The sequence below is a fragment of the Paenibacillus ferrarius genome (assembly GCF_002027705.1).
Taxonomy (GTDB): domain Bacteria; phylum Bacillota; class Bacilli; order Paenibacillales; family NBRC-103111; genus Paenibacillus_E; species Paenibacillus_E ferrarius.
In genome coordinates this window covers 1-57,671 of the sequence record NZ_MBTG01000072.1, presented here as the reverse complement: position 1 = coordinate 57,671, position 57,671 = coordinate 1, and the positions used below count along the sequence as shown (strand labels likewise).

Below are 57,671 nucleotides of genomic sequence, written 5' to 3'. Positions count from 1 at the left end.
AACCGGAATTCCTCTGATCGCCACGAATGATGTGCACTATGTTACGGAACCGGATCATGTCATGCAGGATATTCTCATCTGTATTGGCACAGGCAAAACCGTCGATGACACAGATCGGCTGCGCATGGGAACAAGTCAGATGTATCTCAAAAGCGAGGAGGAAATGAAACGCTTATTCGTTCATGTTCCTGAGGCGCTTGCGAATACCGCTGTCGTTGCTGACCGTTGTCACCTGGAGCTGGAGTTCGGCAAGTCGATTTTGCCTCGCTTCCGGCCCATTCCTGAGCCGCTGACGGCTGGGGCGTATTTGCAGGAGCTATGCGGCCAAGGGTTGGAGCAGCGTTATGGCTCTAATCCGGAATGGCATTTCCCTGATTCGCCGCTGCGCAGACAAGCGGAAGAGCGTCTGGCTTATGAACTTGGTGTCATCGAGAATATGGGTTTCTCGGATTACTTCCTGATCGTTTGGGATTTTATCCGGTTCGCTCATGAGAAGCATATTATGACCGGACCGGGCAGGGGATCATCGGCTGGCAGTCTGGTCGCTTATGTGCTGAAGATTACGAACGTCGATCCGCTTCGCTATAAACTTCTCTTTGAACGGTTTCTGAATCCCGAACGGATTACGATGCCGGATATTGATATCGATTTCAGTGATGAACGACGCGATGAAGTGATTGATTATGTCGTGCGCAAATATGGTCATGAGCATGTCGCGCAAATTATTACATTTGGTACAATGGCAGCGAAAGCTGCCGTCAGAGACGTCGGCCGAGTGCTTAATGTGCCTTACGGCGATGTCGACCGCGCAGCCAAAGCAATCCCGAATCAGTTAGGGATGACGTTGGCGGAAGCTTTACAAGTAAGTACGGACTTGAAAGCTCTGGTGGCCAGACAGCCCAAAACGGCAGAACTGCTCGAAATGGCGATGCGTGTAGAGGGAATGCCGCGTCATGCTTCGACCCATGCGGCCGGAGTTGTTATTTCCAGAGAGCCGCTTACCCAATATGTTCCGCTTCAGGAAGGGACGACACAGACAGCTCTGACGCAATATACGATGGAGCATTTGGAATCTATCGGACTTTTGAAAATGGATTTTCTGGGCTTGCGCACCTTGTCCATTATTGAACGTAGCGTGGATTGGATCCAGCAAATGGAAGGCGTGCAGCTGGACTTTGATGCGCTGGACATGGATGAGGATGCGCTCACGTATGGCATGCTCAGCAAGGGGGAGACAACAGGCGTCTTCCAGCTGGAGTCAACCGGTGTGCGCAAAGTTCTGAAAGATTTGAAACCATCTGTATTTGAAGATATTATTTCCGTTCTGGCGTTGTATCGTCCAGGCCCAATGGAGTTTATTCCGAAGTACATTTTCGGTAAGCACGGACAAGAAGAGGTTGTCTATCCGCATCCGACCCTTGAACCCATCCTGCGCGATACGTACGGCATTATTGTTTATCAAGAGCAAATTATGCAAATTGCTTCCTCGATGGCCGGGTTCAGCCTTGGCGAAGCGGATTTATTGCGCCGAGCGGTTTCCAAGAAGAAGCGGGAAGTGCTGGATGAAGAACGAACCCATTTCGTTGCGGGCAGCTTGAAGATGGGCTTTCAAGCGGAGGATGCGAATCATGTGTATGATATGATTGTCCGTTTTGCGGACTACGGATTTCCGCGGGCTCATGCAACGGCTTATGGGGTGCTTGCTTTCCAAACGGCCTACTTAAAAGCGCATTATCCGATTTATTTCATGGCGTCCATGCTTACGGCTGTGATGGGCAATCACAGAAAGGTAGCCGAATATGTGGATGAATGCCGCCGGATGAAGCTCGCTGTGCTGCCTCCGGACGTCAACGGCAGCAGAACGGTATTTACACCTGATCCAGCGGCAGGAGCCATCCGTTTCGGCCTTGCTGCGATTAAAAATGTAGGCACTCAAGCGATTGACGCGATATTGACAGAAAGGAAAAAAGACCCTTTTGAGAGCCTTTTGGATTTCTGCCGAAGAGTTGATTTGCGCGTTTGCAACAAAAGGGTGGTCGAATCGCTTATTCAAGGCGGAGCTTTCGATACGCTCGGCGGGCATCGGGCACAGCTTCTGGCGGTCCTTGATGAAACGATAGCCTCGGCTACCAAATGGCGCAAGGAGCGGGACGATTTGCAGCTTCACCTCTTCGGCTTCGTGGAAGAACCGAACTGGGAAGTGGAAGTTCCGAACATTCCCTTAATGCCTCAGAGCAAGCAGCTGGAGCTGGAGAAGGAGCTGCTTGGGATGTATATCTCAGGACATCCTCTGGACGCTTATACGCAGCAGCTTGGGGAAATTGAAGCAGTCATGCTCCATCAGCTGGAGGAACTGCCGGATAACAGCGAAGTGATTGTTGCGGGGATGATTCTTTCGAACAAGACGATCGTCACCAAAAAGGGCCAGCCTATGGCTTTCATGGAGCTGGAGGATCGGATTGACAAGGTCGAGGTGGTGTTGTTCCCCGAGACCTGGAAGAACGCGGCTCCGCTCGTGCAAAAGGGCAGGCTTGTCCTTGTCCGCGCGAAGCTGCAGCTGCAGGACGAGGACCCGCCCAAGCTGCTCGCGGAGCAGCTTGTGGCGCTGGACGACCCTGCGGGCGTCCAGCGGCTGCGCCGGCAGCCTGGCGCGCCTAGGCGGGCAGCTGACGCCGCCAGCGGCCATCAGCCGCGCACGGCGGCCCCTGCGGCGCGTGAGCGCGCTGCCCAACCTGCGGCTGCGGCCATCAGCCCCGCTGCGGCGCCGAAGGCGCAGCGGGTGTTCGTCAAGATCACGGCTGACTGTGAGCAGCCGGATAAGCTCTTGCAGCTGAAGGCGCTGCTGAAGCTGTACAAAGGGCCGCTCGCGGTTGCGCTTTTCTACGAAAGCAGCAACAAGCTCTTGGCCCTGAGCGACCAATACATGGTGGATCCGTCCAAGGATTTGATCCGCATGATTGAAACCATTATGGGCAAAGATTCCGCCAAAGTGAAATGACATTGAAGTGGTAAATAAAGGTTCCTCCGCATATGAATAGGAAACCGGTGTTTCCGGGGCAATACATGTGTAGGAGGAGGACTTATGACCGATCAACATATGATCCAATTGCTGCAAAAGCGTGGTGTTACCGTCGAGCAAATCTCCGAAATCGTCTACAAGCTGCAGAAGCCGTATAACGATCAGCTTTCCGAAGAGGATTGCACGGAAAGTGTGCTGGCAGTTCTTGCCAAGCGGGAAGTGCAGTACACACTGTATACAGGCATTGCGCTGGATGAATTAGCAGAGAAGAAGCTGCTGCCTGAGCCCCTGCAATCCATACTGGAGGCGGATGAGCCGCTGTTCGGCGTGGATGAAACTCTGGCCTTGGGGATTGTTCATGTATACGGGATGATTGGATTAACGAGCTTCGGCTATTTAGATAAAGAAAAGATGGGAATTATTCGTGCGCTCAATGATGATCGAAGTGCTGTCCATGTTTTTCTGGATGACTTGGTCTGCGGTTTAGCCGCCGCGGCATCGGCCAGAATCGCCCATCAGAATGAGCATGCGCCTGATTATAGTAGTAAATTGCGTCTGGACTAGCACCAATAGTTCAGACTTCGCTTTTTTCATGAAAGTGCTCTGTTGCGGGAAAAAGAGTAATTATGATATCATTATTCCATTGTGTGCGCCTGTGCTTGTCTAAGGATGTTTACTATCATCGCTGCAAATTGCCCTAATCCATGTAGTTGCACTTCATAGGAGGTTTTTTTTCATGTGGACGGTGATATATATAGCTCCTACCGCAAAAATCGCAGAGCGGATTAAACAGAGGCTAACGGAAGAAGGATTTCTCGTACAAGTACGCGGGATTTCATTATCCAAAAATCAGTTCGAAATCGTCGTTCCCGAAGGGGAATTGGAAGAAGTACAAGAAGTGCTCAATTCTATTTTACATAGATAATGAAAAGTAGAAGTAAGTAACGTGGCTTGTCAGCGGTACACGATAAAAGCCAAGTAGAGGTGGAAATGTGCTAAAGGATTTATTTCAAAAGCGGAAATATGCAACGATTCCTTCTGAAAAAACAAAAAGGGAAATTCCCGAGGGTTTAATGAATAAATGCCCCAAATGCGGTACGATTCAAACGAGCAAAGAGCTTGAGAAGAATCTGAAAGTCTGTACATCCTGCGGTTATCATTACCGATTAAGCGCATTGGAACGGATTCAGCTAACACTCGATGAAGGACATATTGTGGAGTATGATACGGATATGATTTCCGAGGACCCTTTGCAATTCCCGGATTACGTAGAGAAGCTGGATAAAGCCAAAAGCACAACGAAGCTGCAAGATGCCATTATGACTGGCGAAGGTACGATTGGCGGCTATCCTGTGATCATTGCTGCGATGAGCTTTGACTTCATGGGTGGATCGCTAGGCTCCGTTGTTGGTGAAAGAATTACAAGAGCGATTGAAATGGCGATTGAGAAGAAATATCCGATTATTATTTATTCCACATCTGGTGGAGCACGGATGCAAGAAAGCATTCTGAGCTTGATGCAAATGGCCAAGACAAGCGCAGCCTTATCCAAGCTGAGCGAAGCAGGCGGATTGTTTATTTCTGTTATTACGGATCCGACTTTCGGTGGCGTATCAGCTAGCTTTGCCATGCTGGGCGATATTATTATTGCGGAGCCAGCAGCGCCGTTCGGCTTCACAGGCCGCCGGGTTATTGAGCAAACGATCAAACAAAAGCTGCCTGATAATTTCCAGACATCTGAATTCAATCTCGAGCATGGTCAGCTCGACAAGGTCGTCAGCCGCAAGGATATGAGACCTACGTTAATCAAGCTGCTGGACATGCACGGCATGAAGGAGGAGGCGACTTATGGCGAGTGATATGCCCTTTGAACAGCCACTGTTTGAGTTGAAGAAAAAGATTGCCGAGCTCCGTACGTTTGGCGCCGAGAAGCAAATTGACTTCTCCGAGGAAATTCGTCGCTTGGAAGAAAGATATGCGCAATTAGAAGATGAGTTGTATGCAACGATGTCGTCAGCTGAGAAAATGCAGCTTGCCCGTCATCCGCAAAGGCCTACAACAATTGATTATATTAGTACCATTTTCACAGACTTCATTGAGTTTCACGGGGATCGCCTATATGGAGATGACCTGGCAATCGTTGGCGGCCTTGCCAAGTTGAACGGCATACCGGTGACGGTTGTCGGTCATCAAAAAGGGAAAGATACGAAGGACAATATCGCCCGCAACTTCGGATGTCCGCATCCGGAAGGCTTCCGCAAAGCGCTGAGAATGATGCGTCAAGCGAATAAGTTCAAGCGTCCGATCGTAACATTTATTGATACCAAAGGGGCATTCCCTGGGAATGCTGCAGAAGAGCGCGGTCAAGGAGAAGCGATTGCCAGAAATTTGCTGGAAATGGCCTCTTTTCGTGTGCCGATCATCTGCGTTGTTATTGGCGAAGGCGGCAGTGGCGGCGCCCTGGCGTTAGGTGTAGGCAATAAGGTGTTAATGCTGGAGAATGCGATCTATTCGGTTATTAGTCCCGAAGGCGCGGCCTCCATCTTATATAAAGATGCTTCCAAAGCGCTGCTCGCGGCAGAAGCGATGAAAATTACTGCGGATCATATTTTGGAGCTGGGCGTAATCGATGGCATTATTCCCGAGCCCAAAGGTGGCGCACATCGAGATCCAGCAGCACAAGCCGAATTTATCAAAACAGCGATCTGGGAACAGCTTCAGCATTTGCTAAGTATGAACGAACAGGAGCTGTTAGAGGACCGTTACCAGAAATTTAGAGATATTGGGCGGTTCACATTCAACCAGGAGGGAAACCATGCGTAAAACGAAAATTGTCTGTACCATTGGACCTGCAAGCGAATCACAAGAGAACTTGAAAAAACTTCTAGAAGCGGGAATGAACGTTGCCCGTCTTAACTTCTCCCACGGAGATTTTGAGGAGCACGGCGCACGTATCCGCAACCTTCGCGCAGCATCCGCTGAGACAGGCAAAATAGCTGCTATTTTGCTTGATACCAAAGGACCGGAAATTCGCACAGGCAAATTAAAAGAAGAACCGATTGAGCTTGTTCAGGACAAGCACATCATTCTGACAACGGAAGAAATTCTAGGCGATGCAGACCGTATCTCCGTGACGTATTCCGATCTGCCGCGTGATGTAGCTGTTGGATCAACCATCCTGATCGACGATGGTTTGATTGGTCTTACGGTCGTTGCTATTCGTGGAACAGAAATCGAATGCCGCATCGTGAATGGCGGAACGATTAAGAGCAAAAAAGGCGTAAACGTACCAGGCGTGAAAATCAGCCTTCCGGGCATTACCGAAAAAGATGCCAACGATATCGTATTCGGTATTGAACAAGGCGTTGATTTCATTGCCGCTTCTTTCGTTCGCAAAGCAAGCGATGTTATGGAAATTCGTGAATTGCTCGAGAAACACAACGCTTCCCACATTCAAATCATTAGTAAAATCGAAAACCAAGAAGGCGTTGATAACTTAGACGAAATTCTTGAAGTTTCCGATGGTCTGATGGTTGCCCGTGGAGATCTGGGTGTTGAAATTCCAGCGGAAGATGTTCCGGTTGTTCAAAAACAAATGATCAAAAAATGTAATATCGTTGGTAAACCGGTTATCACGGCAACGATGATGCTGGATTCCATGCAGCGCAACCCGCGTCCAACTCGCGCAGAAGCGAGTGACGTTGCGAATGCCGTATTCGATGGCACAGATGCTGTTATGTTGTCCGGTGAGACAGCCGCGGGGAAATACCCGGTTGAATCCGTTCAAACGATGGCTCGTATTGCTGAGCGTGCGGAAGCCGCTTTGGAATACAAAGAGATTTTCCTTCGCCAAGCGCAAGCACAGCAAGTTACCGTCACTGAAGCGATCTCTCAAGCGGTTGCGAACTCAGCTCTGGAGCTTGGTGCCAAAGCGATTCTGACAGCAACGGAAAGTGGATATACAGCTCGCATGGTGTCCAAATACCGTCCCAAATCACCAATCATCGCTGTTACGCCTAGCGATCAAGTGATTCGCCGGTTATCCCTTGTATGGGGTGTTATTCCGGTGAAGGGAATTCCAGCGAAAACAACGGACGAGCTGTTCAACCTTGCGGTAGACAGCAGCATCAAAACAGGACTTGTATCACTTGGTGACATCGTCGTTATTACAGCTGGCGTACCGGTAGGCCGCTCTGGAACTACGAACTTGATCAAGGTTCATCATGTTGGCGAGATGATTGCCAAAGGAACGGGAATTGGGATGCAAACAGCTACGGGTATCGTAGTTACGGCCCGTACACCAGAAGAAGCCAATGAGAAAATGGTCGACGGTGCGGTTCTTGTAACAGTCTCAACAGATAAGGAATATATGCCTGCGGTACAAAGAGCTTCCGCTCTAATTACGGAAGTTGGCGGCATCACTTCCCATGCGGCAGTAGTCGCGCTAAGCCTTGGCATCCCTGTTATTGTAGGCGTTGAGAACGCTGTGGAAATTATCAAAGACGGTACAGAAGTTTCGATCTATCCGGAAGTTGGCGTTATCTACTCCGGTCAAGCGAGCGTACTGTAGGACATAGCAAAGAGTGAAGCGAGAGTAATCTGCGCTTCACTCTTTTTTTTGACGTTAAGGGAACTGCGTTCCCTTATTTGTCATCTAAAAAGCCTTTTCTCTACTCAAACGGAACTACGTTACGCTAATTTCTTTAAATTAAGGGAATTTTCTCCTAGATAGGAGAAATAAGGGATCGTATTTCCCTTTCAGCTGCAAATAGCTGATTCTGAGTCGATTAGCGGATCATAGTTCCTTTTGGAAAGGGGAATGACCAGAACTTAGGAAAGTTCAGCCTTTTTTTTGCGAACCCGCAACCAGAGAAAGAGCAGCAAGCAAAAAGGGAACGTATATTCAATGCCAAATGCGCACTTGGTGAGCCATCTGCCCATGAAGGTGTTCTGATTGAAGGTCGGCATGAATAGAAAGGTGCCGATGGCCAGCAGCAGCCAAAGTACTCGCAAGGGATTGCGATGATCCTGTTTGCCCAGCAGCCAGCTAATACAGAATGTGCAGGCATAGAAGGTTGGGATCCAGGACAACGAGAACATGAATAAATAAAAAGAAATAAATACGACTTCGATTCTTTCGATAAATTTGAACTCAATGTTTTTGAGCACATTGACGACGGGCTCATTGTATCCCTTGATTTCATTGGGGCTGAAATAGACGAAACAGATAAGGGTGATCAGCAGAAAAGCAAGCATCGACACTGTATTGGAGATGATTACACCCATTGCCGCCTGTCGTTTATGCAGAAGAAACGGATACAAGATTAAAGTAACGCCGATTCCGGAAAAGGAGAGCAAAGCTGCTTCAGCAGCGCTGAAAACAGGCAGCCAGCCTTCTTTGAGAACAGGCAGTAAATAAAGCCATTGAGCGTCCTTAAGCGGCAGTAAATAAGCAAAAGGAATCCATAAGGAAAGGAAAAAAACAAGCTCCGCGTAACGTCCGATAATGCGAAGCCCATTGCGAGCGATGGTATAGGTGGGAATCAGCAGCAAAAGCATAATGAGAGGTGAGCTGGTTTGCGGCAGGAGCCACTGTTTGGCATAAAGAATTGTTCTCGTGATGCCGACGTACCCATAGAAAAAGAAATAAAGACCTATCAGTACAGCGGCCACTGTCCCCACCCAGCGGCCACAATAATGCGCTAACAAATCTAATAGGGTGCCGTCCGGATATTTTTTCATCACTTGAACGATGATTAAACTCGCTGTCAAATTAAGTATCCATACGAGCAGAATCCCTATCCAGCCGTCCGTTCCCGCGCTCTGTGCCAGATTCATCGGAAGGGCCAGCAGGCCAACGCTCAATTGAACGCCGGATTGGATACAAATAAATTGCATAAGCGTTATCTCGTTAAATGCATATTTTTTCACGTTGCTTCCCTTTCATGTTCTTTTGGCAGCTGCCTTATTTGATAGGTCCCATCGCGTCGATCGTCGTTTTAATCGTAACCCGAATGTCAGCGTTAGCTAGGGCTTTGCCCCAATCCTTCTTAACTGCCTTATATTCGTCATATTCAAATGCTCTTGCATGCAGGCCAAGCCCGATTGGATCAATGGCTTGCTGCTGAATTTTCTTGATGAGGCTATCGAATTGCTTCTTCAGTTGTTCGCTAATCTTCTGTTCGAGCTCCGTAGAATTGTTTTCGACATCATGGGGAAAAAGCATTTCGTAAAGACTTATTTTCATGATGATATCAATATCGAAGCGGAATTGGCCTGCGTTGGCGGAGGTTACTGTTTTTGTTTTTGTTCTCGTTTGGTCGGTGGAGAAGGTCACTTTATCGGTTTCGAACGGACTGTGCTTGGCTTTTCCGGGAATGGAAAGTGTAATACTGGCAGATTTTTTAACTTTGTTTTGCAAAATGCGCAGGAGCACCGTTTCTTCCGCATTCAGGGAAGCGACATATTTCCCTTTATGATTGAGGAGAGCTGTCCCATTAAGCCTAATTTTCTTCTTGGAGTCCAAACCAACTTCGGAGATGGCGGGTGTCAAGCCCAACTCATAAATTTGCCGATGCAGTTCCTGCAGATTCGTATTGACTGTTTCTGATTTGCTGCTTTTGGTATCTACCATGCCGCGCAGCAGAATAGGCAGCAGCGGCTGATCTTTGGGATTCAGATAGATGATCTCATCAAGCGGTCCGTCGAACATAATGACGCGGTCTGATACGGTATTCTTGGAGTCACGGAAAATGACATCCAGCATCTGAAACCAATCCTCTTGCTCAACCATCCGTTTGCTGACGAGGAATACTTGATAGTTCCTGCCGGAGAAAACGCCTGCCGAATGAGCATCCTGCTCAGCTCTGGACTGGCGCATTGTTTGTGCGCGCGCGTACGTTTCCTGTGTTTTCTTCTTGGCGCTTTTGTTGAAAACAGGAAATGTCGAGTACATGATCGGTTCATTGTCTGCTCCAAGATCCAGACCAAGTGTCAGCGGGATCGAAGCGTCCTCCATATCCAGCCGATCGGCACAACCAGGTAAAAGAGCAGATAAACAAGCGAAAATCAGGATGGTAAGCAGCCGTTTCATTAAAGGGGTTCCTCCGTTTCACTTTCTCGAACTCACTTGATGGTTCCCATTTCTTCCATATTCACTTTGACAGAGACATTAATGTTAGCTTGTGACAATGTTTGCCCCCAGTGTTCCTCGACTTTTTTATATCGCTTATAAGTGAACGCTTGCGCATGAATTCCTAAACCTATCGGATCAACACGTTTGGATTGGATTTTATGGATAAGCTGCTCGAATTGCTTTTTTAACTGTTCTGCTATCGCCTTCTCCAGTTCGGTGGTTTTATTGTCCATATCGTATGGAAATAGCCGTTCCGTCAATGCGATAGACAGGTGTACCGCCAAATCGAACTGAAAAGTATCCTGCTGAAAGGAAGTTTGGATTTTAGTTTTTGTTTTATTCGTGCTAAAGCTTAATTTATCTGTATTGAGCGGGCCTCTTTTGCGTTGTCCTGGAATGGCGAGCGTAAGGCTGACTGCATTTTTGGCTTTATTTTGCAAGATTTGCAGGAGAATTGTCTCTTGGGAATTGAGCGAATCGACATAACGACCCTGATGATCCAGTAAGGCTGTTCCGCTTAATTTAATTTCACGATCTAGGCGAATTTCAGCTATATAGGGAGTCATTCCATTCTCCAAACGCAGCCGATGCATATCTTGAAAGGTTGTTTTTACCGTTTCTGATCTTCCGCTTTTCGTATCGACCATTCCCCTCAGGAGCAAGGGGAGGAAGGGCTGATCTTTCTGATTCAAAAAAACGACATCCGAGAGCGGCCCGTCATACATGATCATTCGGCAAGTGATGGGGTTCTTCGCATCTCGGGAGAAAACGTCTAGGATTCGTTGCCAGTCAGGATGCTTCAGCAGCCGTTTGCTGACAAGCAGTACAAGCAGCTTTCTGGCTTGAAAGAGGGTAGGCCAGTAGGCATCGGTTTGTTGTCTTGATTCTCGGATCGTCTGCGCGCTAATACCCAGCTCATGTGTTTTCTTCTTCGCATCTTTGCTGAATTCGGGAACGGATACATAAGTAAGCAGCTTGTTGTGATCATCGAGATCATACCCAGCCAATAGCGGAAATGAGGCATCTTCGAGATCAAGGCGATCACTGCAGCCCGAAAAGAGAACGGCTATAGAGACGACAATTAGCAGAATGAGCCAACGTTTCATACTTTTTTCCTCTGGAGCAGCCGATTCTGCAGTAAAATCCACATCAGAAGACATATCGGAATGATGTATTCGATGAGGATGCCTGCCCGAAGGAAGATGCGTTCCATCCTATCATTTTGGTGTAAAGAGGGGATGAAGAAGAACGATCCTACGGCAAGTAAAAGACAAAGGACACGTACGTGGTTGCGTTCAGATTTCGTTCCTCTCAGCCAATTGGTGCAATAAGCGCACAGATACAGGGTGGGAATCCATCCAAGAGAGAATATCAACAGGTAGAAAGCGATAAAGATGACTTCAATCCTTTCTATGAATTTGAATTCTATAATTTTCAAAACATTGATGGCCGGCTCGTTGTAGAATTGAATTTCTTCGGGACTGAAATATACATAGCAGACGATAGTTACGAATAGGTGAGCGAGCAGCGTAAGCGTATTGGACACCGTCATAGCCATCGAGGCTTGCCGCTTATTTTGTAAAAAAGGGTACAAAATAAATGTGGTTACGAAGCCCAGAAAACAATAGAGCGAGTATGGAACACCGGCGCTAATAGGCTTCCAGCCTTCCCCCGCCAAGGGAAGTAAATGAAGCCAGTGCGATTCCTTCAGCGGGATCAAATAAATTAGTGGAATCCACAAGGAGAAAAGGGTTACAAGCTCGGCGTATCTCCCTATGATTCGAATTCCCGAAGTAGAGACAACATAGGTAGGAATCAGCAGAAGCAGGATTATCATATAAGCTGACGTTTGCGGCAAAAGCCATTCTTTCGTAATCAGTGCTGTTTGGATGAGACAGCTGTACCCGAAATAAAAGAGATAGAGCAGAAGCAATACAGCTGCCGCTCGCGCTACCCACTTGCCTCCATATCTCGTTAACAGATCTAGCAAAGTGCCCTCTGGGTACTTGGTCATAATCTTAATGACAATCAAGCTTGTCGCTATCGTAATCAACCAACCGATGATCAGAGACATCCATCCGTCCGTGCCTGCATTCTCCGCTAATATTCGCGGAAGCGACAGAAAGAAGACACTCACCTGCAATCCTGAATTGATGAAAATGTATTGGAGGCTGGTGATATTATTCCGTGAAAATTCACTCATTCCGCGTCACCCTCAGGACGATTATCGCCTTGTCTTTGCATTTGAATCGGCCTCGCGGACACAGGCCGCTTGCGCATTTTCCAAATGGGCATCCGAATGAATGCATCCTTCCAATCCGCAAAACGCATTGGGGCAAGCGGCGTGCTGTAAGGCGTCCCCAGCGATTCCAGCGAAATCAAATGCCCAATCATCGTCATCATGCCGATGATGATGCCAACAAAACCGAACATCGCCGCCGCAATCATCATGGCGAAGCGGATCAGCCGAATTGCTGCCACCATATCGTAATTGGGCAGGATGAAAGAGGCGATTGCCGTGAAAGCCACGACAATGACCATGATGTTGTTGATGAGTCCCGCTTGCACAATAGCTTGTCCGATGACAATGCCGCCTACAATTCCAACGGTTTGTCCCACTGGAGCAGGCAGGCGTACGCCTGCTTCCCGCATCATTTCAAGGGTAATTTCCATAATGACTGCCTCCACGAATGGAGGAAATGGCACCCGCCCTCGGAACTCTCCAATGGTAAGCAGCAGCTTAATCGGAATAATCTCGAAATGGTAGGAGATGACGGCAATATAAAAGGCCGGCAGAAACGTAGCAATGAGAAAAGCAAACATTCTCAAGAGTCGTATAAATGTAGCAATTGACCAGCGCGTACTGTAGTCGTCGATGCTTTGGAAAAACGAAGTGAAGGTAGCAGGTCCAACTAACACGCTTGGCGAACGATCCAGAACAACAACGAATCTTCCTTGCAAAATCTGCGAAGCGGCTGCATCGGGCCGTTCGGTCAAAATGAATTGCGGGAAAGGGGAATACGGATTATCCTCAATATGTTCGGCTAGTTCGCCGGTATTGATCACCGTATCGACTTCCAACCTGCCTAACCGGTCTTCCAACTCCTGAATTACCTCAGGATGTGCAACATCCGCCAGATAAAGAATCGATACAACGGTATTTGTCCTGCTCCCAATGCTTAATTCCTTTATTTTCAATTCTCTGTTGGAAATATAGCGCCTGATTAAGGCGATGTTTTGCGTACCCGTTTCCACGAAGCCTTGGTGCGCGCCTTTGAGTGAAGCCTCGATGGACGGATCTTCAATTGCCCGCTGCGGCCAGCCTTGTGTATCCAGGGCAAAAGACTCGGAACGTCCATTCACCAAAAGCACACTGCGGCCTTGCAGAATAGCATTCTCGATGTGCTTCCAACTGTTCAATCTCAGAATCTGGCCGATGGATAACCGGAAGCTGCCATCTGCGTCGGTTACATCTGCATCGAATTGCAGGGGTCGAAGCACATTGTTGTTGATCGAGTTCTTATCGACCAGTCCCATCAGATAGACGAGCGCTGCTGGCTCCTGGGTATGTTTAATCGTAAATTCCCTTATGATAAGATCAGGCGTTTGTGTGAATATATGCTGCAGAGCCGTTAAGTTTTGAGCTAAGGAAGGATCTAAGAAATCGTTATGCGTTTGGCGCTGCGGCATTGCTTGTGGAACCGTGCGGTACTTTTTTCTAAAGAACCAATTCGAGTATCGCATAGGTGGATAACTCCGTTCTGTACGGTGTTTTTGTCTATATGTTGTTCGATTTTGGTAAAATTATTCAAATGTTTGCCCTATCGCGGAGAAGTCTGAGAATGGGGCATGCTGTGCTATAATAAGGATATAACACGTTATCACTGGAGGTTTGCAGTATACATGACTCAGGAGAAGTGGCATCACACCCAAGTTCGTGTGCGTTATGCAGAGACCGATCAAATGGGCGTTGTGTACCACGCGAACTACTTGACATGGTTTGAAATTGGACGAACAGAGCTCATTCGGGGGCTAGGATATCCTTATCGCAAAATCGAGGACAAAGGACTTTTGCTGCCCGTAGTTGAAGCAGAGGTTAAATTCAAGAAGCCGGCACGCTATGATGATTTGGTCAGTGTTTATACGCGGGTGATTGAAATCAGCAGTGTCAGGCTTCAATTTGCATACGAAGTGCGTAAAGTGACAGAGGAGCTGCAAGATGAGGAACATGTGATATCATCAGCAAGTTTTTCCGCTTTTGTAACAGAACCGATGGGGGAATTGCTTGTAACTGGAACAACCAAACACGTTTGGGTGAATCCTTCTTGGAAGCCAGTACGTATAGAGAAGGAAGCGCCAGAATTATGGCAGCTGCTTTCTCAGTATTCTTAAAGGGGATGATCGCATGTTACGGATTATGATTGCTATTTTTATACTTGTACCTGCCATAGAAATCACACTGCTCATCACGCTGGGGCATTATATTGGCGGTTGGACGACTTTTGCGCTTATTCTGTTAAGCGGCTTCCTAGGTGTCTATTTTGCCAAAAGAGAATGGCGCAAAGTGCTGGAATATGCCAAGTATGAATGGTCGCAAGGCCAACTGCCTGCACAGCATTTGCTGGATGGCATCTGTATTTTCCTAGGTGGCATTTTGTTGATTACACCAGGTTTTATTACGGATATCTTCGGCTTCCTGCTCGTTTTCCCATATACCCGACCTATTTTTAAAGTCATGCTGCTCGCCATCATTCAGAAGCAAATCGGCAGAGGTCGAATGCGTTTTATTAACCGCCGATAATCGCCATAATAAAAAGGCTCGATGTCCGCCTATTTAGGAGGAGTCGAGCCTTTATGTATGTAAGCCGCGATATCATGAAAGATTCGAGCCCGATAGAAGGCTGAAATCAGGATGAGTGTCACGGGGCCGATGATGAGTCCAAGCAGTCCGAAAAGCTTCAGTCCAACAAACATTGCGATCAGAGTGGCAAGTGGATCTAGTCCGACAGAGGAGGCAAGCACTTTGGGCTCCATAATTTGCCTGGCAATAACGATGGCTCCATACAGCACGCTGAGGCCGATCCCCAGATAAATGTTTCCTTGTGCAAAAAATACATATAAGATCCATGGCACCATGACAGCACCTGTTCCCAAATAAGGCATTAAGTCTGCCAAGCCTGTAAGCAAGCCGATGGTGATCGCATAATCAACACGAAGGACTAACAAACCGATAATGACAACCAAAGCGGTAAGGGAGACGAGAATCAGCTGTGCGCGTATGTAGCCAAATAAAGCTTTTTGCAAATCAGTCCGAATTAATTGCGTAGTCTTGACAATCACATCCGAGAAGATGCCTTTGTAGCGCTTGATCAGTTGATACCAATCTTTACTGATGAAGAAGGTAGCCAGCATGACAATAATCGTAATGGTTGCGATATTCGGAAGCGAGGTTAGAAATCTTCTTAACGTATCAAAAACGTACCCAATAATGTACTTACTGACGTCGGCAATTGAGCCAGCGGTGGAAGTTAAATTTTTGTTAACGGTTTCTTGGTATTTCGGATTATTTTCGAAAAACTCGTTGATGCGTTCGATCCAATCTTGGAAGGCTGTTGAATTGATAAACACATTGAACTGTTCCATCCAAAGATTAATCTGTATCTGCAGGGTATCAGCCAATGATCCAAGCTCTACAACAATATTGGCGACCAGCAAAGTGACGGCTGCCACCATCGCGCTTATAAACAGCAGCATAGAAAAGGTGACGGCAAGCCAGCGGGGGAATTTTAATTTGAATTGAAAAAAGTTCACAACAGGGTTAAGCATTAGAGCCAGCACCCAGCCGAAAATAAAAGGGTAAATGAGCGGAATGACATAGTAAAATGCCAAACTGATGAGCACGATAATTAATGCCACCCAAATGCCTCTGAAAATCTGATGAACTAAGCGTGGATTCAAGATTCCCATAGTTCTTCTCTCCTTGATTCTAGTCTTTGTATTGTAACATGAAGTTGGATAAATACGGAAACGAACATTCATTTACAAAATCTTAATAAAGTAGAAGAGGGGGTTCTGCATTGTCGGTGTACAAGACACATAGTACAATGTAGATATACCTATAGCAAAATAGATCCCATAACTGGAGGCTTTATGAGTATTGCACGAGAACCCGATCTGAAAGAAATGAAAGAGATCAAAGAAGTCAAAGAAATTTCGACCAAGTACTTGAACCGAGATTTAAGCTGGATTGAGTTCAATTGGCGAGTTTTGGAGGAAGCGCAGGATGCGAGTACTCCGCTGCTTGAACGCATGAAATTTCTGGCGATCGTGTCTAGCAATCTCGATGAATTCATGAGTGTTCGTGTTGCGGGGCTCAAAGATCAAATCAAGGCGGGTTACACCAAAAAAGACTTCACAGGCTACACGCCGGCAGGTCTGATTAAACGCATAATGAAACGCACCGCCAAAATGGTGACTGAGCAGTACAAAACGTACCGGGAAGTAACGCGACTGTTGACCAAAGAAGGCATTGTGTTTACGGAATACGAAGATTTGAATATGAGCCAGAAGAAAGCAATGGATGCTTACTATCATGATATTATTTTCCCTGTCTTAACACCCATGGCGGTCGATCAAAGCCGACCATTCCCACTTGTCCATAATCATTCGGTCTATTTAGCCGTTCTTTTGGTGCGCGAAGGCGACGATCCGGATGAAGAGCCTTATTTCGCCATCGTTCAAGTGCCTAGCAATTTATCTCGTTACATATCTGTACCCACAAGGCCCAATAGTAAAAAGCAAGAATTTATTTTGCTTGAGGAATTAATGGAACATCATATTCAGTCCTTATTCAGCGGCTATATTCCGATTTCTGTGCATGGGTTCAGAGTGACTCGCAATGCTGATTTAACGCTTAATGAAGAAGGTGCGGAGGATCTGCTGGAAGAGATCGAGAAGGAGCTTAGACGTAGACGTTGGGGTGCTCCCGTGCGGCTAGAGGTGCAAGAAGGGATTCATCCCTATGCGCTTGCCCAGCTTCAGGAAGAATTTGAGATTGAAGAGCAGATTTTCGAAATTGACGGCCCGCTCGATATTACATATTTTATGAAGCTGGCCAGCACGTTGACGGGTTTTGAGAATCTTCGTTATCCACGCCTCAACGCCAAATATCCGGTCGAGTTTGAAGATACGGTCGATTTCTTTGATGTCCTTAAACAAAAAGATGTGCTTGTGCATCACCCTTTTGAAACGTTCGACGCGGTGACGGATTTCATCGTTCATGCTGCGTATGATCCTCATGTATTGGCGATCAAAATGACCTTGTACCGAGCTAGCGGGAAGTCGCCGATTATTCAAGCATTAGCCAGAGCCGCGGAGTCTGGGAAGCAAGTGACGGTCGTTGTTGAACTCAAGGCTCGTTTCGATGAGGAACGCAATATCGCTTGGGCGCGAATGCTGGAGAAGTCAGGCTGCCATGTTGTGTATGGCTTGGTCGGACTGAAAACGCATGCGAAGATAACGCTTGTTGTGCGGCAAGAAGAGCATACGCTTCGCCGATATGTGCATGTGGGGACCGGCAACTATAACGACAGCACAGCTCGGCTCTATACGGACGTGGGTCTATTCACTTCAAACAGTGTCATTGGGGAGGACGCATCGGCGCTTTTCAATGAGATTACGGGATATTCGGCACCGCATGACTGGCAGTCTTTTGCAGTCGCCCCGACGGATCTGAAAGATAAGCTGTTCGAGCTCATCGAACGGGAAGCTGGTCATGCCAGAGCGGGAAGACCGGCGCGGATTATTGCCAAGATGAATTCCTTATCCAATCAGGAGATGGTTGATGCGTTATATGCGGCGTCTCAAGCGGGCGTGAAAATTGATCTGATTATTCGCGGTGTTTGCTGCTTGCGTCCTGGTGTGCCGGGTCTTAGCGAAAATATTACAGTTCGGAGTATTGTCGATCGGTTCTTGGAGCATTCCCGGATGTACTATTTCGAGAACGGCGGTCTTGTTGACGTGTATTTATCCTCAGCCGATTGGATGACACGCAATTTGACTCGTCGTATCGAGTTAATGTGTCCAGTTCTTGATCATGATATGAAGAAAATGATGATTCAAATTCTGAATGTCAGTCTGAATGATAATGTCAAAGCGAGAGAATTGATGCCGAACGGCATGTACAGTCGCATAAAAAATGAACTGACCCCTTATCGGAGCCAGTTCGAGGCTTTGAAAATTACGACTTGGAAAAAACTCCGGCTTGAGTCTTGAGCTTAAGCCCCCAAGCTTTTTCGAACTCTTTGCTTACTGCGGAAAGCTCCTTCAACTCCAAGATTGGATTATGGACGCATAGCAGCTTCAGCGTTAAAGTGGTGTCAGTCTTCGTTAGCTGTAGTTCTTGAACCGGTTGCGTTTCACTGTGATCCAGAGCTATAGCTAATTTCAGAAGTGTGCCCAGTTTAATAATTAACCCTTCGTCGGTTTCTGTCAGAAGGTCCTTGTGCGCAAGGGCTTGCTGGTGGATCCGGCTTTTTGTTTTGTAGGTTGCAATGAGGGAACAGATCACAATTTCACGATGACTAAGACCATCGATACGCGTATTGGCAATCATATACTGCGTGTGTTTGAGATATTGATAATAATGGACACTGGCCCCAATCCGATGAAGGAGCGCAGCCGTGTGCAAGTATCGTTGGTTGCGATCTTCCAGTTCAGACTTCTCAGACAGCTTTTGGAATAGCTGCATTGCTATTCGATCAATGTGTCTGACATGCTTTTCAGCCGCGTTGGGATGCAGGGCAAGGATATTATGGATGCTAGCTTCAAGCACATTATGCTTGATCGGGTGTTCAGGATCGAACGTTTCATAAAATAGACCGTCGCGCAGACCGGAGCCGCTGATAATGCAAGCCGATGATTGTACCGCTTCATAGATGGTAGCCATAATAATCAGACCAGGCACCATAATATCGGCGCGTTCTTTGGAAAGACCGTCTATTTTCTTTCTTTTCTCTAACGGCATTGAGGATAGAAATGTAAGAAAACTCGGAAGTTCCCCCGATTTCAACACGTAATTATGAGCGAGTTGAAGCGAATACTTGTTGCGCTTTTGACTCATTTTCCCCAACGTTCGAATCGTTCCGCCCAAGCCAATCATAGGCAAATTGGGAGAGCGCTTCATCCATGGCTGAGCCGAAACCGCCTCTTCCACCATCTGACGAATGTTAGTCATCTCTTGTTCGGTCAAGTTGCTGTTTTTCATATATTGACGAGTAGTATTCACAGCACCGAACGGAAAGGAAACGCTATGTTTCAGCTTCCGATCTCGAAATAAAGTAACTTCCGTGCTTCCTCCGCCAATATCAATAATAATGCCATCTTGGATATCGATGGAGTTAATTACCCCTAAATAACCATAGCGTGCTTCTTCTGTGCCGCTCAATACTTCAATGTGAAGCCCTGTTTGCTCTTCGAGAATCCGCACGATTTCGGCTGAGTTGGCCGCGTTGCGAATGGCTGCTGTCGCCACGGCTCTAATCGTCTGCACCTCTTGAACTCGGCACAGCAGCGCGTAATGGGAAAGTATAGGAACGATAGATACGATATCCTTGCTATGTAAAATGCCATCATGACCGATCCGCTCGCTGAGTCTTGCCGAATCTTTGTGTTCACTTACAACACGGTAGGCCCCATGGGCGTTGATTTCATAAATAACGAGCCGAATCGAGTTCGATCCGATATCAATGATGCCGATACTTGTGCCGCTGCTCATGTATTTGCTCCTTTGTCCGAGAAAAATCACTGGTTCTTTGCCTACATTGTATCAATCTGCGTCCTTCTCGACAAATGTTTAGTCGGGGATAGCTATTCTCCCTGCTGTTGGCGTTTGGAGCGCACAAAGGCTTTGAAACGTTCAAGCTCCTCCAACTCTTCGTCTGTCCAATTCTCCCCTTCATGGTGGGCGGCAATCGTCTCAGGCTGCTGCTTGTCGGCCATGATCACCAATTCCTCAACGGTTATATCCAGCGCGCGGCAAACTTTGATGACGTTATCGATGGAAGCTCTGCCGACACCGCGGCTCAACATAGACTGGAGGGTTGTGGGGGGGATACCTATTTCTTCAGCAAAAGCTCTTCTGCTGCCTCGCTTATCAATTAATGCAGACAAAATTTCAGCTTTTTTATCCACCGGGCACCTCTCAATTGAATGGAATAAACGCTTTTCCGTATATATGGAATATCGTACCTTATCGGAATAGCAATGTAAAGGTTAGGATAAACGATAATGCGTTCATAATTTTTATGATAACTTGAATATGAACGTAGTAGCGTTTAGAAATACCGTAAACTTGAACGCATTTGCATGTATCGGCCAATGCACTACAAACAAGCAGGATACGTGACAGATCCGCAATATAAGATGAGACTATATACTCTTATTGAAGTGAATGGAGGCAGACAATATGTTGAATGAAATAGAGGAACTAAAAGAGGAAGTTCTGAAGCAAAGGCGAGTATGCCAGTACTGTAAGTATGTTAATTTCACCTAAACTCAGAAGCACAGGAGAAAAGAAACCTGAGGGAAAGCATATTAAAAATCACAACTACAAGGCAAATTAGCAAGAATTGATGGAACATTTTATGGGGATCTGCTAAAATACAACAATGGAAAATATTACTTGTGAAAGAAGTGACTATCTTTGAAGGTTATTTTAGTTCTGTGTTCATTTTTAATGCTCATCGCTTGTTCATCGCAAAAAGCAAGCAATGATACTCAAACAAGTACTAAAAAAGTAGAAGTATCTCAAAACAATGAAACAACAAAGCCAACACCGTCTCCTAAAAGTGCAGCTAAATTGGCTTCATTGGGTGAACAATTGAAGCTTAATGATTGGGAAATAAAATCAGAAAGCTTTGAGTTTATCAATGAAGTTAAGATCAATCATGAGACTGTAACCGCAAAAGATGGAGAGAAATTTTTGCGTTTAAATGTTTCTTTGACTAACAATGGAACAGAATCGAACCCGTTTAATAATGGTTCAGGGATCAAAGTCATCTATAATGAGAAGTATGAGTATAAATCATCAACAAGCACTTTAGATGGCGACTTAAGTTATAAATTTGTTAAGCCTCTTTCAACAGAAAAAGGCATGTATCTTTTTCAATTGCCCGAGAAAGTAGCAAATGCGCCAGAAGAATTAATTGCTGTATTTGAAGTCAATAAAGAAAAGGTTAGTGTGAAATTACGCTAGTCTGTAATGACTAAGTGGACTAAAAGGTAGTAAGAAATATGAGAATCCAGAAGCACTGATGAGAAGAAGCCTGAGGGAAAGCATCCCTTGGGCTTTTTGTTTGTTCCGGAAAATTTCCTTTGCAAAGCATTGTTATAAAAAATACATCGGTCCAGCTTGTTCGCGAATCACCCACTTTATTGTTTGACAAAACCAGTAACTTCTTCTTAATTTACCTTAGTTAGAGGACAATTCAGGAATTGTATGGTATTGTGAGTCAATAAGAAATTGTCCTGCCTGATTGATTGCTTCTGCCTGATTGAACCCATATTTTGCCCGGAATTTTACCGCAAAATTCCTGAATTATCATGATTTTTTATGATTAACAGTGAGCATACTGAATATGGAAAAAACGCGGAGCGACAGTGCTTTGAGTATTAAAATCATGAAGGAATTCAGGTAGATAGCATATCTTTATGATAGTGATAATGAAGTTTTATGTCTGCTTTTCTTCACTTACCAAGCAAAATACTTTATTATGTAAGATAGGAAAAAAGCAATTTTTTGCTAATAGAGTAGCTAAGGAGAGATTCCCATGTCTGCAACCAAAGGTTTAGAAGGAATTGTAGCCACGACCTCGTCGATCAGCTCCATTGTAGATGGAGTGCTAACGTATCGCGGGATTGATATTGATGACCTCGCTGAAAATGCGACATTTGAAGAAGTTATTTACTTGCTTTGGTTCGGTAAGCTGCCGACCCAAACTGAGCTTGAGAAACTGCAAAGTGACCTGAACGCTTACAGCAAGGTGCCGGATGCGGTTATCGCTCAGTTGAAAGCATTCCCTAAAGGTGTTAATTCCATGGCTGCTCTTCGTACAGCAGTTTCCGCACTTGCGCTTTATGATGACGAAGCTAATGATTTGAGCCAAGAATCCAATGTGCGCAAAGCGATCAAGCTGCAAGCGCAAATTCCTGGCATCATCGCAGCGTTCGCTCGCATACGTGAAGGCAAAGAGCCAGTAGCTTCCCCAGGGTATTCATCCGTAGCTGCTAACTTCTTGTACCAATTGACAGGCAATGAGCCGGACAAAGTAGCAATCGAAGCTTTGGACAAAGCATTAGTTCTTCATGCTGACCACGAGCTGAACGCTTCCACATTCGCGGCGCGTGTAACAGTGGCTACATTGACAGACATCTACTCCGGTATTACTTCTGCGATCGGCACGCTCAAAGGACCTCTTCATGGTGGTGCGAACGAAGCGGTTATGGCGATGCTTGAAGAAATCGGTACAGTAGAGAACGTAGTTCCTTACATCAATGACAAATTAGAGCGCAAAGACAAAATCATGGGCTTCGGTCACCGTGTATACAAAAACGGAGATCCACGCGCGAAGCACTTGCAAAAAATGTCTTATGAGCTTGGTAAATTGACGGGCAATTTGAAATGGTACGAAATGTCCATTAAAGCTGACGAGTTGGTAACCAGCCTCAAAGGTTTGAAACCAAACGTAGATTTCTACTCAGCATCCGTCTACACAACTTTGGAAATCCCACGCGACTTGTTCACGCCGATCTTCGCGATCAGCCGTACATCCGGTTGGGCTGCCCACATCTTGGAGCAGTACGAAAACAACCGTTTGATCCGTCCTCGCGCTGAGTACACGGGTCCGGTTAACCAAAAATACATTCCAATTAGCGAGCGCTAATTCGGTCTTAGGCAAGCACTCATGGTGCGGGCGGTTCGGTATAAGGCTTCAGGGGTTACCCTGAGGTGTACCGCGACTCCCGTCACTTTTTGTGTGTCTATCACTCTTCTGCTTTCTACGACTTTGACGTGTTGCATTTGTGAAAAGGGTGCTTGTTGTAGTAATGTAGCTAATAGACTGCCAAAAGCACGAGGCGTATAGCACCAAGCTAACTCATTCGTTCATTTTAAACAATTCCAAGGAGGAACTATCATGCCACAATTCGAATCCTACGCTCTACCAACAGAAGGTCAAAAAATCACGATCGAGAACGGTGTACTTCAAGTACCTAACAACCCAATCATCCCTTACATCGAAGGTGACGGTACAGGTCCTGACATCTGGGCGGCTTCCGTTCGCGTTCTAGATGCTGCTGTTGAAAAAGCATACAAAGGCGAGAAGAAAATCGCTTGGTACGAAGTTTTTGCCGGTGAGAAAGCTTTCAACAAATACAACAACTGGCTGCCTAACGACACGTTAACAGCTATGCGCGAATACATCGTGTCCATCAAAGGACCTTTAACTACGCCAATCGGCGGCGGTATCCGTTCCCTGAACGTTGCGCTTCGTCAAGAATTGGATCTTTATGTATGTTCCCGTCCAGTTCGTTACTTCAACGGTGTTCCATCCCCAGTGAAACGTCCTGAGTTGGTTGATATGGTTATTTTCCGTGAAAATACAGAAGATATCTACGCGGGCATCGAGTGGGAAGCTGGTTCCGACGCAGTTAAAAAAGTAATCAAATTCCTTCAAGACGAAATGGGCGTTAACAAAATTCGCTTCCCAGAAACTTCAGGGATCGGTGTTAAACCAGTATCTTCCGAAGGTACAGAGCGTTTGGTTCGCGCTGCTATCGAGTACGCAATCAAACATGGCCGCAAAACATTAACATTGGTTCACAAAGGCAACATCATGAAGTTCACAGAAGGCGCGTTCAAAAACTGGGGTTACGAGTTGGCTGAGCGTGAATTCGGCGACAAAACATTTACATGGGCACAATACGATCGTATCAAAGAAGCAGAAGGCGCTGAAGCAGCGAACAAAGCTCAAAAAGACGCTGAAGCAGCTGGCAAAATCATCGTAAAAGATGCGATTGCTGACATCGCTTTGCAACAAGTATTGACGCGTCCTACGGACTTCGACGTTATCGCTACATTGAACCTGAACGGTGACTACCTGTCTGATGCACTAGCTGCACAAGTTGGCGGTATCGGTATCGCTCCAGGAGCTAACATCAACTACATCACAGGTCACGCGATCTTCGAAGCTACGCACGGTACAGCTCCTAAATATGCTGGTCTTGACGTAGTTAACCCAGGTTCCGTTATCCTTTCCGGCGTTATGCTGCTTGAGCACCTTGGCTGGTTGGAAGCGGCTGAACTGATCTACAAAGGTTTGGAAACATCCATCAACAACAAAACGGTTACTTATGACTTTGCTCGTTTGATGGAAGGCGCGAAAGAAATCAAATGTTCCGAATTCGCGAACGAAATCATCAAAAACATGGCGTAATCCTTTTCACCTATTCGAATAAACGTATAACCAACCCAACTATTAGGAGGCACATCTCAAATGGCAATCCGTCGTAATAAAATTACTGTCGTTGGTGCTGGATTCACAGGAGCTACAACTGCTCTTATGCTCGCTCAAAAGGAACTCGGTGACGTGGTTCTGCTAGATATCCCGCAATTGGAAAACCCGACAAAAGGGAAAGCACTTGATATGCTGGAAGCAGGTCCGGTTCAAGGCTTTGACGCTCAAATCACGGGTACATCTAACTACGCGGATGCTGCTGATTCCGACATCGTGATCATTACCGCAGGTATCGCTCGTAAACCGGGCATGAGCCGCGATGATTTGGTTAACACGAATGCAGGTATCGTGAAATCCGTTTGTGAGAATGTAAAAGCAGTTGCTCCTAACTCCATCGTTATCATCTTGAGCAATCCAGTTGATGCGATGACATACGTGGCATTTCAAGCTCTTGGTTTCCCCAAAAATCGCGTAATCGGCCAATCCGGTGTACTGGATACAGCTCGTTACCTGACGTTCATCTCGCAAGAGTTGAATGTTTCCGTTGAGGATGTCAAAGGGGTCGTTATCGGCGGTCACGGCGATGACATGGTTCCTTTGGTTCGTTACACCTATGCTGGCGGCGTTCCGATCGAGAAATTGATCTCTGCCGAGCGCATCGAAGCTATCGTGCAGCGTACGCGTACTGGCGGTGGCGAAATCGTTAATTTGCTTGGCAACGGCAGTGCCTATTACGCACCAGCTGCTTCCCTTGTGCAAATGACAGAAGCCATCCTTAAAGATAAAAAACGCATCATTCCTACCATCGCTCTTCTTGAAGGCGAGTATGGCTATAACAACTTGTTCATGGGTCTTTTGACAGTTCTAGGCGCTAACGGGATCGAGAAGATTCTTGATATCGAATTAACGGCTGAAGAAAAAGCAGCTTTGGACAAAACAGCTGACTCCGTACGCAATGTTATTAAAGTTGTAGCGGGCTAATCGGCAATGATCAAAAGAGCTAATCTCCTATTTACTAGGGGGTTAGTTCTTTTTTTGTTGTTGCGGGCATAAAATTTTGTTACTTTTGTAAAATCATGCTAAGGGGCTATTGCAAAGTCCGTGACCTGTGCTACGATACAGCTAGGCCTATATAATGGCTAAATATTCCATAAGATGGAGGGATTTGATGTTCATGAGAAGCTTGTTCGGAACAAAGAGTTGGAAAAGCCTTGCTTTAACGGTAACCTTGTCGGTGTCCTTTATTGGGGCTATTCCTCAGGCTTTCGCCGAAGGACCTAACGATCCAGCGCCATCCATTACGCCAACTACGGCCAATGGCAAGAAAGTGTTGTTTGATAACACACACGGCCAGACGGCTGGCGCCGCGGATTGGGTTATTGACGGCGGTTTCTCAGATTTCGCGAATGCACTTGGAAATGCAGGGTACTATGTCAAAGAGCTTCGTAAAAGCACGCCAATTACGCTCTCTGATTTATCGGCCTATGACGTGTTTGTGATTGGCGAAGCGAACATCCCTTACAAAACATCAGAGCAAAGTGCCATGCTGCAATACGTACAAGGCGGCGGAAGCATCTTCTTCATTGGGGATCATTACAACGCAGATCGCAACAAGAATCGTTGGGATGCGTCTGAAGTATTCAATGGCTATCGCCGCGGCGGATGGACGAATCCTGCTATTGGGATGAGCACAGAAGAAGCAAATTCGGCTGCGATGGCAGGCGTGGCAAGTTCGGATTGGTTGTCAACCAATTTCGGAGTTAGATTCCGCTATAATGCGTTAGGTGATATTACTGCGAATAATATTGTTAGTGCTCCTCAAGCTTTTAATATTACAAATGGCGTGTCTACGGTTGCTATGCATGCTGGTTCAACTTTAGCGATTACCGATCCGACTATAGCCAAAGGGATTGTCTATCTGCCGGCAACTACCACCAGTTGGGCCAATGCCGTAGACCAAGGCGTTTATAACGGCGGCGGTGTGGCAGAGGGTCCTTATGTTGCTGTCTCCAAGGTAAGTGCAGGCAAAGCGGGATTCATTGGTGATTCTTCACCTGTAGAAGATGCGACGCCGAAATATTTGAAAGAGGAGACAGGCGGAACGAAAACGACGTACGCCGGCTTCCAAGAACAGAACGATGCAACGCTGCTTGTGAACATGGTGAACTGGCTGGCCGCGAAAGAGAATTACACGAGTCTGACACAAGTGCCTGGCCTGACGTTAAGCACGGCAACGACGCTATATTCGTGGGAACAGCCTGCGAATACGACGGAGCCGCAAGCGGAACCATGGGCAGCGCCTGCTGCTGGTTACAAGTGGTATGATAGCTCAACTTTCAAAGCGGGTTCCTATGGTTACGCATCATCGAACAATACAACGGACCCTTTTGCTTTCGTTCATCAAGCGCAATTGCCGAATCATGCAACCTTCCAAGTGAAGATTGTCTTGAATGGCTTGGCTGCGAATGGAACAACGACAGGATACAACTTAGGCATTTACAATGGATCTGGTACGCAAGTAGCGAAGGTTCAGAACAGTGACGGTTCATGGCCTGCTTCCTATGGCTACAGCACAAGCTTCTCGTTAACCGCTGACAGCAGTGGTCACGCAGAGAAGGTTGTTAGTATCCAGATCAATACAACAGCTTCAGGCGCGGCAAGTATGCGTCTCAGACAGAATACAACGGCTAAATTTACGGAAGCTGTTACGATTGCCGATGTACCGGCACAGCCGCTGCCTTAAAGCCATGTGATTAGCCAGACGAAATAAGCACTTCATATATGGAGCTTCCTCAAGTTTTTACGACTTGGAGGACAGCTCCATTTTTTAATTAGATAAAGGTATGTTACTATAAAGCGTTAGTTGACCTTTGAATTGAGCGGTAACTGTTGAAACCTTTACACGAAGCAGGTGCAAATCAAAGAAATGCAGAATGTAATCAAAAATGAAAGATTTCAAATGTTTGCAATCGCTTTAGCTACGGCTATTGGCGCACAATTCAAAATAAACCCTTTTAGCCATGATTTCTTTCGCGTTGGTCTTGGTGTCAGTATCTTTTTGTTTCTACTCTTGCTCATGCCGCATTTATCTTATGTGAAAACAGGCATTGCGACAGGTATTGTCAGCATGATCGTTCAGTCCGGAGATTGGATTACGCATGTGCATTCATTTACCGTTTTGGAGAGCTTGCGGAATAATGCGGCAGCAGGTTGTTACTATGTCGTGTTTGCTATAGGAATGAGCATGCTTCGAAGAAAAATGAATGAATTCCACCCCTTGTTGTTAGGGGGATATTTGGCTTTCATTGATTTCGCATCTAACGAGACGGAACTCTTCTTGCGCGGGATATTCCTTGGTACGAATAGCTTTTATTTGGAAGAATGGTTCGTTCTTGTGGCTATTGCTGTCATACGTAGTTATTTTGTAATCGGTCTGTACAACAGCATTGTCATCAGCCAGATGCGGCTGCTCCATGTTGAGCAGGAAAAAAGGATGGAGCAGATGCTGAACATCAACTCGGGGTTATATGGTGAAGCCTTTTATTTGAAAAAAGCGATGGATACAATAGAGAATATTACCGCGGAAAGCTATGATCTGTATGGCAAATTGAAGCGTGACAATCTCAAAGATTACAGTCTGCGCACATTAGGAATCGCCCAACAAATTCATGAAGTCAAGAAGGATTCCCAGCGTATTTTGGCTGGATTATTTAAATTATTCGATAGTGAAGTTGTTGTGAATATGAGTTTATCGGAGATTCTGTATTTTGTCGTGAAGGGAAATCAAACGTATAGCGAAATGCTGAAGAAAAAGATTCGGATTGACCAAGAATTGGCTTTTGACAACCAGACCTCGCACTATGTGCCTTTGCTGACGATCATGAACAATTTGGTGGCAAATGCCGTTGAAGCGATAGAGAAGAGCGGGACGATCCATATACTTGTTTATGAAAAAGAAGATGAGGTATGGTTTAGTGTGACAGACTCCGGCAAAGGAATTCCTGATCATAAGAAAAATCTCATATTTGAACCGGGTTATACGACGAAATACAATGAAGAAGGCATAGCGGCAACAGGGATTGGTCTCTCTCATGTGCGCGATATTGTTCAATCTTTTGGGGGAAGCATAACGGTGGGATCATCGGAGCAAGGGCCAGATACTCAGTTCGTTGTTCGTCTTCCGATAACAAGTCTAATACAAGAGGGTGGAGTGGGTGGCACTTTCAATTATGATCGTTGATGATGATGTCGTCTGCAGAAGTATGCTGCAGGATATTATTGAAGAATGCGGCATTGGCAAGGTTGCGGGGGCGGCAGAAGGTGGTCTAGAGGGGGCGCGGTTGATTCTTAAATCGAAACCCGATGTTGTGCTGATCGATTTATTGATGCCTGATCAGGATGGGATTGAGACCATTTCGCAACTAAAAAACAGTGGATATATCGGGAAATTCATTATGATCTCGCAAATTGAAAATAAAGACATGGTAGGTGAAGCCTATCAGAAAGGAATCGAGTTTTTTATTCATAAGCCGATTAATCGTGTGGAAGTTGAGCATGTATTAAGCAAAGTCAATGAGCAATGGAAATATGAGAGGTATGTAGCGGAGATCAAGCAGTCTTTAGCTAAATTGGATATCGTAGAACGCTTATCCGTTCGGAAAGAGAGAACAGTCAGCGATGTTGTGAAGACGATCTTAATGGACTTGGGAATCATCGGTGAAATTGGCAGCAAAGATATTGTCGCGTTAATGGAGCAGGCGATCGAGCATAGACAAGAAACCAGTTTCCCTCCCTTAAAAGAATTGTATGAATCCGTCGCCCACGCCTATAAACAAGGTCAGAAGGATATTGAGAAAGAAAGCAAAGCGATCGAGCAGCGCATTCGGCGGACGATAATGGCTGCATTGAATAATATGGCCTCTATTGGTTTGACCGATTATAGTAATCCTAAATTTGAATATTATGCACCGCTTTATTTCGATTTCCAGGATGTGCGTTTGAAAATGAAAGCCATGGACGAGGACCTGCATGCTGAAAAAGGAAAAGTAAACATTAAAAAGTTTTTGCAAGTTTGTTATATGGAGACACTTGAGAAATTGAATAGTTAATTGAGGAATTCAACCTTCCACGTCTAGAAATAGGGGACTGTAGGTTTGAATTCCTTTTTTTTATTTCACTGTGATGTATCATCACATGAAGTGAACTGTGATTCCGAATGTAATCGGATACAATATTTGCCGCGGTGAGCGGCACGCACTTCATGTGAACTTTATTTTCATGCAGCAGGAGTAATTTTGTAGGATTCTGTAGGTTGCTGTAGAGCATCAGATACCATGTAAACACGAGTGATCGCTTCAGTCGATCTCACATTTTAATAAGGAAAAGGGGTATTTACATGAAAAAAGGTTTATCCATCGTGCTCGGAACGGTTATTGCTTTATCACTTAGCGCTTGTGGCAATGGAGCAACTACAGCAAATAAGTCTACAGATTCTACGCAACCAGCACAAACGAAGGCAGTTAAGAAATACACGTTTGGCACGGATGCGACATATCCCCCTTTCGAGTTTCAAAAAGATGGCAAGTACATTGGAATAGATATTGATTTAATCAACGCCATTGCTAAAGAAGAAGGTTTTGAAGTTGAAGTAAAACCGATGAACTTCAAAGGGATTATCCCCGCAATCACGGCCAAACAGCTGGACGGCGCTTTAGCCGGCATCAGCATTACGGATGAACGCAAACAAGTGGTTGGTCTCTCCGATTCTTACTACCAAGCGGGGCTTTCACTCATCGTCCGGGAAGATAATACAACGATCAAAACCCCGGAGGATTTGAAGGGGAAAGTCATTGCTATTAAGAAAGGAACGTCCGGAGCTAAGCTGGCCGATGAATATGGCAAAAAATATGGTGCGCAAGTGAAATATTTCGACGATAGTCCCTCCATGTATCAGGAAGTTGCCAATAAAAATGCAGATGTAACCATTGAAGACTTTCCAGTTATCTCTTACAAGATTGCCGTTGATCCTAATTCCAAGCTGAAAGTCGTTGGGGATCGTTTAAACAGTGATTTCTACGGGATTGCAGTCAGTAAGGATAACGAAGAATTGATGAAAAAAATCAATGATGGACTCAAGAAGCTGAAGGACAACGGCAAATATGATGAGATTTTCAGCACGTATATGGGGAAATAAAATTAGTTTAAGGAAGGAGTGGGGATCGGGTGACTTCCTCTCTGCAGGTTATTCTAGATGCAATGCCCATGCTCTTAAAAGGCGCTTTAATTACTTTTAAAATTGTTGTTATATCATTGCCGATTGCTTTTGTTATTGGTTTATTAACCGGTTTGATGAATGTTTCTTCCAGTAAAATTTTGCGCACCATCGCTACTTTATATGTCGATATCATTCGTGGAACACCGCTGCTTGTGCAGGTTTTCTTTGAATATTTTGGGATACCGGCCTTCTTCGATATTCGGATACCGGCAGAGACCGCAGGGATTATTGCGATCAGCTTAAATGCAGGGGCTTATATATCGGAGATTTTCCGGGCGGGCATTATTTCGATTAATAAGGGCCAGATGGAGGCCGCACGCTCACTAGGCTTAAGCAAATGGTTGACGATGCGACTGGTCATTCTACCGCAAGCGATTCGCCGAATGGTGCCTGCTTTCGTCAATCAATTCATAGTCAGTATTAAGGATACCTCATTGTTGTCTGTGATTGGAATTAATGAATTGACTCAGAGCGGGGAGATTATCATTTCCTCGAACTATCGTGCTTTTGAGATATGGGGAGTCGTAGGTATTATCTACTTTATTATCATTTATGCCTTATCCCGCTTAGCTCGTGTATTTGAGAGGAGGTATACGTCCCAATGATTGTCGTACAAAACCTGAAAAAGACATTCGGTACAAACGAGGTGCTGAAGGATATTTCCACAACGATACAGGAAAAAGAAGTGGTTTGTGTAATTGGACCTTCGGGATCAGGAAAAAGTACCTTCTTGCGATGCCTGAATCTTCTTGAGGAAATAACGTCTGGAAAAGTGACGATTGGCGATGTCATGGTCAACTCACCGGATACGAATATCGATCAATTACGCGAAAATGTCGGCATGGTATTTCAGCTTTTTAATTTATTCCCTCACTTGACCGTACTGGAAAACATTATGCTCGCCCCGAAGCACATTAAGAAAATGGATAAGCAGGCAAATGAACAAAAAGCGATGAAGCTGTTAAGCAAAGTGGGTTTAGCGGCAAAACGGGATGTCTACCCTGACCAGTTGTCAGGCGGACAACAGCAGCGTGTAGCGATTGCTCGTGCGTTGGCTATGAATCCACGTGTTATGTTATTCGATGAACCGACTTCAGCGCTAGACCCCGAGATGGTCGGTGAAGTGCTGCAGGTTATGAAAGATTTAGCCCACGATGGGATTACCATGATTGTTGTCACACATGAAATGGGCTTCGCTCGCGAAGTGGCAGACCGCGTTATCTTCATGGATGGAGGGTATATCGTAGAAGAAGGGACACCGTCCGAACTATTCGATTCGCCCAAACACGAACGTACCCAAGCATTTCTCAGCAAAATTTTATAGATCTTGCATCCAAATATGGTTAGGAGTTTATTATTCATCATGAACAACGATCAGGCATCAGGACAAGCAGTAAGCAAGAAAAAAGGATCGGTCGAACGCTTTACGTCGAGTGGTTTTATTTTGGCGGCGATCGGCAGCTCTGTAGGGCTGGGCAACATGTGGAAATTTCCCTATATTACAGGGAAGCACGGTGGCGCCGCTTTTTTCTTGTTGTTCATCATTTGTTTAATTATTGTAGGCTTGCCCATTTTACTTGCCGAGATGACGATTGGCCGTGGAGGCAGAGGCAATGCTTCGGCATCCTTCTTTAATCTGACAGGTAAAAAATATTGGGGGGCATTCGGACTGTTGTCCATCCTTACCGCCTTCATGATCATGTCCTACTACGCAGTGGTCGCGGGATGGACGTTCCATTACACGGTAGAGTCGTTCACTGGCCTCCTTTTCCAAGAAGGCTCTGATTATAAAAGCAAATTTATATCATTCGCTTCAGGCTATTGGCCTATTTTCTGGCAGGCTGTTGTGATGCTCCTTACGGGCTGGATTCTTGCCAAAGGGGTTTCCGGCGGTATTGAGAAATTCAATAAAATATTGATTCCCGGTTTTCTGATCATCCTGCTGATTCTCATGGTTCGTTCGCTTACGCTCCCAGGCGCTGCAGAAGGGGTGTCCTTTTTCTTGAAACCGGACTTTGCCAAGCTGGATGCGGAGTCTGCCTTAGTCGCTTTGGGACATGCGTTCTTTTCCTTATCGCTAGGGATGGGTTGCATGCTAACCTATGGTTCTTATGTGGAAAAAAGACAGTCGCTTGGCGCAGCGACACTCGCGATTGGTTTCGGTGATTTGGTATATGCCTTCATCGCAGGACTTGTCATCTTCCCTACGGTTTTCTCCTACGGACTGGAGCCAGGTGAAGGTGTAGGCTTGGCATTCATGGCGCTGCCGGCAGCGTTCTCACAAATGCCATTCGGTTTTTTCTTTGGCGGTTTATTTTTCTTATTGCTTGCTATTGCCGCGTTGACTTCGGCCATTTCCATCTTGGAGGTGCCAGTCGCATATGCCATGCATAAATGGCAGTGGAGCCGCAAGAAATCAGCCATCCTCATTTCCATCCTTTGCTTCTTGGTAGGTGTTCCTTCAGGACTTTCTGTCGGGGGCGTTCTCGGGGATTTTCATCCCGGCGGCAAAAGCATTTTTGATTGGATGGACTTTATTACATCTTACGTTCTAATGCCATTCGGCGGATTAGTCGTTACTTTATTTACGGGATATGCATGGAAAAAGGCTGGGGAAGAAGCAGGGCTGAAGGGCTTCTGGTATAAAGCCTGGATGTTCTTGCTTCGTGTAGTAGTTCCCATACTCATCGTATGCGTGTTCTTGCATTCGGTAGGGATAATTAAGTTTTCCAAATAACGAATGAGACATCCGCTCACTTGGACACTCCTAGCGCTATAATTAGTCACAATTACATGTGAATTTACGGTAAGGATGGGATCGCTTTCTTGTCGTGGTCATTCCAATTCGGGTATACTGAAGAGGAAAAGATTTCATTAAAATTGCGGAGGGTGTTCAATGTTACAGGTTATGATCTTTTTGCATGTAATTAGTGCTTTATTGCTTGGCGTCTATGTTGTATTTCCTTTCATCGTGGGACGTGCTGCCGCTTTGTCCGGAGCAGCACAAGAGAGCTTTGCGGGCTTGCTGTCCACGTTTAACCGAATCGGCCAGTATTCTTTGATCGTTACGTTCCTTACAGGCGGGGCGATGGTCAGCCAAATTGATCCTAGACCTTCTGTGCTTTGGATGGCTTTGTCCGTTGTTCTGCTCTTGATCGTTGCTGCACTTACAGGAATGATGGGCGGAAGAATCAAGAAGCTGATTGCGAGCGGTAAAGCAGGTAAAAGCACAGCAGCGGATGCTGCCAAAATCAAAGCTTTCAGCTGGATTGCAGCGGTAGCGGTTATCCTTGCTATTTTGTTCATGACTAATCCACAATTGTTAAATTAATTTATGGATAATGATGGGGCTGTCCTGAAAGTAGATTTATCTACTTACAGGGCAGCCCTTTTCAACTTTAAAGAGCAAGCCATCCGACCTCGATGAATTGGCAAATACTGATGCTTGTTGCATTGTGATCCAGCCGGGAACATCTGAATTGTATTGCGTTAGAGGGGATGATTCGGCTTAAATACCCCGGAACTAATACAACACAATTGATTTTGACTTTGTGCTGCATTTCCTTAACATATGAAATCCGCGTTTTATTGGAGCGTATCTGTTTTTAGACGTGCTACCTAACAACTAAAGTTTGCTTTTGGGTCGGCAATTCATGCTTTTTATCAGTATTGTTCTCTGAAGTATCAAAATTAGCGACGGCCCATACTTCATACTCTCCAGCAATATCGATGTTGAAGGTATATCCTTCATCAATAGTTCCATTTGTAGGAATGCTCCTTACTACACCAAGGCTTGTACTTGGATAATGATTTATTATTTTTCCTTTGCTATTGGAAATATAAAATGTAAATAGTTTTTCTCCATGAGTGATGCGTATATCGCTATCTTTATTGTTTGTAAATTTGGCTTCAATTGTGAAATTAGTATTTTTATTTGCGATGCTAGGACTTGTGAGTCCAACCGTATATTCCATATTCGTAGAATGTGCCCCTTCTGAATTAGTTTCCTTGATATGGACTGGTTGAGAAGCGCAGCCTAAGATGCTAAGCCCAAAAAATAAGGCTAAAATCCAAAGTAAATGTTTCAAAAATTCCGCACCTCCGTGATTCTTTCCCGTGTCATATTTAATGCATACGCCTCGCTGTCTATTTCATCTACCATTATCCCATCTAGATATAATAGGCTTCCGCAATCTCCTCTAGTCGCCCCTCTGCTAATGGCTATCCTTTAAGTGACATATCGCCATTCGGTAGTTCGTCAGTCCACAAATGGACATTATTCTGAAGATATATCTATTCATCAGCTCCCTAGCGTGGGTTTTGCGAAGCTGGGAGGTTGGCGCAAGTCCGCAGATTTCGCATAATTCCTGCGATTATGCATCCTTTTCGCCTTGGGAATAAGCGGAAAGGTGAAAAACATGCAATTGTGCAGGCTTTTGAGGCCTTTTCCCGATTCCAGGCTGGAAAAGAAGAAAAAGCCTGCATAATCGCAGGCTTTGTGTAGTTTTCACACGATTTGATCAAAAAAGCCTGCACTTTGGCAGGCTTTTCTAAATCGGTGAGTGATTATAGTGCCTATGTGATGGCGCATTCGCTGCACATGGCTTTGGGTCAGCTACTTTTTATTAGTCATTATTAGAGATGGAGGTAGAGCAGTAAACTGCGCTTAGTTATCTTGGGATGGATTTAAGGTGATTTCGTCCAAGGTTTTCTCGAACGACGCGCTCATATGTTCAAGGAAGTAGTCGACTTCCGGCATGTTCATTTTATGCAAGCTGTCCAAAACTTGCTGTTTGGCGACGACGAACTCGCGGTTGCCTGTAGAAAGCTCTGTCAAGCATTTGATATAGGCTTCGATTAAGTCAGCCGCTTTCACCCAGCGGTACAGCTCGGGGTCGGGATCTTGGATTAAGTTACGATAAATGCTGCTGATTTCCGGCGGAATGGTCTGGATCAAGCGCTCCACGGCAACATCTTCGATCTCACGGAAGTTCCGCAGAATTTGATCGTTATTATGCTTTACAGGCTGCGGGATATCTCCTGTGAGAACCTCGGATGCATCATGGAACAATGCGATGGATACAACGCGATCTGTAGGAACATTGCGGCCGTAGACTTCATTGGCTATGGTACATAGCATATGAGCAATCGTGGATACATAAAAGGAATGCTCGGCTACATTCTCTCTGCGCATGTTCCACATGAGACTCCAGCGATCAATATATTTGAGGCGGTATAAATAAGCAAAAAAATGATGGTCCATTTTATTTGTTGCACTCCTTCTGATTCGAATCCTACTATCGTACCGCAAGTTGGCGTTTATGCCAATCACTTGACGCTCGGTGTCACCCGCGCCGCCACCTGCCCGGTGGCTGGGGTGTAGACGAGCGGCTGCTCGATCAGCGCTTGCAGATCATCAAGCGCAATTGTGATCTGCCCGTGCTCGCGCAGCACGGGCTCGCGCAGCTTAACGCGCGCATCGCCGCGCGTCGCCTTAGCCGCATTCACCTGCAAGGTGAATGCCTCTTGCCCCAGGCGGAGGCTGAGCGCTCCGCCTTCCTCACGGGCACTGCCGCCGAGCTGTTGGGCGGCAGCGGCCGCGTCTACGCGCAGCGGGGTGCTGCCCGGCTGCGCAACAATCCGCCGCTGGATCGAGCGGTCGAGCAGCTCCGGCGTGATGCCGGGGCTGCCCGCGTTGATCCGCGGGATCAAGAGAGGATCGGCGCTGCGCGTCGCCATCTCCGGCGAAATCGTGAAGGCATAGCGAATGCCAGCCTTCTGGATCAGTTCCGTCGCCGCAGGCGTCGTGATGCCGTACGGGTACGCCATCGCGTCGAGCGGCGCGTCCGTCAAGCCCGCAAGCTTGCCGACACAAGCTTGCGTGTCGGTGAGAACACGCTGTTGATAGGCGTCATCGCTTTCCGCATCCAATCGGCCAACCAAGGCTGCCTTGCCATCAGGCAGCTTATGATGCAGATTATTGGTGTGGCAGCCAATGTCGATAAAATTCGTGGCATGCGTCATTTCGCTGACCTGCTCCTTCGACATCGAAGGGATGTAGGATCCCATCGGATTGGCCAAATCATTCGTGATTACGAAATTGACCGCAGGAATCCGCAAGCTTTTGAGAATCGGATAGGCCGCTGTGTAGAAGCTTTGATATCCGTCATCGAATGTCACGAGAACCGCATTGGAAGGAACGGTAGCGCCAGCCATATATTGTTTGAACTCGTTTAATGAAATGAAATGATAGCCTTTGCTGAGCAAGGTTTGCAGCTGCTGCTCGAAAAGAGCAGTCGTAATCGTACTGGAGCTGGTGTCTTTGTCATGAATGTGATGATACATGAGAACGGCGACCTGATCCTGATAATAGATATCTTGAGATCGCTTCGCCTGCAGCGGCGTAAGCAAGAGTGTGAGGCCTATGAGGCTCAGCAGAATCGTAATTGCGATTCTTTTGGACATGTCAGCGTATCTCCTTGTATGGTATAATAGTTTGTAATAATTATTATTTGTAAGTTGAGAGGAGCCATCTTAAGTCATGCAGCATTTTTATCAAAGCGTCTACGATCTGATCGTCGAAACGTCCACAAACCTTCCGGGTGATGTGCGCCGTGCGGTTCAAGCCGCTCAGGAGAACGAAGACAAAGGCACTCGTTCCGCGTTATCCCTATCTCGTATTGCCGATAACATTCATATGGCGGAATGCAATGTATCCCCGATTTGCCAGGATACAGGCATGCCAACGTTTATTATACACTGTCCGGTTGGGGCAAACCAAATTATCATGAAGAAGCAAATTCTCGAAGCCGTAGCGAACGCGACCAAAGCGAGCAAACTTCGCACGAACTCTGTGGATTCGCTGACAGGGGCCAATAGCGGAGATAATCTTGGGCCAGGTACGCCGGTCGTTCATTTTGAGCAATGGGAACGTGAAGACGTTGAAGTGAAGCTGATTCTTAAAGGCGGCGGCTGTGAAAATAAAAATATTCAATATAGCTTGCCTGCCGATCTCGAAGGTTTAGGCAAAGCGGGGCGTGATCTGGACGGTATTCGCAAATGTGTCATGCACGCGGTTTATCAAGCACAAGGTCAAGGCTGCAGCGCTGGATTCATCGGTGTTGGCATCGGCGGCGACCGCACAAGCGGTTATGAGCTGGCTAAGCATCAATTATTCCGCCATGTTGACGATGTGAACCCGCATCCGGAACTTCGCAAAGTGGAAGAGTATGTGATGGAGCATGCGAATACGCTAGGTATTGGAACAATGGGCTTTGGCGGTCAAGTAACGCTGCTGGGCTGTAAAGTTGGCGTTATGAACCGTTTGCCAGCAAGCTTCTTCGTTTCGGTTGCTTATAATTGCTGGGCTTTCCGTCGCCAAGGCGTCATCCTGAATGCTGAAACCGGTGAGATTAACGGCTGGTCTTACCCTCGCGGAGCGGAAGTTTCATTCCAAGAAGCTTTCGAAGCAAGCGCTGAAGCGGCTAAAAACGTGCCGCAAGAGGAGCGTCGCGAGATTGTCTTAACAACTCCGATCTCTGAAGAGCAAATCCGCAGTCTCAAAGTCGGCGATGTTGTCGTAATCAACGGGACGATGCACACAGGGCGCGATGCGCTGCACAGCTATTTGATGACCCATGATGCTCCGGTTGATTTAAATGGGGCTGCCATCTATCACTGTGGTCCTGTTATGAGCAAGGATGAAGCAGGCGAATGGCACGTGAAAGCGGCGGGACCTACAACGAGCATTCGCGAGGAGCCGTACCAAGGCGAAATTATTAAGAAATTCGGCATTCGTGCTGTTATCGGCAAAGGCGGTATGGGACCGAAAACATTGGCTGCTTTGAAAGAACACGGAGGCGTTTATTTGAATGCGATCGGTGGAGCAGCACAATATTATGCGCAATGTTTTAAAAAGGTAGAAGGCGTCGATTACATGGAATTTGGCATTCCTGAAGCTATGTGGCACTTGGAAACAGAAGGCTTCGCGGCTATCGTAACGATGGACTCCCACGGCAACAGCTTGCATGCAGATGTCGAGAAGAATTCCTTTGAGAAGTTGTCTGAATTGAAAGAGCCTGTCTTTAAATAACGGGATTATAGGATTACAGCATTCATCTTTACAAAAAAATAACTGGATTAGGCACGGAGAAAAGGGTTACTATGTAGAGTAGCCCTTTTCTTTTTATTTCCTACATCGGAGGTTCTCCAGAAAAATGACCAAATTCCGTGCCAAACTGACTTTTATTTTAATTATGTTGATTGGCTGTTCCATGCTGATTGCCGGTATTTTCATGGCTAAGGTGCTAGAGAACTCTCACGTGAAATCTTTGAAAGACAATATGGAACGTGAACTTCAGGTAATAAGAGTAACCTCGGACTGGAATCGCATGGGCTCAGAAAGCGATCTAATCAACGCTTACTCCACACAAGTAAAAAGAATTAAGGAAGCTACCTATGAACGATTAACGTTTGTACGAGCAGACGGCAAGGTATTGGGAGACTCGGATCAACAACCGGAACAAATGGATAATCATTTAAGCCGACCGGAGATTGCGGAAGCTGCCGCTCAAGGAGTCGGCTATACAACACGATATAGTGATACACTCAAGGAAAAAATGCTGTACGCAGCTATTGCTGTTAAGAATGATTCGCAAGTAACAACCGGATTTCTTCGGATTTCGATGAGTCTTGCCCAGGTGGACAAGTCTGTTCGCAGCTTGTGGTATTTTCTAATTATCGGACTAGCCATTTTGTTCCTCATTGCAGGCCTGGTCAGTTATCGGATTGCCAAAGGAATTACTCATCCCATTGAGAAAATGACCAAAGTCGCACAGCAAATTACGAATATGAACTATGAGTCTCGGGTTCCCGCTTACAGCAACGATGAGGTTGGACAGCTTGGTCAGGCGATTAATCGGATGTCAGAAAGCTTGCAGCTGCAAATGGCCCGGATTCAAGAGAATGAGCGCAGGCTGCAAGGGGTCATGGAAAATATGATGAGCGGCATCATGATGATTGATCGCGATGAGCGCATTACGTTATTGAATCCTTCCGCCGAATATATTCTGGGCTTCTCCTCACAGGAGCTGCTTGGCAAGCGATATAATGAAGCCAAACAGCAGTTGGATTTCACGAAGCTGATTCAGGAATGCATTGAAACGCGGGAACCGATTCGCGATGAGATGATCTTTTATTATCCGGCAGAACGTATTCTGGATATCCATTTAAGTCCAATTGCTCATGAAGATGAGGAGTGGTCGGGTGTTCTCATTGTGATCCACGATATCACAGCTGTGCGCCGACTGGAGCGGATGCGCAGTGAATTCGTGGCGAATGTTTCCCATGAGCTGAAGACGCCGATTGCAGCTGTCAAAGGTTTTGCCGAGACGCTGCTTGCAGGGGCGCTGAATGATAAGGAAACGGCAGTATCGTTTCTGCAAATCATTTTTGATGAAAGTGAACGATTGAATCGCTTGATTGGGGACATTCTAGAATTATCCAAAATTGAGTCGAAACGAATTCCAATGAATTTCTCACCTATCTACTTACCGGAATTTCTAGAAAGATCTTTGAGTGTATTAAGAAAAGAAGCCGAAAAGAAACACATTGAGCTGACGATGCAGGTCGATGATGACGTGTATATTGAAGCCGATGAAGACCGCTTGCGGCAAATTATAATTAACTTGCTATCCAATGGAATCTCCTATACGCATGATGGCGGTAAGGTGAAGGTGCGCGTAGAGCCGCTTGACATGAATGCAGATGGCGATTATGAACGGCTGCGTTTGATCGTATCCGATACAGGAATGGGGATTCCGAAGAAAGACTTGCCTCGTATCTTCGAGCGATTCTATCGCGTAGACAAAGCACGTTCCAGAAGCTCAGGCGGAACCGGACTTGGATTATCCATTGTCAAACATTTGGTAGAGCTGCACAAAGGAACGATTCGTGTCGATAGTGAAGTTGGGATCGGGACCAAGTTCACCATTGAATTGCCTGTCATTCACTAATTTACACAGAGATGACGAAAGATTTACATTCTCTTTACAAAATTGTGGTAAAGTAAGGGTGTGCAATGTTAATAAAATGTAAATGCGGGGGTCCCCATGGCACAAAACATATTAGTAATTGAAGATGAGCCAACGTTAGCACGGTTGCTTTCGTACAACCTTTCTCAAGAAGGTTATCATACGAAAGTTGTCGATCATGGTGGCGATGGACTTCAAGAAGCGCTGCAGCAGTCCTACGACCTAATTATTCTGGATATTATGCTGCCAGGACTCAATGGCTTCGAGGTATTAGCAAAGCTCAGACAAAAGGGGAACAGCACGCCAGTTATTATTTTAACGGCGCGCAACGCAGAGGATGAAGTCGTACAAGGCCTCAAGCATGGCGCTGATGATTATATAACGAAGCCCTTCGGGGTGGCCGAATTGCTTGCTCGCGTTTCGGCGGTTCTGCGCAGAACGCAGTCAGAGGAAGCCACCGCGGATAAGCTGAAATCGAATGAGAAAGTGATTCAGGCGGGTGAATTGTTCATTTATCCAGAGAAGTATGAAGTGGTGCTCAAAGGGGAGTCCATCCCGCTTAGGCCCAAAGAATTTGAGGTTCTGCTGTATCTCGTGCAGCGGCCTGGCGTGGTTGTGACGCGAGATGATTTGATGAATATCGTTTGGGGCTTCGATTATATAGGCGGCCAAAGAACGGTCGATGTGCACGTAAGCTCGCTTCGGAAGAAGCTGGAAATGAATCAGCAATCGGTTCAGATTGATTCCATCCGTGGTGTGGGGTACAAGCTGGTAGCGAGCATGGTCAAAAAATAATGAGTCTAGGGTGCTGATCCATCAGCTGCCCAGGCTCATTTTTGCGCGTAGATGACATAAACGTCGTCAGCAATTTCCTCCGTAGTTACTTGTGAAGTGCGACACTGCAGCCATGCCAGCAGCTGTGAATGTACAGTGTAAAGTTCAATTTGCTCATGCATCATAGGCAGCTTTGTGGTTTGTGAGTTGATAAGTCTGGTTAGGAATACATCCTTCTTGTCTGGATCTTTGATCATATAGTCAGCCAGACAAATGATGCCGCCGGGCTTCATTACCCGCAGCATTTCATTCCAGGCGAGCTCTCTTTGCGGCTCGGTAAGATGATGAAGGGCGAACGAGCACACGACGGCGTCGAACTCTCCGTCCATGAATGGAATGGCTAAGACATTGCCAAGCTTAAGTTCAATTTCCGCATTCTTGGCCGCGCATAGCTTGAGCATTTGCTGGGATTGGTCGATCGCCGACATGGCCATTCCGCTTTGTTGAAGTTTACCGGCCAAGTTGCCCGTTCCGGTTCCCACATCGAGACCTTTGCTAAGGTGAAACGGAGCAACCAGCTCCACGATTTTGGCCAAAGCTGCCTCGTAGATTATAGAAGAAGGATGGTTGCGAATAGGCATGACCTGAGAGTCGCCTATTTGGCGAACGTCAGGAGGAGCTGTTTGCAGCAGCTCATCAAAGTGCGGAGCTTTTTGATCGAAGCCCCAATGGTCCCGCCAGCTGGTTCGAAGGTCACGGAGCTCTTTGTTGTGTTGGGCCAGCTCATAAAGCAGCTCTGTTGGCAGCTGCTCGCTTGCTTGCGCAGCTTGTATCATCTGATCCATGGTGCCGATCATTTGCTTTATTTCTGTCCACTGCTGGAACAGCAGGGAACGATGCATTTGCAAGGCGCCAAGCACTTCTTCTTGTCTATTCAAGTCAGTCTGAGCCAAGGTCAGCCTTATATCTTCAAGCGTCATGCCGACCTCTCGCAAGGAGATTATCGTCTGCAGTCGCCACGCGTCCTGCTCGGTATAGGTTCGATAGCCGTTCTCCTTTTGCTTCGTTGGCATGAGCAATCCTTTCTGCTCGTAGAACCGAATCGCTCGGGCTGTAATGCCCAGCTTGCGGGAGATTTCATTAATTAACATGGTTAATCCTCCATCATGGCACAATCGGATACAATTTTCGCCAGATCAGAAATATTATTTTGGCTGATTTTTGGTATACTCTTATATAGTACAAGCTAATAGCAAATGTGAGAAGCATCAGGAGATACATAAGGGTAATACTTATGCTACGAAGCCAGTTCCTGGCGATATTAATCTTAGGGGGATCATCCATGTCCAAAACGTATCGGATTGCCATTATTGGCTGCGGCGGAATTGCCAACGGCAAACACATGCCAAGCTTAAACAAATTAAACAACGTAGAAATGGTCGCTTTCTGTGATATTATTTCGGAAAAAGCCAAAGAAGCGGCAGAGAAGTATGGAAAAGGCGAAGCGCGTGTATACGAAGATTACCGTGAAGTGTTGAAAGACAGTTCCATTGACATCGTTCATGTGTGTACACCAAATGATTCGCATGCTGAAATCACAATTGCAGCGCTTGAAGCGGGCAAACATGTTATGTCCGAGAAACCGATGGCCAAAACAGCAGCTGATGCACGCCGCATGGTTGAAGCAGCGAAGCGCACAGGCAAAAAACTGACAGTTGGCTACAACAACCGTTTCCGCAGCGACAGCCAGCACTTGTACAAAGTTTGCTCCGAAGGTGAATTGGGAGAAATCTATTTCGCCAAAGCTCATGCGATTCGCCGCCGCGCAGTTCCTACTTGGGGTGTTTTCCTGGATGAGGAGAAACAAGGCGGAGGCCCGTTGATTGATATCGGTACGCATGCGTTGGATTTGACGATGTGGATGATGAACAACTACGAGCCCAAAGTCGTTCTTGGAACGTCTTACCATAAACTATCCCAACGTGAGAATGCAGCAAATGCTTGGGGACCTTGGGACCCAGCGAAGTTCACTGTGGAAGATTCCGCTTTCGGGATGATTACGATGAAGAATGGAGCAACGATCATTCTTGAATCCAGCTGGGCGCTTAACACACTGGAAGTTGATGAAGCCAAATGTACGCTTAGCGGAACAGAAGGCGGCGCAGATATGAAGAACGGTCTACGCATCAATGGAGAGAAGCACAGCCGTTTATTCACAACAGAAGTTGAACTGAATGCTGGCGGCGTTGCTTTCTACGATGGCGCGGCAGACAGCGCTCCTGACCTCGAAATGCGCTTATGGATTGACGCTATCGAAAATGACAAAGACCCGGTTGTAACACCGGAGCAAGCATGCGTCGTTTCAGAAATTCTGGAAGCGATCTATGAATCCGCGAAAACAGGCAAAGCCGTCTATTTCGACTAATTTAGACGCGCTTAGACTATTTCCTAGGAAATAACAAATCCCCTTTGCACTCGAGTTAATCACTCGGTTGAAGGGGATTTTTTTGCAATTAATCAGGTTCTACGGAGCTCCTGCTGACGAAACTTGCCTGGAGGCATTTTTTTGGCTTCCGTAAATGTCCGCGAAAAGTAATGAACGGAAGAGAAGCCTGTGACTTCAGCAATTTCTTTCATGGAAAGCTCGCTTGTAAGCAGCAGATGAGCGGCTTGACGTACCCGTTCACTGCGTATGAAATCCGTATAAGTCTCGTGTATGCCCTCCGAGAACAGGCGGGATAAATGGCGCTCAGACACATTGAGATAATCAGCAACATGGCCGAGATGGAGCGGCTCAGCTAAGTTATCGCGGATATACAGTTTCGCACGCTGCAATAGCGCATTCGTATTTTTACGCGGAATGAACGGTTCATGATGATCTTTACCGAATAGGGCTAGGAACGATACCAGCAAAGCATACGCTGCTGAGGAGATCGCGGCAGTTGGCAGGCTGAGCTTATCCTCTCGCAAGAGAAGAGACTTCCACAAGAGGGCTGTCGGGTGATCATCCCCCTCATCAAGACATACCTCAGCGTGCTCGGCAAGCTTGCCGAAGGCTTCGCGCATCGAATCGTCGCTTAGCGATTCATCTATTTCAAAAGCAACGAATACAATGGACAGCCCATCTTGAGTGCGTATTTGATGATGAATGCCCGGTCTTGAACAAAAGTGAGTTCCTGCTTTTAATGGAAACTGTTTCCCCGCATCCGTATATTCACCTTCCCCGCCGAGGATATAGCATACTTCAAAGAAAGAGTGCTTATGCGGCTTATTCTCGAACAGGCATTCATCTACGCCCCAATATTGAATTTTAAAAGTGGCTGCTGCTCCCGAAATTAAAGTTGCTGCTTCATTCAACATGGAGGATGTCTCTTTCCAACGATACATGGTTCTCATCCTTTTTATAGAAAATGTCCTCATAGTGCAAAAAGTTGTCCTTTGGTGAAAAAGACAGAATTGATCCTGTTTTCTATAATTATAAGTAAGGAAGCGGTTAATAATCAATAACTATGATGGAGGAATGAATCGTGATTACTCAAAAGGATGTAGAATTTTACAAAGATAATGGGTATTTGCTTGTGAAAGGTGTCTTCAATCAACAGGAAGTCGAAGAAATGAGAAAAGCGGTTGAGGGGATTATTGCACGGGCTGCGCAATCCAAAGCAGATTATAATTCAGCTTGGCAAGGGGACTTTATTCCGGCTGAGGAGCTGAAGAAGCTTGTCTTGAAAGGCTTCCATGATGTTCATTATCATGACGCTTCGTTCATGCGAGCTGTCATTCATCCGCATATGACGGCTGTTCTCACGCAAATTATCGGCCCCAATGTACAGCTGCATCATTCCAAAATGCTCGTTAAACCGCCGGAGAACGGGGCTGCTTTCCCAATGCATCAGGATTATCCTTATTTTCCTCATGAAAAGCATACGATGCTAGCGGCCAGCGTACATCTGGATCATGCGGATGAAGAAAATGGCTGCTTGCGCGTCATTCCAGGCTCACATCGTGTCGGTTCATTGCCTCACGTGGGTTCCTATTATTTGAATCACAAGGAATATCCAATTAAGGAGGGGACTCCTTGTGTGGCGGAAGCAGGCGATGTGTTGTTCTTCAACTACTTGACCATTCATGGCTCTGAAACAAATCGAAGCTCAAGAACTAGAAGAAATGTGTTGTTTCAATACCGTGAAGCGAGTGATTTTCCGGTGGAGAATACGCATTTTGACTGGGGAATGGGCCTGATGGTTAGCGGAGAGAATCCGAATTTCACGAAGGTGAAGCCGGAGTTCAAGATTATTTGAGGCGGCATTTACTTACCGGGCTTAACGGGCATCTTGGGTGCAAATTGCAGGCAAGGCTTGCCTGACGAGGAAAGAACTGCTTGACTAGGCAGCGCCTGTGTTTTGAAGCCGTAAGCTTTGCAGCCTCTAGGGAATTTGGCATCCCAGGTAATATAGAAATGTACACACTGCATACAATTAATTGGACTGGATTTGGTCATAATGAGGTCCCTCTGATTCTAGAATAAGCTCATTATACCTGATCGGGACGATGAATTGAATCCCATAAGGGTCTTCCGGTTTAATCCTGTCTGAGGTACGATAGATGGTAATAAGGATTTCACAAGGGGAGATGCTGTGTGTACTGGACTCGCAAAGAACTAAAAGACCGGGCAAAGCAAGTATTACGAACATCGTATTGGAAAGCTTTTCTGGTCAGCTTGGTGGTAGCTGTTTTGAGTGGAGGCGTATCCGGCTGCTCCTTTAATTCCAGCGGCGGAAGCTCATTAAGCCTGCCTGGCCTGAATAACAGTTGGGGAGACATAGGCAATAGCTCCGTGATGGCAGTTGTCGTTATTGGCGCTATTCTGCTGGCGCTTGTCGTTGGACTTCTTAGCGTGGCTTTCCAAATCTTTATTGTAGCCCCCTTTGAAGCGGGAGAAAAGCAGTATTTTAAGCAGGCTGCTGCCCAAAATGAGATTAACATGAGCTATCTGGTGTATGCCTTCACTAATGGGAATTACTTGAGGATTGTGCTGGCGATGTTATGGAGTGGATTCTTGCTGTTCCTATGGTATTGCTTGCTCATCATTCCGGGAATCGTGAAGTCCTATGCATACGGCATGGTTCCTTATCTGCTTGGCGATAATCCCCAGATCGGGTCGAAGAGAGCGGTTGAATTAAGCAACCAAATGACACAAGGCCATAAGTGGAAAATGTTTGTTTTGGATTTATCTTTTATTGGTTGGTATGTGTTAGGTACTTTGGCGCTGGGTATTGGTGTGCTTTTCGTAACGCCTTACTATCAATCGACGAGAGCGGAGCTTTACTTGGTTCTTCGTGAGCAAGCGTTGCACAAAGGGCTGAGCCATGAGAAAGAACTGAATTTACTATAAGAAGACAGAAAACCACGCGATCTCTTGCGTGGTTTTTTTATATGCTTTGGGGTGAGCGAAGCTTGCCGCTTATTGTTGCGCCGCTGACGAGGAGGTGACTTGACGGGGAGGAGTGAGAGACCAGCAGGAACTGTAGGGGAATGCAGATTTGCTGCATCCAACAACTAGCTCAACTCAATCGGAACGGCTTCTTATGCCTCCGGAGGGAACTATGTTCCCTTATTCACCGTCAAAACCGTCTTTGAGCTAGCCGGAGGGAACTATGGTACGCTAATTCGTCTATTTTGTTGGGAAATTAGCTTTGAGCTGCGGAATAAGGGATCCTACTTCCCTTTCAACTGCAAATATCGGATTCTACGCCAAATAGAGGATCGTAGTTCCGTTTTGCAAGAAAGGTTCTGTAACTGTTCATATCTGGGGGAACGCCTACCTCCAAAAACAATTAAAACAAACTAAAACAAATTAAATACACAAATTTTACATGCATTTAATCTTCCGATTACAAATCTTCTATAAGATAGATCTAGAAGCACAAAACAACATCCTGCAATGAGGTGATCCCGCATGCCGACCAACCCTGAAAACAAGGCTTACATGAAAACAGAAGGCGATATTAATTTGACGGAAGGAAGGACGCAGTGGTGGGCAGCGCACATAGATGAAACTTCGCGAGCTTATCTGCAAGAAGACGAGGATGTGTTCCTTCATCAAACCTTATCAACCCCTTGTCTGAACGTGCTTTCCTCCTGTAAGGGAATTTATGTTCAGGATGCGCAGGGGAGGAAGATCATGGATTTCCACGGCAATAATGTACATCAGCTTGGCTTTGGCCATCCTGCTGTCATTGAAGCCATGAAACAGCAGCTTGATGAGCTTTCTTTTTGTACAAGAAGATATACAAATCTACCGGCGATCGAGCTCGCAACGAAACTAACGGAGTTAACGGGCGGCGCTCTGAGTCGAGTATTGTTCGCTCCAGGCGCCACATCCGCGATGGGCATGGCTTTGAAGCTGGCACGTGCTGTAACAGGCAGATATAAGACATTATCCATGTGGGGAGCATTTCACGGCGCATCGCTGGACGCTATCTCAGTCGGAGGGGAAGGGGCGTTCCGCAGAGGCTTAGGACCTTTGCTGCCAGGAGCGGAGCATGTGATTCCCTTTAATTCCTATCGCTGTGTGTTTGGATGTCAGGATGAGGCCCACTCACTTTGCTTGAAGCCAATCGAGTATGTGCTTGAACAGGACGGAGAGATCGGCGCGGTCGTCATTGAAACCATTCGAAATACAGATGTACAGATTCCGCCAGTGTCCTATTATCAGAAGCTGCGGGAACTCTGTGACAAACACGGCGCTTTGTTGATTGTGGATGAAACGGCTACCGCATTCGGACGCACAGGTACAATGTTTGCTTATCAACATTATGGGATAACCCCGGATATGATGGTTCTTGGCAAAGGGCTGGGCGGAGGCATATTTCCCATGGCCGCGCTGCTTGTGAAGGAAGAGCTGAATCAAGCGCAGACGATGTCGATTGGGCATTATACCCATGAGAAGTCGCCGGTAGGGGCGGCTGCCGGACTAGCTACCCTTCGTGTCATAGAAGAAGACAATTTGCTGGAGCAGGCTAATTATTTGGCAGGTATCCTGAAGCTGCGCTTGCAAGAAATGATGGAAAAGTATCTCATCATCGGGGATATTCGTCAAATCGGTCTGCTGGCAGCCGTTGAGCTTGTTGCAGACAGGACGACGAAAGAACCGGCAGCAGCTGAGGCAGAGCGTGTTATGTATGCTTGCTTGGCTAGAGGACTCAATTTTAAGGTTTCCAAAGGAAATGTGCTGACACTTTCACCTCCTTTGATTATTACGGAAGCTGAGCTGAATGAGGCGCTGAATATCTTGGAGAAAAGTATTGCAGAACTATAAGAAAGCAAACTTATCAGTCAAACAGGAGGTTGTACAATGATTCAAGCAGTTGTTTTTGATTGGGCGGGCACAATGGTCGATTATGGTTGTTTTGCGCCGCTGAATGTATTTATGGAAGTTTTCCAAAAGAGAGAGATTGCCATTACGATTGAAGAGGCCAGAGCGCCGATGGGGCTTCTCAAGCGAGACCATATTCGCGCAATATTGCAGATGGAGCGGGTAGCTGCGTTATGGGAGGCACGTTACGGTAAGCCACCACAGGAGTCGGACATTGATGCGCTTTATGCCGATTTTGAACCGATGATGTTAGCGGTGGTGCATCAATACGCGGAGCCAATCCCCGGTGCTCTCGCCCTTGTGGATCGCTTGCGCCAATCCGGTATTCGCATAGGTTCAACAACCGGCTACACGGCCGAGATGATGGCAATTGTAACGGCAGAAGCCCATCTACGAGGCTATGCCCCTGATCATGTAGTTACTCCCAATGATGTGCCGGCAGGAAGACCTTATCCTTGGATGATGTATAAGAATGCAGCAGCTTTGAATGTGTACCCTATGCATACGATGATTAAGGTTGGCGATACGGTGAGCGATATGGGTGAAGGCGTTAACGCAGGCGCATGGACGGTTGGTGTTGTGAAAGGCGGCAGTGAGCTTGGCATGAGCGAAGATGAAGTTGCCGCGTGCCCTCCTGATCTGCTTGAGCAGCGCATGGCGATCGTTGCGGCGAAATTTCGTGAACAAGGCGCTCATTATGTGATAGACAGCATTGGAGAGCTTGATCAGCTAATCCCACTCATTAACGAAAGACTTCAAAGAGGTGAGCGTCCATGAAAATAAATGTGAATCAATTACCAGATAATCCTTATTTGCTGCTAACGCCAGGTCCCCTTTCTACGAGTAAAAAAGTAAAGGCCGCCATGCTGCGCGACTGGTGTACATGGGATCAAGACTATAACCAATTAGTGCAGTCTATTCGCAGCCGCCTTGTGACAATGGCATCGAGCAAGCCGGAAGACTACACAACCGTGCTTATGCAAGGAAGCGGTACTTTCTCCGTGGAGTCGGTCATCGGCTCCGTGATTCCTCGAAACGGCAAACTGCTTGTTCTCACGAATGGCGCGTATGGCAAACGAATGGCTGAGATGGCGGAGATCCTCGGAATCTATTCGATCGTATTGGACTCGGGCGAAACAAAGCCTGTGAACACGAAGCAGCTCGAGGAAGTTCTGAAGGTGGATTCGTCCATTACACATGTGGCTGTTGTGCATGTAGAAACGACGACAGGGATGATGAATCCGGTTGCGGATGTGACGCGTATTGCCAAAGCTTATGGCAAAACGGTCATCGTTGATGCCATGAGCTCCTTTGGCGGCATTCCGATTGACATGGCAGCACTGGATATTGATTATTTGATCAGCAGTGCCAACAAATGCATTCAAGGCGTGCCGGGCTTTGGCTTCATTATTGCTCGCAAAGAGGCGTTGTCCACCTGCAAAGGCATTGCACGCTCCCTCTCTTTGGACCTTTATGATCAGTGGGAAACGATGGAACTAGGCAATGGGAAATGGCGCTATACATCGCCCACCCATACTGTACGGGCGTTTGATCAAGCGCTTCAGGAATTAGAGGAAGAAGGCGGGATCGCCAGCAGATACGAACGCTTTAAGACCAATCAACAGACATTGGTAGCCGGAATGGAGCGAATGGGTCTTAAGACTTTACTTCCAGTCGAACTGCAATCACCGATCATCACATCTTTCTTATATCCGGATTCGCCTGTGTTTTCTTTTGATGAGTTTTATTCACGCATGAAACAAGAAGGATTTGTCATCTATCCCGGTAAAATAACGGCTGCTTCCACATTCCGTATTGGGAATATCGGGGACGTGCATTTGGCTGATATGGAACGCTTGCTGGCAGGTATGGAAAAACAGTTGTTTTGGAAAACAACTTAAAAACAACAAAACAAATAACAAAACAATATCTTTACTTGTATTTAATCTTAAATTTACAAAACTATTTTATACTTAATCTATCAGTGAGCCATTAACAGACTGATACACACAAAAGGAGTGGGAAAAGAAATGATGAAGAGGTCAATCGGCAGTACAGCAGCTTTACTAACGGTAGTTTTCATGCTGGCAGCTTGTGGAGGAAAAGCGGGGAGTACGGAGGGGACCAAAGCAAGCACGGCGCCAACAGCGGCTGCAAGCTCAAGTACGGAAGCAACCGTAGATACAAAAAGTAAAGATTTAACGGTGTACACGGCTTTGGAAGACGATCAAATCAAAACCTATTTGACCACTTTTAAAGCAAAATATCCGGATGTTAAAGTAAATATCGTGCGTGATTCAACAGGGATTGTTACGGCGAAATTGCTGGCTGAGAAAGATAATACGCAAGCCGATGTAGTTTGGGGATTAGCGGCGACAAGCTTGCTGGTGCTTGATCAGAACACGATGCTGGAGCCGTATGCGCCCAAAGGTGTAGAGCGTATTCTTCCTGATTTTAAAGATAAAAATGCGGTAACGCACTGGGTAGGTATTGATGCTTGGGAAACCGCGTTCATCGTCAACAAAGTAGAGATGGAGAAGCGCAAATTGGCGATTCCGCAGTCCTATGAGGATCTGGCGAAGCCGGAATACAAAGGGCTTATCACGATGCCGAACCCCTCATCTTCCGGAACGGGCTTCTTGACAGTATCAGGCCTGGTTCAACTGAAAGGTAAAGATGCTTCTTGGGATTATATGAATAAATTGCACGACAACATTGCCATGTACGTTCATTCCGGTTCCAAACCGGCCAAATTGGCAGGCACAGGCGAATATCCAATTGGTATTTCCTTCGGCTACCGTGGCATTCAAGAGAAAAAGACCGGTTCACCGGTTGAAGTGGTATTCCCCAAAGAAGGCTCCGGCTGGGATGTAGAAGCCAATGCTTTGATGAAAAAGAAAGTCGTTAAACAAGTAGCGAAGGACTTTCTTGACTGGGCGATTACGGACGACGTGATGAAAGAATACAACAAAAACTATGCGATTCTAGCTATCAAAACGGATTCAAGCAAAGTGCCGGACGGCTACACAGTTGATCCGATCAAGCAATTGATTAAATATGACTTGAATGATGCGGCGAAAAACCGTGACAGCATTTTGGCAGAGTGGGATAAGCGCTTTAACGCAAAAAGCGAACCGAAAAAATAAAGCGAAAACCATAAAACGGCTGACTGCGAACCAAGCTTTGCAGCCAGTCGTTTTCTTTGAACACTTAACAAAATGATAACAATAGAGATTTATACTAGAGCTAATAAGACGAAGGAGGCTGCTTGATCATGACAGAGGCTTACCTGTCCATTCAAGGTGTAAATAAATCATTCGGCTCTTTCAGTGCTTTGAAAGAGATTGATATTGATATTCAAAAGAATGAATTCATCTGCCTGCTCGGTCCGAGCGGCTGCGGGAAAACAACACTGCTGCGCATAATAGCCGGTCTGGAGAAGCCTTCGCACGGTCGTATTCTCGTCGGTGGCAAGGATATTACGGCACTGCCGCCGGCCAAAAGAAACTTCGGGATGGTTTTCCAATCTTACGCCTTATTCCCTAACCTCACGGCCTATCAGAATGTTGCTTATGGGCTGCAGGGCAAAAAGTTTTCAAAGAAAGACATTGACGATAAGGTGAGAGAAGTCCTCTCCTTAGTTGACTTGCTGCATCTTCATGATCGCTATCCAGCCCAGCTATCGGGCGGTCAGCAGCAGCGAATTGCGCTCGCCCGGGCAATTGTGCTTTCACCGGACTTCCTTCTCTTGGATGAGCCGCTATCCGCTCTGGATGCCAAAGTTCGGGTCAAGCTGCGGGAGCAGATCTGTGAGCTGCAAGAAAAGCTAGGAATTACGACGGTCATGGTCACACATGATCAAGAGGAAGCGCTCACGATGGCTGATCGTATTGTGGTGATGAAGAACTCGGAGGTCGTCCAAATCGGGACACCGGAGCAAGTGTATGATGAACCGAATTCTCCTTTTGTTGCTGACTTTATTGGTTCGATTAATTTCTTGCAGGGGTTCGGAGATATGCCGCAGCGGAACATAGCTGTTCGGCCTGAGCATATTCGGATATCCGCCGCGGGCACAAGAGGCGCTATGCAAGCTATCGTCAAGCACGTCGAATTCAGAGGAGCTTTCTACCGATTGCTGCTCCAGCCTACAGCTGACAGCGTCAATGATTACCGTGATTGTCTTCTGACCGTGGATGTTTCAGCACAAATGGCTCAGCATCTCAAACTTGCGAAACACGCAGTAGTTTCGGTTGAATTTCCGCAAGAGAAAATGATTTCCTTCGCTTCCGAAGCCGTGGTAGGTGCCTAATGAATAAGGGAACAGTCACCATGACACTGCCTAATCGCCGTCATTTGGGAGCATTCTTCACGCTGCAAAATATATTAATTGTCATACTCGTACTTACTCTAACGACCAGTACACTCATCCCGTTAATCCTGTTATTCAGCAAGGCTTTCCTGAACAAACAAGAATCCTTTATTGGCTTCGCCAATTTCATTCAATATTTCTCCACGCCTTCTCTTATCCAATCGTTAACCAATACCATTTGGGTTTCGGTCCTATCAACGGTCATCGCGGTCATTCTCGCGTTCACCTATGCCTATGGGATTAGCCGGACAGCGATTGGCGGCAAAAGGTATTTCCATTACATCGCGCTGCTGCCGCTTTTTGAGCCGACGATGATGCATGGTATTGCATTGACCTATCTATTCGGGAATCAAGGCATCATTACGAATGGATTCTTCGGTCTCCTGCCTGGCTTGCGAATAGAGATATATGGACCGATCGGGATTGTCATTTCAGAAGTCATTTACTTATTCCCGCAGGCTTTTCTTATCTTTATTACGGCGTTATCCATGACAGACCAGCGGCTCTATGAAGCAGCCGAATCGCTTGGAGCAAGTAAAGTGAAAACCTTCTTTACCGTCACGCTGCCGTCCGTCAAATATGGTTTAATCAGCGCGGCTTTCGTCTGTTTTACAGCCAGCTTTACGGATTTCGGCGCACCTCAAGCCATCGGCGGCAAGTTTAATGTGCTCGCCACCGATATTTATAAACAAGTGATTGGTCAGCAAAACTTATCCATGGGTGCGACGGTAGGCATCCTGCTGACGATTCCGGCGGTCATTGCATTCATTGTAGACCGAATAGTTGAGCGGAAGCAGCGGTCCATGCTTTCGTCCAAATCAACATCGTATCAGGTACCTGACGGACGAGGGAGGGACGGCTTTTACCGTGTTTTCTGCTGGATCATCTCCACAGCGATCTTGATTCCTTTGATTACGATTTTATTTGCCTCGCTGATTAAAGTATGGCCTTACAATCTGCATCTTAGCTTGAAACACTTTGATTTCTCAAGCGTAGCGGGGTCAGGCTTGGAACCCTTTTGGAATTCGCTGAAGGTTTCGTTCATTACGGCCATCGTAGGAACCATCATTACATTTGTTTTTGCATATTTGATTGAGAAATCCAGAACGATGAAGGGACTTAGGCAAGTCGGCTATTTTCTTTCCATTCTTCCCTTAGCACTTCCGGGTATGGTTATAGGCTTGGCCTATATTTTCTTCTTTAATGATCCGAGCAATCCGTTCAATTGGATTTATGGGACGATGGCGATTCTTGTGCTTGCGAATATTACGCATTTCTATGCGGTTCCTTTCATCACGGCGACGACTGCTCTCAAAAAGCTGGACAAAGAATTCGAGCTCGTCTCGGAATCTATGCGTGTGCCATTTTACAAGACGTTCCTGAAAGTCACGGTGCCGATGTCCTTGCCGGCCATTGCTGAAATCGGCATGTACTTTTTCGTCAATGCGATGGTTACGGTATCTGCTGTTGTCTTCTTGCGGTCTGCCGATATGAATTTAGCAGCTGTTGCTTTGGTCAATATGGAAGATGCCGGGGATGTGGCTGCGGCAGCTGCGATGTCGACTCTCATTGTTGGAACGAACATCATCGTTCGAATGGTGTACGAGCTCGTTCTGAATAAAATCAAAAAAAGAACTTCTGCTTGGCAAATTAGGAAGTAAAATCATATAATTGTTCTAGAATTGTCACATACTAACTGGGGGCTTGTATACAATGTCGTTGATAGGTGAAGAACGGAAGGATTATATTCTCAACCAGCTTAATCTGGAAGGCAAAGTAAGGACGAACGATTTGGTTGACACTTTAAATGTTTCTTCCGAAACGGTTCGTCGGTACTTGGAAGAGCTTGAAGATGAAAATAAACTGAAACGTGTCTATGGCGGCGCAGTCAAAATTAACTTATCCCGCGAGGAGCCGTCGCAGCTCAAAAGAGAAGTGCTGCATGCCGAGGCGAAACGGATGATTGGCAGAGCGGCAGCCCAACTTGTCGAAGATAATGACGTTATCTTCATTGATGATGGAACGACGACCCTGCATACCATTGATTATTTGCTGAACAAAAAGAACCTTACGGTTTTGACTATATCCATTCCAGCTTTATATTTACTGATTGATTATAAAAACAAGGAACTATTCTCAGGGGAAATTTATTTCCTAGGTGGCAAAGTGAATGCACTGCATTCTCGTGTTGCTGGTTCCATGGCCGAGCAGATGGTAGAGCATTTTTATGCGGATAAAGCTTTTCTCTCCGTCGATGGCATGATGATAGGCAGAGGGATTACTGGCTTTGATGAAGGGAAAGGACGCATGACGCAGCAGTTCATGAAACATGCGAAGCAAAACATCGTACTCTCGGACCAGTCGAAATTTGGGCTTGTGCAATTTTATAAGATTGCTGATCTCAAGGAAATCGACATCATTGTGAGCGATGTTCCTGTGCCCAAAGAGTGGGAACCTAATCTGGCGGCTAAGAATGTGACTTGGATTACGGCAAATTAACAATTGGTTGTGAAAAGGATGCGGCTGTTGCCCAATGTCATTAAGATAAGTTCAAAGACAAAATACGGAATAAAGATGAATCCGAAAACGGCATGGGAAAAATCCCTGTGCCGTTTGTTTTTTATGCAAACAAGGAAAAAAGCGCACAGCAAACAAACGGATGGAATATCCGCTAAAAAAATGGTCTTGTTAAACGATTTATGCTACTCTGTAGACGAAGCTAACAGCTGATTTATAGCGGATTTTGCGCGTATTCTGCTGTCCTGGGCGGATGGGTCGAATCGGCAAAATGTTTTTGTGAATCAACGCTTCAACATCGGGCGGGGGTTCATCATCTTTTGAACGCAGGAAATATCTACAAACGTGAACGGCAACCGTGAAGTTGACTTGGTAGTGGTGCCGTTTATCCATTTGGGAAATGACGACGTGTGAGGTCATCATTTCAGCGAAATTGTACATGATCATTCTTGCGAAAATCTCTTGGATGATGGACTCTTGTTTCTTTGCGTGAAAACTCGTCAATCCGACGGTGTATTTCAACGCTCTGAAAGAGGTTTCAATGCCCCATCGCATGTTATAAATGGACTCCAGTTCATCGGGTGGGAAATCTGCGGCAGAAAGATTCGTGATGACAGTTTCATAGGCGCCACTTGGCAGGACGAAACGAACAACCCGAAAGGAAATCGGGTAATACAAGTTTTCATGCAAATCCAAAAAATCAAATGTTGACTTGGAAGGGATGAACTTGTAAATCTCGGGATGAGCCTTGACCTCTTTGGTTTGTTTTTTTGTGAGTGTCAGATGAACTTCAATATCAAACGAACCGCTAGAGGGCAAACGCAAGCCCGAAAGAATACCATTGGAATCCAAATCCTTTACCCGTATGACGTAGTTCCATCCTTTGCGCTCAATATGCGCGAAATTGTTGTAACTTTCATAGCCTCGATCGGAAATAACAATGATTTTACCTTTGATGGGGGAACGATCAACCATAGCTGCAAGTGCTCTTCCCTCGCTACTCAATCTTCGCGGCTGAACAATGGCATCCACGTAAAGTCTGTTGCAGAGGTCATAGGCTGCGTTCAAATGCAAAAGGTTGTAGCCTTTCGTGTTCGGTTGACTTTGAAAATAGGTGTCCGTGTTGGCAGGGTCCGTTGCGATATGTAAATCCGAACCGTCAATCGCAAGTAATCGATACCCGTGGTAGTCTTTGATATCCGTATGCGATTGAGTAAATTCGTGAAACAGGAATTCCACAGCAGACGGCAGGATTTTATTCCTCTGCTGAACAAAAGCAGAAGTGGTTGCGGTGTTTACATCATAGCCCTGCGACTCCAAGAGTTCCTTATAGATGCTGTTACCGCCCATCGAGATCAGGAGTTGCATAACCGTTTCAAAGGGCAGCTTTTTCTTTCGGGTAAAATCTCTTTCGGGGTTTTTGACATATGGTGCGGGTAGCGCTGACATTTCTCGTATGAGAGATGTCAGCGTTTCTTTTAGCGAATTCGCGTACTCATTCATTGGCGTAACCTCCTCGTTTTTCAAGGGGCTTCGCCACACACTTTCAACTGCTTGTCAAGTTCTTTTTTTCTTTTTCATGCAAAAAAAGAGCGGGCTATCTTTTCAGATAACCTGCTCTTTTTTTGATTTTAACCCTGCGCCTTAACTTAATGACATTG

The 57,671-nt window shown here is 46.2% G+C and carries 48 protein-coding genes (1 of these 48 running past the window's edge); 34 read left to right on the top strand and 14 right to left on the bottom strand.

Annotated elements, in window-relative coordinates:
* The 6 genes from BC351_RS39255 to pyk all read left to right on the top strand — a co-directional run.
* Positions 1-2,998 carry the 3' portion of a DNA polymerase III subunit alpha gene (locus BC351_RS39255; RefSeq protein WP_079421118.1) on the top strand. 584 nt of this gene lie to the left of the window's left edge, so the window shows 2,998 of its 3,582 coding nt (coding positions 585-3,582); its start codon lies beyond the left edge, outside the window; the stop codon is at positions 2,996-2,998.
* Positions 2,999-3,082: 84 nt separating this feature from the next.
* Entirely contained in the window at positions 3,083-3,583 is a 501-nt protein-coding gene (locus BC351_RS39250; protein ID WP_079421117.1) for a phosphatidylglycerophosphatase A family protein, read from the top strand.
* 172 nt (positions 3,584-3,755) lie between these two features.
* Positions 3,756-3,944 (top strand): hypothetical protein, encoded by a 189-nt coding sequence (locus tag BC351_RS39245; RefSeq protein ID WP_028554922.1) that lies wholly within the window; start codon positions 3,756-3,758, stop codon positions 3,942-3,944.
* Positions 3,945-4,011: 67 nt separating this feature from the next.
* Complete coding sequence (gene accD, locus BC351_RS39240) at positions 4,012-4,878, top strand: acetyl-CoA carboxylase, carboxyltransferase subunit beta (protein WP_079421116.1); 867 nt, start codon at positions 4,012-4,014, stop codon at positions 4,876-4,878.
* Positions 4,868-5,842, top strand: coding sequence for an acetyl-CoA carboxylase carboxyltransferase subunit alpha (locus BC351_RS39235; RefSeq protein ID WP_079421115.1), 975 nt, complete (start codon positions 4,868-4,870; stop codon positions 5,840-5,842). The genes accD and BC351_RS39235 overlap by 11 nt, the downstream gene beginning before the upstream one ends.
* Positions 5,835-7,589 (top strand): pyruvate kinase, encoded by a 1,755-nt coding sequence (pyk, locus tag BC351_RS39230; protein WP_079421114.1) that lies wholly within the window; start codon positions 5,835-5,837, stop codon positions 7,587-7,589. Before BC351_RS39235 ends, pyk begins: the two co-directional genes overlap by 8 nt.
* Before the next feature lie 260 nt (positions 7,590-7,849).
* Here the strand turns inward: pyk and BC351_RS39225 are convergent, their stop codons facing one another.
* The 5 genes from BC351_RS39225 to BC351_RS39205 are packed head-to-tail and all read right to left on the bottom strand — an operon-like array spanning position 7,850 to position 13,898.
* Positions 7,850-8,950, bottom strand: a complete 1,101-nt coding sequence (locus tag BC351_RS39225; protein ID WP_079421113.1) for a GerAB/ArcD/ProY family transporter — start codon at positions 8,948-8,950, stop codon at positions 7,850-7,852.
* A gap of 34 nt (positions 8,951-8,984) precedes the next feature.
* Entirely contained in the window at positions 8,985-10,112 is a 1,128-nt protein-coding gene (locus BC351_RS39220) for a Ger(x)C family spore germination protein (RefSeq protein WP_079421112.1), read from the bottom strand.
* A gap of 32 nt (positions 10,113-10,144) precedes the next feature.
* Positions 10,145-11,260: a Ger(x)C family spore germination protein gene (locus BC351_RS39215; protein ID WP_158082385.1), complete on the bottom strand. Its 1,116-nt coding sequence runs from the start codon at positions 11,258-11,260 to the stop codon at positions 10,145-10,147.
* The gene (locus BC351_RS39210) at positions 11,257-12,357 is read right to left on the bottom strand and encodes a GerAB/ArcD/ProY family transporter (protein ID WP_079421110.1); all 1,101 of its coding nucleotides are present in this window, start codon (positions 12,355-12,357) and stop codon (positions 11,257-11,259) included. The genes BC351_RS39215 and BC351_RS39210 overlap by 4 nt, the downstream gene beginning before the upstream one ends.
* Complete coding sequence (locus BC351_RS39205) at positions 12,354-13,898, bottom strand: spore germination protein (protein ID WP_144028680.1); 1,545 nt, start codon at positions 13,896-13,898, stop codon at positions 12,354-12,356. Before BC351_RS39205 ends, BC351_RS39210 begins: the two co-directional genes overlap by 4 nt.
* 159 nt (positions 13,899-14,057) lie before the next feature.
* Here BC351_RS39205 and BC351_RS39200 point away from each other — a divergent pair, with 159 nt between their 5' ends.
* Together BC351_RS39200 and BC351_RS39195 are read left to right on the top strand one after the other, a co-directional pair.
* Positions 14,058-14,546 carry an acyl-CoA thioesterase gene (locus BC351_RS39200; RefSeq protein ID WP_079421109.1) on the top strand — a complete coding sequence of 163 codons (489 nt, stop codon included), beginning with the start codon at positions 14,058-14,060 and terminating at the stop codon, positions 14,544-14,546.
* A 13-nt stretch (positions 14,547-14,559) separates the two neighbouring features.
* Positions 14,560-14,955, top strand: a complete 396-nt coding sequence (locus BC351_RS39195) for an FxsA family protein (protein WP_079421108.1) — start codon at positions 14,560-14,562, stop codon at positions 14,953-14,955.
* Positions 14,956-14,984: 29 nt separating this feature from the next.
* Here the strand turns inward: BC351_RS39195 and ytvI are convergent, their stop codons facing one another.
* Complete coding sequence (gene ytvI / locus BC351_RS39190) at positions 14,985-16,121, bottom strand: sporulation integral membrane protein YtvI (protein WP_079421107.1); 1,137 nt, start codon at positions 16,119-16,121, stop codon at positions 14,985-14,987.
* A gap of 216 nt (positions 16,122-16,337) precedes the next feature.
* On the opposite strand from ytvI, the gene ppk1 reads away from it, so the two are divergent.
* A complete protein-coding gene (ppk1, locus tag BC351_RS39185; RefSeq protein WP_079421294.1) occupies positions 16,338-18,428 on the top strand; it encodes a polyphosphate kinase 1 in 2,091 nt (696 codons plus the stop codon).
* Here ppk1 and ppx read toward each other — a convergent pair.
* Both ppx and BC351_RS44580 read right to left on the bottom strand, forming a co-directional pair.
* Positions 18,394-19,929, bottom strand: a complete 1,536-nt coding sequence (gene ppx, locus BC351_RS39180; RefSeq protein ID WP_079421106.1) for an exopolyphosphatase — start codon at positions 19,927-19,929, stop codon at positions 18,394-18,396. The two genes, ppk1 and ppx, sit on opposite strands and share 35 nt — an antisense overlap.
* 92 nt (positions 19,930-20,021) lie before the next feature.
* A complete protein-coding gene (locus BC351_RS44580; RefSeq protein ID WP_079421105.1) occupies positions 20,022-20,345 on the bottom strand; it encodes a helix-turn-helix domain-containing protein in 324 nt (107 codons plus the stop codon).
* A gap of 511 nt (positions 20,346-20,856) precedes the next feature.
* Here BC351_RS44580 and BC351_RS39170 point away from each other — a divergent pair.
* From BC351_RS39170 to BC351_RS39115, 12 genes are all read left to right on the top strand, one after another.
* Positions 20,857-21,408, top strand: coding sequence for a DUF4352 domain-containing protein (locus BC351_RS39170; protein WP_079421104.1), 552 nt, complete (start codon positions 20,857-20,859; stop codon positions 21,406-21,408).
* Positions 21,409-21,982: 574 nt separating this feature from the next.
* Positions 21,983-23,095, top strand: a complete 1,113-nt coding sequence (gene citZ / locus BC351_RS39165) for a citrate synthase (protein WP_079421103.1) — start codon at positions 21,983-21,985, stop codon at positions 23,093-23,095.
* A gap of 252 nt (positions 23,096-23,347) precedes the next feature.
* The gene (gene icd, locus BC351_RS39160) at positions 23,348-24,646 is read left to right on the top strand and encodes an NADP-dependent isocitrate dehydrogenase (RefSeq protein ID WP_079421102.1); all 1,299 of its coding nucleotides are present in this window, start codon (positions 23,348-23,350) and stop codon (positions 24,644-24,646) included.
* Positions 24,647-24,706: 60 nt separating this feature from the next.
* Positions 24,707-25,648: a malate dehydrogenase gene (mdh, locus tag BC351_RS39155; protein ID WP_079421101.1), complete on the top strand. Its 942-nt coding sequence runs from the start codon at positions 24,707-24,709 to the stop codon at positions 25,646-25,648.
* 193 nt (positions 25,649-25,841) lie between these two features.
* Complete coding sequence (locus BC351_RS39150; RefSeq protein WP_208629921.1) at positions 25,842-27,410, top strand: DNA-binding protein; 1,569 nt, start codon at positions 25,842-25,844, stop codon at positions 27,408-27,410.
* A 183-nt stretch (positions 27,411-27,593) separates the two neighbouring features.
* Positions 27,594-28,907: an ATP-binding protein gene (locus BC351_RS39145; RefSeq protein WP_079421099.1), complete on the top strand. Its 1,314-nt coding sequence runs from the start codon at positions 27,594-27,596 to the stop codon at positions 28,905-28,907.
* Positions 28,882-29,775: a response regulator gene (locus tag BC351_RS39140; RefSeq protein ID WP_244209331.1), complete on the top strand. Its 894-nt coding sequence runs from the start codon at positions 28,882-28,884 to the stop codon at positions 29,773-29,775. The genes BC351_RS39145 and BC351_RS39140 overlap by 26 nt, the downstream gene beginning before the upstream one ends.
* Before the next feature lie 287 nt (positions 29,776-30,062).
* Positions 30,063-30,860 carry a transporter substrate-binding domain-containing protein gene (locus tag BC351_RS39135; RefSeq protein WP_079421097.1) on the top strand — a complete coding sequence of 266 codons (798 nt, stop codon included), beginning with the start codon at positions 30,063-30,065 and terminating at the stop codon, positions 30,858-30,860.
* 29 nt (positions 30,861-30,889) lie between these two features.
* On the top strand, positions 30,890-31,546 hold the full coding sequence (locus tag BC351_RS39130; RefSeq protein WP_079421096.1) for an amino acid ABC transporter permease: 657 nt from the start codon (positions 30,890-30,892) through the stop codon (positions 31,544-31,546).
* Positions 31,543-32,265: an amino acid ABC transporter ATP-binding protein gene (locus tag BC351_RS39125; RefSeq protein ID WP_079421095.1), complete on the top strand. Its 723-nt coding sequence runs from the start codon at positions 31,543-31,545 to the stop codon at positions 32,263-32,265. The genes BC351_RS39130 and BC351_RS39125 overlap by 4 nt, the downstream gene beginning before the upstream one ends.
* Before the next feature lie 39 nt (positions 32,266-32,304).
* Positions 32,305-33,678 (top strand): sodium-dependent transporter, encoded by a 1,374-nt coding sequence (locus BC351_RS39120; RefSeq protein WP_079421094.1) that lies wholly within the window; start codon positions 32,305-32,307, stop codon positions 33,676-33,678.
* A gap of 159 nt (positions 33,679-33,837) precedes the next feature.
* Positions 33,838-34,272, top strand: a complete 435-nt coding sequence (locus tag BC351_RS39115) for a hypothetical protein (protein WP_079421093.1) — start codon at positions 33,838-33,840, stop codon at positions 34,270-34,272.
* Positions 34,273-34,555: 283 nt separating this feature from the next.
* Here BC351_RS39115 and BC351_RS39110 read toward each other — a convergent pair whose 3' ends face one another.
* The 3 genes from BC351_RS39110 to BC351_RS39100 all read right to left on the bottom strand — a co-directional run bounded on the left by BC351_RS39110 (position 34,556) and on the right by BC351_RS39100 (position 37,406).
* Positions 34,556-35,029 carry a hypothetical protein gene (locus BC351_RS39110; RefSeq protein WP_079421092.1) on the bottom strand — a complete coding sequence of 158 codons (474 nt, stop codon included), beginning with the start codon at positions 35,027-35,029 and terminating at the stop codon, positions 34,556-34,558.
* Between the two features lie 578 nt (positions 35,030-35,607).
* Complete coding sequence (gene yfbR / locus BC351_RS39105; RefSeq protein ID WP_079421091.1) at positions 35,608-36,204, bottom strand: 5'-deoxynucleotidase; 597 nt, start codon at positions 36,202-36,204, stop codon at positions 35,608-35,610.
* A 65-nt stretch (positions 36,205-36,269) separates the two neighbouring features.
* Positions 36,270-37,406, bottom strand: coding sequence for a polysaccharide deacetylase family protein (locus BC351_RS39100; protein WP_079421090.1), 1,137 nt, complete (start codon positions 37,404-37,406; stop codon positions 36,270-36,272).
* 76 nt (positions 37,407-37,482) lie between these two features.
* Between BC351_RS39100 and BC351_RS39095 the strand changes: the two genes are divergently transcribed.
* From BC351_RS39095 to BC351_RS39085, 3 genes are all read left to right on the top strand, one after another.
* Complete coding sequence (locus BC351_RS39095; RefSeq protein ID WP_079421089.1) at positions 37,483-39,033, top strand: fumarate hydratase; 1,551 nt, start codon at positions 37,483-37,485, stop codon at positions 39,031-39,033.
* 124 nt (positions 39,034-39,157) lie between these two features.
* A complete protein-coding gene (pnpS, locus tag BC351_RS39090; RefSeq protein ID WP_079421088.1) occupies positions 39,158-40,954 on the top strand; it encodes a two-component system histidine kinase PnpS in 1,797 nt (598 codons plus the stop codon).
* Between the two features lie 96 nt (positions 40,955-41,050).
* Positions 41,051-41,767, top strand: a complete 717-nt coding sequence (locus BC351_RS39085; RefSeq protein WP_079421087.1) for a response regulator transcription factor — start codon at positions 41,051-41,053, stop codon at positions 41,765-41,767.
* Between the two features lie 35 nt (positions 41,768-41,802).
* Here the strand turns inward: BC351_RS39085 and BC351_RS39080 are convergent, their stop codons facing one another.
* Positions 41,803-42,897: a MerR family transcriptional regulator gene (locus BC351_RS39080; protein ID WP_079421086.1), complete on the bottom strand. Its 1,095-nt coding sequence runs from the start codon at positions 42,895-42,897 to the stop codon at positions 41,803-41,805.
* Positions 42,898-43,088: 191 nt separating this feature from the next.
* Between BC351_RS39080 and BC351_RS39075 the strand changes: the two genes are divergently transcribed.
* Positions 43,089-44,171 carry a Gfo/Idh/MocA family protein gene (locus BC351_RS39075; protein ID WP_079421085.1) on the top strand — a complete coding sequence of 361 codons (1,083 nt, stop codon included), beginning with the start codon at positions 43,089-43,091 and terminating at the stop codon, positions 44,169-44,171.
* A 92-nt stretch (positions 44,172-44,263) separates the two neighbouring features.
* Here BC351_RS39075 and BC351_RS39070 read toward each other — a convergent pair whose 3' ends face one another.
* The gene (locus BC351_RS39070; protein ID WP_158082384.1) at positions 44,264-45,133 is read right to left on the bottom strand and encodes a helix-turn-helix domain-containing protein; all 870 of its coding nucleotides are present in this window, start codon (positions 45,131-45,133) and stop codon (positions 44,264-44,266) included.
* Positions 45,134-45,273: 140 nt separating this feature from the next.
* Here BC351_RS39070 and BC351_RS39065 point away from each other — a divergent pair, with 140 nt between their 5' ends.
* The 9 genes from BC351_RS39065 (at position 45,274) to BC351_RS39020 (ending at position 55,992) form a co-directional block, all read left to right on the top strand.
* Positions 45,274-46,047, top strand: coding sequence for a phytanoyl-CoA dioxygenase family protein (locus BC351_RS39065; protein ID WP_079421083.1), 774 nt, complete (start codon positions 45,274-45,276; stop codon positions 46,045-46,047).
* A 338-nt stretch (positions 46,048-46,385) separates the two neighbouring features.
* Entirely contained in the window at positions 46,386-47,141 is a 756-nt protein-coding gene (locus BC351_RS39055) for a DUF975 family protein (protein ID WP_079421081.1), read from the top strand.
* Between the two features lie 564 nt (positions 47,142-47,705).
* Positions 47,706-49,067 carry a (R)-1-hydroxy-2-aminoethylphosphonate ammonia-lyase gene (gene pbfA, locus BC351_RS39050; RefSeq protein WP_079421080.1) on the top strand — a complete coding sequence of 454 codons (1,362 nt, stop codon included), beginning with the start codon at positions 47,706-47,708 and terminating at the stop codon, positions 49,065-49,067.
* A gap of 36 nt (positions 49,068-49,103) precedes the next feature.
* The gene (phnX, locus tag BC351_RS39045; RefSeq protein WP_079421079.1) at positions 49,104-49,901 is read left to right on the top strand and encodes a phosphonoacetaldehyde hydrolase; all 798 of its coding nucleotides are present in this window, start codon (positions 49,104-49,106) and stop codon (positions 49,899-49,901) included.
* Complete coding sequence (phnW, locus tag BC351_RS39040) at positions 49,898-51,025, top strand: 2-aminoethylphosphonate--pyruvate transaminase (protein WP_144028679.1); 1,128 nt, start codon at positions 49,898-49,900, stop codon at positions 51,023-51,025. Before phnX ends, phnW begins: the two co-directional genes overlap by 4 nt.
* 132 nt (positions 51,026-51,157) lie before the next feature.
* Positions 51,158-52,270 (top strand): putative 2-aminoethylphosphonate ABC transporter substrate-binding protein, encoded by a 1,113-nt coding sequence (locus BC351_RS39035; protein WP_079421292.1) that lies wholly within the window; start codon positions 51,158-51,160, stop codon positions 52,268-52,270.
* A gap of 128 nt (positions 52,271-52,398) precedes the next feature.
* Positions 52,399-53,433 (top strand): putative 2-aminoethylphosphonate ABC transporter ATP-binding protein, encoded by a 1,035-nt coding sequence (locus BC351_RS39030; protein WP_079421078.1) that lies wholly within the window; start codon positions 52,399-52,401, stop codon positions 53,431-53,433.
* A complete protein-coding gene (locus tag BC351_RS39025) occupies positions 53,433-55,154 on the top strand; it encodes a putative 2-aminoethylphosphonate ABC transporter permease subunit (RefSeq protein ID WP_079421077.1) in 1,722 nt (573 codons plus the stop codon). Before BC351_RS39030 ends, BC351_RS39025 begins: the two co-directional genes overlap by 1 nt.
* Before the next feature lie 52 nt (positions 55,155-55,206).
* Complete coding sequence (locus BC351_RS39020) at positions 55,207-55,992, top strand: DeoR/GlpR family DNA-binding transcription regulator (protein ID WP_079421076.1); 786 nt, start codon at positions 55,207-55,209, stop codon at positions 55,990-55,992.
* Positions 55,993-56,190: 198 nt separating this feature from the next.
* On the opposite strand, the gene BC351_RS39015 is transcribed toward BC351_RS39020, so the two are convergent.
* Entirely contained in the window at positions 56,191-57,513 is a 1,323-nt protein-coding gene (locus tag BC351_RS39015; protein ID WP_079412048.1) for an IS4 family transposase, read from the bottom strand.
* Between the last annotated feature and the right edge of the window lie 158 nt (positions 57,514-57,671).

Coding starts and splice junctions, on each gene's coding strand:
- icd (WP_079421102.1), top strand. CDS start 23,348: ATGCCACAATTCGAATCCTACGCTCTACCAACAGAAGGTCAAAAAATC.
- BC351_RS39195 (WP_079421108.1), top strand. CDS start 14,560: ATGTTACGGATTATGATTGCTATTTTTATACTTGTACCTGCCATAGAA.
- BC351_RS39095 (WP_079421089.1), top strand. CDS start 37,483: ATGCAGCATTTTTATCAAAGCGTCTACGATCTGATCGTCGAAACGTCC.
- phnX (WP_079421079.1), top strand. CDS start 49,104: ATGATTCAAGCAGTTGTTTTTGATTGGGCGGGCACAATGGTCGATTAT.
- BC351_RS39025 (WP_079421077.1), top strand. CDS start 53,433: ATGAATAAGGGAACAGTCACCATGACACTGCCTAATCGCCGTCATTTG.
- BC351_RS39205 (WP_144028680.1), bottom strand. CDS start 13,898: ATGCGATACTCGAATTGGTTCTTTAGAAAAAAGTACCGCACGGTTCCA.
- pyk (WP_079421114.1), top strand. CDS start 5,835: ATGCGTAAAACGAAAATTGTCTGTACCATTGGACCTGCAAGCGAATCA.
- BC351_RS39030 (WP_079421078.1), top strand. CDS start 52,399: ATGACAGAGGCTTACCTGTCCATTCAAGGTGTAAATAAATCATTCGGC.
- yfbR (WP_079421091.1), bottom strand. CDS start 36,204: ATGGACCATCATTTTTTTGCTTATTTATACCGCCTCAAATATATTGAT.
- pbfA (WP_079421080.1), top strand. CDS start 47,706: ATGCCGACCAACCCTGAAAACAAGGCTTACATGAAAACAGAAGGCGAT.
- BC351_RS39020 (WP_079421076.1), top strand. CDS start 55,207: ATGTCGTTGATAGGTGAAGAACGGAAGGATTATATTCTCAACCAGCTT.
- BC351_RS39080 (WP_079421086.1), bottom strand. CDS start 42,897: ATGTTAATTAATGAAATCTCCCGCAAGCTGGGCATTACAGCCCGAGCG.
- BC351_RS39245 (WP_028554922.1), top strand. CDS start 3,756: ATGTGGACGGTGATATATATAGCTCCTACCGCAAAAATCGCAGAGCGG.
- BC351_RS39150 (WP_208629921.1), top strand. CDS start 25,842: ATGAGAAGCTTGTTCGGAACAAAGAGTTGGAAAAGCCTTGCTTTAACG.
- BC351_RS39115 (WP_079421093.1), top strand. CDS start 33,838: ATGTTACAGGTTATGATCTTTTTGCATGTAATTAGTGCTTTATTGCTT.
- BC351_RS39210 (WP_079421110.1), bottom strand. CDS start 12,357: ATGAGTGAATTTTCACGGAATAATATCACCAGCCTCCAATACATTTTC.
- pnpS (WP_079421088.1), top strand. CDS start 39,158: ATGACCAAATTCCGTGCCAAACTGACTTTTATTTTAATTATGTTGATT.
- BC351_RS39220 (WP_079421112.1), bottom strand. CDS start 10,112: ATGAAACGGCTGCTTACCATCCTGATTTTCGCTTGTTTATCTGCTCTT.
- ytvI (WP_079421107.1), bottom strand. CDS start 16,121: ATGGGAATCTTGAATCCACGCTTAGTTCATCAGATTTTCAGAGGCATT.
- phnW (WP_144028679.1), top strand. CDS start 49,898: ATGAAAATAAATGTGAATCAATTACCAGATAATCCTTATTTGCTGCTA.
- BC351_RS39235 (WP_079421115.1), top strand. CDS start 4,868: ATGGCGAGTGATATGCCCTTTGAACAGCCACTGTTTGAGTTGAAGAAA.
- BC351_RS39100 (WP_079421090.1), bottom strand. CDS start 37,406: ATGTCCAAAAGAATCGCAATTACGATTCTGCTGAGCCTCATAGGCCTC.
- BC351_RS39135 (WP_079421097.1), top strand. CDS start 30,063: ATGAAAAAAGGTTTATCCATCGTGCTCGGAACGGTTATTGCTTTATCA.
- BC351_RS39250 (WP_079421117.1), top strand. CDS start 3,083: ATGACCGATCAACATATGATCCAATTGCTGCAAAAGCGTGGTGTTACC.
- ppk1 (WP_079421294.1), top strand. CDS start 16,338: ATGAAAGAGATCAAAGAAGTCAAAGAAATTTCGACCAAGTACTTGAAC.
- BC351_RS39085 (WP_079421087.1), top strand. CDS start 41,051: ATGGCACAAAACATATTAGTAATTGAAGATGAGCCAACGTTAGCACGG.
- BC351_RS39120 (WP_079421094.1), top strand. CDS start 32,305: ATGAACAACGATCAGGCATCAGGACAAGCAGTAAGCAAGAAAAAAGGA.
- BC351_RS39035 (WP_079421292.1), top strand. CDS start 51,158: ATGAAGAGGTCAATCGGCAGTACAGCAGCTTTACTAACGGTAGTTTTC.
- ppx (WP_079421106.1), bottom strand. CDS start 19,929: ATGAGCAGCGGCACAAGTATCGGCATCATTGATATCGGATCGAACTCG.
- BC351_RS39145 (WP_079421099.1), top strand. CDS start 27,594: ATGCAGAATGTAATCAAAAATGAAAGATTTCAAATGTTTGCAATCGCT.
- BC351_RS39015 (WP_079412048.1), bottom strand. CDS start 57,513: ATGAATGAGTACGCGAATTCGCTAAAAGAAACGCTGACATCTCTCATA.
- BC351_RS39125 (WP_079421095.1), top strand. CDS start 31,543: ATGATTGTCGTACAAAACCTGAAAAAGACATTCGGTACAAACGAGGTG.
- mdh (WP_079421101.1), top strand. CDS start 24,707: ATGGCAATCCGTCGTAATAAAATTACTGTCGTTGGTGCTGGATTCACA.
- BC351_RS39200 (WP_079421109.1), top strand. CDS start 14,058: ATGACTCAGGAGAAGTGGCATCACACCCAAGTTCGTGTGCGTTATGCA.
- BC351_RS39215 (WP_158082385.1), bottom strand. CDS start 11,260: ATGAAACGTTGGCTCATTCTGCTAATTGTCGTCTCTATAGCCGTTCTC.
- citZ (WP_079421103.1), top strand. CDS start 21,983: ATGTCTGCAACCAAAGGTTTAGAAGGAATTGTAGCCACGACCTCGTCG.
- BC351_RS39075 (WP_079421085.1), top strand. CDS start 43,089: ATGTCCAAAACGTATCGGATTGCCATTATTGGCTGCGGCGGAATTGCC.
- BC351_RS39070 (WP_158082384.1), bottom strand. CDS start 45,133: ATGTATCGTTGGAAAGAGACATCCTCCATGTTGAATGAAGCAGCAACT.